This is a genomic window from Bifidobacterium mellis (assembly GCF_000967265.1).
GTDB lineage: Bacteria > Actinomycetota > Actinomycetes > Actinomycetales > Bifidobacteriaceae > Bombiscardovia > Bombiscardovia mellis.
The window spans coordinates 288,358-346,028 of record NZ_KQ033885.1 but is presented as its reverse complement, the minus strand read 5'-3'; the positions used below and the strand labels follow the sequence as shown (position 1 = coordinate 346,028).

The 57,671-nt window shown below is 60.3% G+C and carries 44 protein-coding genes, 2 tRNA genes and 1 pseudogene (2 of these 47 only partly in view); 8 read left to right on the top strand and 39 right to left on the bottom strand.

Annotated features, from left to right (window positions below):
* The 11 genes from JF70_RS01885 to JF70_RS01835 all read right to left on the bottom strand — a co-directional run.
* Positions 1–673, bottom strand: partial view of a Crp/Fnr family transcriptional regulator gene (locus JF70_RS01885; protein ID WP_045935086.1) — the 5' portion only. It extends 47 nt beyond the left edge of the window; 673 of the gene's 720 nt are visible here — the first part of the coding sequence; it begins with the start codon at positions 671–673; its stop codon lies beyond the left edge, outside the window.
* 123 nt (positions 674–796) lie between these two features.
* Positions 797–2,044, bottom strand: coding sequence for a lipoate--protein ligase family protein (locus JF70_RS01880; RefSeq protein ID WP_156149556.1), 1,248 nt, complete (start codon positions 2,042–2,044; stop codon positions 797–799).
* A complete protein-coding gene (locus JF70_RS09150) occupies positions 2,026–2,973 on the bottom strand; it encodes a TM2 domain-containing protein (protein WP_231578802.1) in 948 nt (315 codons plus the stop codon). Before JF70_RS09150 ends, JF70_RS01880 begins: the two co-directional genes overlap by 19 nt.
* Positions 2,974–3,003: 30 nt before the next feature.
* Entirely contained in the window at positions 3,004–4,047 is a 1,044-nt protein-coding gene (locus JF70_RS01870) for a 3-isopropylmalate dehydrogenase (protein WP_045935085.1), read from the bottom strand.
* Positions 4,048–4,113: 66 nt separating this feature from the next.
* Entirely contained in the window at positions 4,114–6,537 is a 2,424-nt protein-coding gene (locus JF70_RS01865) for a S9 family peptidase (protein ID WP_045935084.1), read from the bottom strand.
* A 7-nt stretch (positions 6,538–6,544) separates the two neighbouring features.
* Positions 6,545–7,735 (bottom strand): App1 family protein phosphatidate phosphatase, encoded by a 1,191-nt coding sequence (locus JF70_RS01860; protein WP_045935083.1) that lies wholly within the window; start codon positions 7,733–7,735, stop codon positions 6,545–6,547.
* 10 nt (positions 7,736–7,745) lie between these two features.
* Positions 7,746–8,159, bottom strand: a complete 414-nt coding sequence (gcvH, locus tag JF70_RS01855) for a glycine cleavage system protein GcvH (RefSeq protein ID WP_045935082.1) — start codon at positions 8,157–8,159, stop codon at positions 7,746–7,748.
* Positions 8,160–8,198: 39 nt separating this feature from the next.
* A complete protein-coding gene (locus JF70_RS01850) occupies positions 8,199–9,797 on the bottom strand; it encodes a L,D-transpeptidase family protein (RefSeq protein WP_197069082.1) in 1,599 nt (532 codons plus the stop codon).
* 87 nt (positions 9,798–9,884) lie between these two features.
* Positions 9,885–10,922, bottom strand: coding sequence for an NAD(+) diphosphatase (gene nudC / locus JF70_RS01845; RefSeq protein ID WP_045935081.1), 1,038 nt, complete (start codon positions 10,920–10,922; stop codon positions 9,885–9,887).
* Positions 10,919–11,776, bottom strand: a complete 858-nt coding sequence (locus JF70_RS01840) for an alpha/beta fold hydrolase (protein WP_045936013.1) — start codon at positions 11,774–11,776, stop codon at positions 10,919–10,921. Before JF70_RS01840 ends, nudC begins: the two co-directional genes overlap by 4 nt.
* Positions 11,777–11,808: 32 nt before the next feature.
* A complete protein-coding gene (locus JF70_RS01835) occupies positions 11,809–12,438 on the bottom strand; it encodes an NUDIX hydrolase family protein (protein ID WP_045935080.1) in 630 nt (209 codons plus the stop codon).
* A gap of 171 nt (positions 12,439–12,609) precedes the next feature.
* Here JF70_RS01835 and trxA point away from each other — a divergent pair, with 171 nt between their 5' ends.
* From trxA to JF70_RS08435, 4 genes and pseudogenes are all read left to right on the top strand, one after another.
* Entirely contained in the window at positions 12,610–12,954 is a 345-nt protein-coding gene (gene trxA / locus JF70_RS01830; protein WP_045935079.1) for a thioredoxin, read from the top strand.
* Positions 12,955–13,103: 149 nt separating this feature from the next.
* Positions 13,104–14,111 (top strand): resuscitation-promoting factor, encoded by a 1,008-nt coding sequence (locus JF70_RS01825; RefSeq protein WP_045935078.1) that lies wholly within the window; start codon positions 13,104–13,106, stop codon positions 14,109–14,111.
* A 267-nt stretch (positions 14,112–14,378) separates the two neighbouring features.
* Positions 14,379–14,912, top strand: a pseudogene (locus tag JF70_RS09275) (InlB B-repeat-containing protein); the annotation flags it as partial.
* 69 nt (positions 14,913–14,981) lie between these two features.
* Positions 14,982–18,221 (top strand): RCC1 domain-containing protein, encoded by a 3,240-nt coding sequence (locus JF70_RS08435; protein ID WP_052690673.1) that lies wholly within the window; start codon positions 14,982–14,984, stop codon positions 18,219–18,221.
* Between the two features lie 193 nt (positions 18,222–18,414).
* Here the strand turns inward: JF70_RS08435 and JF70_RS01815 are convergent, their stop codons facing one another.
* The gene (locus JF70_RS01815; RefSeq protein WP_045935077.1) at positions 18,415–19,815 is read right to left on the bottom strand and encodes an NCS2 family permease; all 1,401 of its coding nucleotides are present in this window, start codon (positions 19,813–19,815) and stop codon (positions 18,415–18,417) included.
* 205 nt (positions 19,816–20,020) lie between these two features.
* Here JF70_RS01815 and JF70_RS01810 point away from each other — a divergent pair, with 205 nt between their 5' ends.
* A complete protein-coding gene (locus tag JF70_RS01810) occupies positions 20,021–20,224 on the top strand; it encodes a hypothetical protein (RefSeq protein ID WP_045935076.1) in 204 nt (67 codons plus the stop codon).
* Between the two features lie 4 nt (positions 20,225–20,228).
* On the opposite strand, the gene JF70_RS01805 is transcribed toward JF70_RS01810, so the two are convergent.
* The 5 genes from JF70_RS01805 to JF70_RS01785 form a co-directional block, all read right to left on the bottom strand.
* Complete coding sequence (locus tag JF70_RS01805) at positions 20,229–21,215, bottom strand: AEC family transporter (protein ID WP_045935075.1); 987 nt, start codon at positions 21,213–21,215, stop codon at positions 20,229–20,231.
* Positions 21,216–21,283: 68 nt separating this feature from the next.
* On the bottom strand, positions 21,284–22,063 hold the full coding sequence (gene pstB, locus JF70_RS01800; RefSeq protein WP_024627440.1) for a phosphate ABC transporter ATP-binding protein PstB: 780 nt from the start codon (positions 22,061–22,063) through the stop codon (positions 21,284–21,286).
* A gap of 31 nt (positions 22,064–22,094) precedes the next feature.
* Positions 22,095–23,075, bottom strand: a complete 981-nt coding sequence (gene pstA, locus JF70_RS01795) for a phosphate ABC transporter permease PstA (RefSeq protein ID WP_045935074.1) — start codon at positions 23,073–23,075, stop codon at positions 22,095–22,097.
* On the bottom strand, positions 23,072–24,025 hold the full coding sequence (gene pstC / locus JF70_RS01790) for a phosphate ABC transporter permease subunit PstC (RefSeq protein ID WP_045935073.1): 954 nt from the start codon (positions 24,023–24,025) through the stop codon (positions 23,072–23,074). Before pstC ends, pstA begins: the two co-directional genes overlap by 4 nt.
* On the bottom strand, positions 24,022–25,170 hold the full coding sequence (locus tag JF70_RS01785) for a phosphate ABC transporter substrate-binding protein PstS (protein WP_045935072.1): 1,149 nt from the start codon (positions 25,168–25,170) through the stop codon (positions 24,022–24,024). Before JF70_RS01785 ends, pstC begins: the two co-directional genes overlap by 4 nt.
* 329 nt (positions 25,171–25,499) lie before the next feature.
* On the opposite strand from JF70_RS01785, the gene JF70_RS01780 reads away from it, so the two are divergent.
* Positions 25,500–27,071: an MDR family MFS transporter gene (locus JF70_RS01780; RefSeq protein WP_045935071.1), complete on the top strand. Its 1,572-nt coding sequence runs from the start codon at positions 25,500–25,502 to the stop codon at positions 27,069–27,071.
* Here the strand turns inward: JF70_RS01780 and JF70_RS01775 are convergent, their stop codons facing one another.
* The 20 genes from JF70_RS01775 to JF70_RS01680 form a co-directional block, all read right to left on the bottom strand.
* On the bottom strand, positions 27,072–28,130 hold the full coding sequence (locus JF70_RS01775) for a LacI family DNA-binding transcriptional regulator (protein WP_045935070.1): 1,059 nt from the start codon (positions 28,128–28,130) through the stop codon (positions 27,072–27,074).
* Between the two features lie 49 nt (positions 28,131–28,179).
* Positions 28,180–30,330 carry a beta-galactosidase gene (locus JF70_RS01770; protein WP_082069333.1) on the bottom strand — a complete coding sequence of 717 codons (2,151 nt, stop codon included), beginning with the start codon at positions 30,328–30,330 and terminating at the stop codon, positions 28,180–28,182.
* A 25-nt stretch (positions 30,331–30,355) separates the two neighbouring features.
* Entirely contained in the window at positions 30,356–31,324 is a 969-nt protein-coding gene (locus tag JF70_RS01765) for a carbohydrate ABC transporter permease (protein ID WP_045935069.1), read from the bottom strand.
* A complete protein-coding gene (locus JF70_RS01760; protein ID WP_082069332.1) occupies positions 31,321–32,283 on the bottom strand; it encodes a carbohydrate ABC transporter permease in 963 nt (320 codons plus the stop codon). Before JF70_RS01760 ends, JF70_RS01765 begins: the two co-directional genes overlap by 4 nt.
* A gap of 64 nt (positions 32,284–32,347) precedes the next feature.
* On the bottom strand, positions 32,348–33,673 hold the full coding sequence (locus tag JF70_RS01755; RefSeq protein WP_045935067.1) for an ABC transporter substrate-binding protein: 1,326 nt from the start codon (positions 33,671–33,673) through the stop codon (positions 32,348–32,350).
* A gap of 123 nt (positions 33,674–33,796) precedes the next feature.
* A complete protein-coding gene (locus tag JF70_RS08430) occupies positions 33,797–35,791 on the bottom strand; it encodes a family 43 glycosylhydrolase (protein ID WP_052690672.1) in 1,995 nt (664 codons plus the stop codon).
* A 175-nt stretch (positions 35,792–35,966) separates the two neighbouring features.
* Entirely contained in the window at positions 35,967–36,764 is a 798-nt protein-coding gene (locus JF70_RS01745) for an HNH endonuclease family protein (RefSeq protein ID WP_231578797.1), read from the bottom strand.
* Between the two features lie 54 nt (positions 36,765–36,818).
* Positions 36,819–37,667, bottom strand: a complete 849-nt coding sequence (locus JF70_RS01740; RefSeq protein ID WP_045936009.1) for an aldo/keto reductase — start codon at positions 37,665–37,667, stop codon at positions 36,819–36,821.
* A gap of 129 nt (positions 37,668–37,796) precedes the next feature.
* The gene (locus JF70_RS08425) at positions 37,797–39,062 is read right to left on the bottom strand and encodes a class C sortase (protein WP_197069079.1); all 1,266 of its coding nucleotides are present in this window, start codon (positions 39,060–39,062) and stop codon (positions 37,797–37,799) included.
* Between the two features lie 391 nt (positions 39,063–39,453).
* Positions 39,454–40,284, bottom strand: a complete 831-nt coding sequence (locus JF70_RS01730; protein WP_045935065.1) for a hypothetical protein — start codon at positions 40,282–40,284, stop codon at positions 39,454–39,456.
* A gap of 189 nt (positions 40,285–40,473) precedes the next feature.
* Positions 40,474–42,474, bottom strand: coding sequence for an LPXTG cell wall anchor domain-containing protein (locus JF70_RS01725; RefSeq protein WP_045935064.1), 2,001 nt, complete (start codon positions 42,472–42,474; stop codon positions 40,474–40,476).
* A 243-nt stretch (positions 42,475–42,717) separates the two neighbouring features.
* A complete protein-coding gene (gene araA, locus JF70_RS01720) occupies positions 42,718–44,232 on the bottom strand; it encodes an L-arabinose isomerase (protein WP_045935063.1) in 1,515 nt (504 codons plus the stop codon).
* Positions 44,233–44,262: 30 nt separating this feature from the next.
* Positions 44,263–44,955 (bottom strand): L-ribulose-5-phosphate 4-epimerase, encoded by a 693-nt coding sequence (locus JF70_RS01715; RefSeq protein WP_029677749.1) that lies wholly within the window; start codon positions 44,953–44,955, stop codon positions 44,263–44,265.
* 64 nt (positions 44,956–45,019) lie between these two features.
* Entirely contained in the window at positions 45,020–46,633 is a 1,614-nt protein-coding gene (locus JF70_RS01710) for a xylulokinase (protein ID WP_045935062.1), read from the bottom strand.
* 102 nt (positions 46,634–46,735) lie between these two features.
* On the bottom strand, positions 46,736–47,857 hold the full coding sequence (locus JF70_RS01705) for a LacI family DNA-binding transcriptional regulator (protein WP_045935061.1): 1,122 nt from the start codon (positions 47,855–47,857) through the stop codon (positions 46,736–46,738).
* Positions 47,858–47,895: 38 nt separating this feature from the next.
* Positions 47,896–48,603 (bottom strand): ribonuclease HII, encoded by a 708-nt coding sequence (locus JF70_RS01700; RefSeq protein ID WP_045935060.1) that lies wholly within the window; start codon positions 48,601–48,603, stop codon positions 47,896–47,898.
* 7 nt (positions 48,604–48,610) lie between these two features.
* The gene (gene lepB, locus JF70_RS01695; RefSeq protein WP_052690670.1) at positions 48,611–49,375 is read right to left on the bottom strand and encodes a signal peptidase I; all 765 of its coding nucleotides are present in this window, start codon (positions 49,373–49,375) and stop codon (positions 48,611–48,613) included.
* 145 nt (positions 49,376–49,520) lie between these two features.
* The gene (gene rplS, locus JF70_RS01690; protein ID WP_024627419.1) at positions 49,521–49,892 is read right to left on the bottom strand and encodes a 50S ribosomal protein L19; all 372 of its coding nucleotides are present in this window, start codon (positions 49,890–49,892) and stop codon (positions 49,521–49,523) included.
* Positions 49,893–50,114: 222 nt separating this feature from the next.
* Positions 50,115–51,812, bottom strand: a complete 1,698-nt coding sequence (pgi, locus tag JF70_RS01685) for a glucose-6-phosphate isomerase (RefSeq protein WP_024627418.1) — start codon at positions 51,810–51,812, stop codon at positions 50,115–50,117.
* A gap of 129 nt (positions 51,813–51,941) precedes the next feature.
* Entirely contained in the window at positions 51,942–53,066 is a 1,125-nt protein-coding gene (locus tag JF70_RS01680) for a mannose-1-phosphate guanylyltransferase (protein ID WP_045935059.1), read from the bottom strand.
* Positions 53,067–53,188: 122 nt separating this feature from the next.
* Between JF70_RS01680 and JF70_RS01675 the strand changes: the two genes are divergently transcribed.
* Both JF70_RS01675 and JF70_RS01670 read left to right on the top strand, forming a co-directional pair.
* Positions 53,189–53,261, top strand: a tRNA-Thr gene (locus tag JF70_RS01675).
* Between the two features lie 40 nt (positions 53,262–53,301).
* Positions 53,302–53,382: transfer RNA gene (locus tag JF70_RS01670), tRNA-Leu, on the top strand.
* A gap of 53 nt (positions 53,383–53,435) precedes the next feature.
* Here JF70_RS01670 and JF70_RS01665 read toward each other — a convergent pair.
* On the bottom strand, positions 53,436–56,321 hold the full coding sequence (locus JF70_RS01665) for a hypothetical protein (protein ID WP_045935058.1): 2,886 nt from the start codon (positions 56,319–56,321) through the stop codon (positions 53,436–53,438).
* A 460-nt stretch (positions 56,322–56,781) separates the two neighbouring features.
* Positions 56,782–57,671 carry the end of a hypothetical protein gene (locus JF70_RS09145; protein WP_231578795.1) on the bottom strand. Its footprint extends 964 nt past the window's final position, so 890 of the gene's 1,854 nt are visible here — the last part of the coding sequence; its start codon lies beyond the right edge, outside the window — the gene reads right to left on this strand; it ends in the stop codon at positions 56,782–56,784.

Genomic DNA, 57,671 nt, shown 5'->3' with positions numbered 1-57,671 from the left:
TGGTGCGGCCCTTGCGTGAGATCCATCCCCGGTTGGAGAAGTCCATCAGAGCCTTGTTGACGGTCTCTCGTGAGGCACCGACCAGCTGGGCCAGCTCCTCCTGAGTCAGGTCGTAAGGAACCATCAGCCCCTGCTCGAAGGGTTCACCGAAGCGTGTGGCCAGATCCAGCAGGGTCTTGGCCAGGCGGGCCGGCACGTCCAGGAAGACCAGGTCGGAGATGCGCTCGTTGTCGGTCCGCAGGCGGTGGGCCAGCACCTGAAGCATGTCCACAGCCACCTTGGGATGCTGGTTGAGCCAGTCGAAGAGGGCATCGTGGTCCAGGGCAGCCACCTTGGTCTTGTTGACCATGACAACAGCCGAGGCGGTACGCGGCCCGCCAGAGGGGTCAAAGACGGGAATCTCGCCCAGGATCTCCCCGCGCCCGTGGATGCTGAGCAGCTGGATGCGACGGTCGGGCGACTGGCGGACCAGCTTGACCCGGCCCTCCTCCAGCAGATACATGCGGTGGTCGGTGTCCCCCTGTCGAAAGACCGTGGACCCCTTGGCGTAGGTGGACTCGTGCATGCTGTCCAAAAGCTGGTCGGCGTCCTGTCTGGGCACCTGTTTGAATAGGGCGGTCTGCCTGAGGGCGTTCCCGTCATCGGGAATCTCGTTGGGCTTGTGAACCGCCATACTCCGCACTCCTTTTCGCCATGTCTGGCGGGTCTGCACCGACTCACGCATGGTTGATGACCTCACGCCGGGTTCGACGCGACTGAGCACGATTATACCCACACATATCAACCCCTTGCCGGGTCAGGCGATCTGGGCGGTCCACTCCTCACGGCCGTAGCGTTGCCGGGCCAGAGTGCGGGCCCGCTGCTCGACCTCGGGCGCTGGACTGGATATGTGCAGATCCGCCACCAGGGAGGGCAGGGTATCCAGAAGGGCATCGATCAGGGATTGACGGGACAGGGTGGTCTGCCTGTCGATGGGGTCCACCCGACTTCTGACCGAGGTCACGGCCTTGTCACGGAACTTCTCCGGGTCCACGTTGAGCACCTGGGCCATCAGATCGGCATCCACCGAATAGGAAAGCGTGGTGTGGTGGAGCAGCCCGCCCGGTCCGCGGGAGCCTGCCGGCAGCCTGCGCTGGGCGGCACCACCCATCTTGCCCCGCGGGGAGGCGATGTCATTCATGCCCTGCCAGCCCGCCTGGATCCCCAGCATGCGCAGACCACGAACCAGCCAATAGTCGCAGATACGGTAGGAGTCGATCATGTCCGCCCCCTTGACGAAGTCCAGGGGCAGATAGAGTGAATAGGTGATGGCCCGGTCGGGCTGAATGACCATGGTGCCACCTCCGGTGCAGCGACGGACCAGGGTAAAGCCCAGACTGCGTGCCCGCTCGACGTGGACCTCCCGGCTCAGGGACTGGAAGCGCCCCAGGATCACCGCCGGCGCCCCCCAGTTCCAGATGCGCAGGGTGGGCGGCAACTGGCCTTGGGCCACAGCGTCATTGAGAGCCTGGTCCATGGCCATCTGCATGACCGGCTGACGTGGACGGTCCCTGATCAGGTCCAGCTTCAGGCCAGACCAACGGCGGCGGCATTCGGCCTGGTCCGGCTGGGAATGACTGGAAAACGTCTGGTCCGCCGCTGATGACAGTCGGTCGGGCTCGCCTTGTCCGTGAATGACCAGCCCATCCGGCAGGGCACGCTCCAGCGCGGTCACCAGGGTCCATGGGGACACACCGACTACCCGTTGGCCATCCCCTTCTGCCATGACCCTATCCAGCTTTTCCAGAGCCAGACCAGGGTCCAAGGGCAACGGGAGGTCGCAGATTGCGGATTCCAGCCGCGATACCGGCCCATGATCTTCCTCAGATTCCTGAGAGGCTACCGAGGCTGGCTCCGTGAAGAAGTCGCCGTCAATCCTGCATGAGGCGATGAACGGACGGGCGTCGGACCCCTGGCCCAGGGTCAGGGTTACGGCCGCCAGCTTGCCGCACATCTGCTTGCCGACGCCGCGCAGACGGGCCGGGTTCAATCCATCAGCTCCCATCCGCGAGCGTCACGATGCCAGAAGGAGCCGGTCGAGGATGTCAGAATCAGGATGCCTTCGATAAGTCCCCAGATTATGGCGATGGTCGGCCCAATGAAGAAGAAGGGGAAGCCGATCAGGGTGAGCATGAGCTGGGCCACGCCCCGCCCGGTCCTGCCCAGGTAGAAGTTGCCCACACCGAAGCAGCCCAGAAAGATGCTGAGCAGACCAGCGGCCAGCTTGCTGTGTGGAGTGGGCGAGATGGGATAGGGGCCGTTGCCGTTGGGCATAGCCCCGGGGTAACCGCCCTGGGGCATGCCCGGGTAGGGCCAGGGCGTGGAGGCCTGCGGAGGATACTGCCCGCCGGGATACGGATTGCCGGGATACGGACCCGCCGGGTATTGATTGCCCGGATACCCACCCTGGGGGTATTGGCCGGACGGATACTGGCCGGGATAGCCCGGTCCCGGCTGATAGGGCCTTTGGGGATTCTGACCGCCAGGATACTGTCCACCGGAATACTGTCCAGCAGGATATTGCTGACCGGTTGGATATTGCTGACCGGTTGGATATTGCTGACCGGTCGGATAGCCGGCGGTCGGATACTGATTGGGCCGGTAGGGCCCTGCCTGATAGGCCCCAGGATATTGGCCGCCACTCTGAGGGGCGAACGGATATCCGGCATTGGCCCTCTGCCCGGTCGGATACCCGCCGTAAGGGTACTGACCGGTCTGGTACGGATTCTGATTCCCGCCGCCAACGCCATGACCGGCGGGATAGCCCGGAGCCTGCCGCTGACCGTCAGCTGCCCCGGCAGGAGCATCCCCACCGGCGGGCTCCCGCTGCTCGGGCGGTTTCTGCGGGGAGGGGGAGGAGCCGAAGCCAGGATTCCCTGTCGGCGTATCGCTGGACTGCCGGTCGTCCGGCTGGGGGGCATCATCCATAGTCATGCCCTCCAGTCTAGCCGACAACCGGCCTGATCACAGACGAGCCAGAATATCCCTGCCGATCTGCTCGGTGCTCCTCTGGGTGGAGCCGGAGCGCTCGATGTCATCCTCCACAGCCCGCTCAATACTGGCCGCTTCTTCCTCGAAGCCCAGATGATCCAGAAGCATTCCCGCCGAGAGAATGGCCGCCGTGGGGTTGGCGATCCCCTTGCCGGCTATGTCAGGAGCGGATCCATGGATGGGTTCGAACATGGATGGGTAGGTACCCGAGGCGTTGATGCAGCCGGAGGCCGAGTACCCCACGCCTCCCACCACGGCCCCCGCCTCGTCCGTGAGGATGTCGCCGAAGAGGTTGTCGGTCACGATCACGTCGAAGCGGCTGGGCTCGGTCACCATGAATATGGTGGAGGCGTCGATGTGCAGATACTCACGCTCCACATCGGGATACTCCTGGCCCACCTGATCGACCAGTCGCTGCCACATGTCTCCCGCATTGGTCAGCACGTTCTTCTTATGGACCAATGTCAGGCGGCGGCGACGCTTCATGGCCAGCTGGAAGGCGTAGCGGATGACCCGTTCCGCCCCGTAGGCCGTGTTGATGGAAACCTCGGTGGCCACCTCCTGGGGAGTGCCTCGGCGAATGGAGCCGCCAGCCCCGGCGTAGAGCCCCTCGGTGCCCTCCCGCACGACCACGAAGTCGATATCGCCCGGGTCGGCCAGGGGCGACACCACCCCCTTGTAGAGCTTGGAAGGCCGTAGATTGACGTACTGGTCCAGCTCGAAACGCATTTTGAGCAGCAGCCCCCGCTCCAGGATGCCGGCCTTGATGCGGGGGTCGCCGATGGCCCCCAGGAGGATGGCGTCCTGCTGCTTGAGCCGGTCCAGGTCCTCGTCTGGCAGAACGGCTCCATCACGCAGGTAGCGCTCAGCGCCCAGGTCAAAGTCCTCGTAGCGAATGTCGGCCTTGCCCCGGGTGACCTTCTCCAGAACGGCCTGAGCCTGGGGAACAATCTCCTTGCCGATGCCGTCACCGGCAATGACCGCAATGTGATATGTTTTCTGCTTGCTATTTGTCATACCCCGAGCATAACGAGACTGCCAGGGCCCTTTCCTGACCCCGACCGAATCCCGGACAGACCAGGATCAGCGGCTTTCGGGGACCATGATGGACAGGCACCAGGCGTTCTCGAAGGCCAGCTCCTCCCATTGCCGGTAGCGTCCGCTGATGCCACCGTGGCCTGCCTGGACCTCGATCCTGATCAGCGCATCGGCCCCCACCTGCGGCTCCTGCAGCCTGGCCACCCACTTGAGGGGCTCCACGTAGAGCACGCGGGTATCGTTCATGGATGTGGTCACCAGGATGGCGGGAAAGTGGTCGCTACCGAAGAGCCGGCGCCTGCTATCAGCGTCAGGAACGTTCTCGTAGGGCGAGTAGGAACGCATGTACCGGTAGACCTGCTGATCATGCAGGGGGTCTCCCCACTCGTCCCATTCGGTCACGGTCAGCGGCAGATCCGGGTCCAGGATGCTGGTCAGCGCGTCCACGAAGGGCACATCCGCCTCGATGCCGGCATAGAGCTGGGGAGCCATATTGGCTACAGCCCCCATCAACAGCCCGCCGGCCGACCCGCCATTGGCCACGGTATGACGGGGATCCGCCCAGCCCTGAGCCTGCAGTGCGGCGGTCACATCGATGAAGTCCAGGAAGGTGTTGACCTTGTGCAGCCGGCGGCCCTGCTCGTACCAGGCGCGGCCCATCTCCCCGCCGCCGCGCACATGGGGGACAGCGTAGAGCACGCCTCGGTCCAGCAGGCTGAGCCGGCCGGTGGAAAACCCCGGATCCTGGCTGATCTCGTAGGCCCCATACCCGGTGATGAACATGGGTGCAGACCTGTCCGGATCCTGGTCCGGCCAAGGACAGCGCTCGGGATGGTCGGGGGCCTGGATGACCGTGTCATCGGACCCGGTCCGCCCGCCGGCATCCAGCGCCGGATGCATGCCCCGCCGCCATACCAGAGAGACCGGCACCAGGACTCCATCCCTGACGCGGACCAGAACCCGACGTTCGGCGTAGTGCTCGGGCCGGAAGTCGCCCAGAACCCGGGCCCGCTTGAGCAGCCGATCCACCCCCCGGACCGGATCCAGCTCCCGCAACTCGGCCGGGGTTCCATAGCTGCCCCGGATATAGCGCAGTCCGGGGGCCTGGTAGGAGGGGTTGTCCGTGGGACCGATGCTATAGAGACGGTCGATGCCGTCCCCTCCTTGGTCGGGCAGGACCTCATGGAAGCGCCAGGGCCGGCCCGCCCGCAGATCTTCAAGTGCCTGATCCTTGGCGATGACAGCCATATGAGGCAGGCTGTCGGCCCGGTAGGTCAGAACCACAAAGCTGCGGTGGATGCCCAGCCCCTCGATTCCCAGTCCGCGAGCGCCTTGAAGAATGGCGGGATTGCCCGGGTCATGATAAGGCTTTTCGGGCGGCAGGGAGGCCAGGTCTCCGGAGCGCTCGCAGCCATAGGGGCTGCCTTGGGCCAGCCGCACCCCTTCTCCCAGGCGGAAAGGCGGACGGTGGCTGCGCAGATCAATCAGGTCCACCTCGAAATTGGGGTTGTTCACATTGTGGTAGACCACGGCCACCGGCAGGTCCTCCCCCGCCGGACCGGCATTTTCGAACCTGGCCAGGCTGATGTCGTACTCGATCCCCTCCTTGCGGGGGATCAAGGGCACAAACTCGCCCTGCGGATCCTTCAGATCCAGCATGAGAACCTCGCTGGTGGTCTTGGACCCGGTGGCTATGAGCATGGCTGATTCGTCGTAGCTGAGGCCCAACCCCACCCAGAAACGCTCATCGACTTCCTTGTATACCATGACATCCTGGTCGGCCGAAGTACCGACCTTATGCCGCCAGACCGTGTCCGGACGCCAGGCCTTGTCCAGGCCGGTATAGAAGACCCAGCGGCCGTCGGGGGTCAGCACCGCCCCGGAGGAGACCTGGTCGATACGGTCAGGCAGGTCCCGGCCATCTGTCAGATCGCGGATGCGCAGGTCGTAGCGCTCATTGCCCCTGGTATCCAGTCCATAGAGCATCCACCGGCCGTCGGCGCTCAGGTCCAGGCATCCCAGGGAGAAAAAGTCATGCCCCTTGGCCTCGGCGTTGGCATCGAAGATGACCTCCTCGCCCGGCATGGATCCAGGCGCTGCATCGGACTGGACAGCAGGAGGGTCCCAGTCATCCTGGTCGCGCACCGGCAGGCGGCACTGCACCCCATACTCCTGGCCCTTGAGCGTCCGGGAGAAGTACCAGTAGCCATGCATCCGAGTGGGCACCGACATGTCGGTCTGCTGTACCCGGTCGGTGAACTCCTTGAGCAGGGTGGCCCGCAGACCCTCCTGACCTGCGAGCCGTTCCCGGCAGTAACGGTTCTGGTCACGCACGTAGGCCTTGGTGGCGGGATCCTCCCGGTTGCGCATCCACTCGTATGGATCCTCGAAGTGATCCCCATGGAAGCATCGATCGGTAGGACGACGCTGTGCACGAGGAGGATCGGGATTGACGGCCGAAAAACTCATGGGGCGATTATATTCGGGCGCGACGACGCAGATAGGGCAGCAGGGTTCGCATCAGATTGGCGCCCGTGGTCCCGTAGAAGACCGGCACCTCCGTCACCGGCACCGGCTGTGTGGCAGTGCGTTTGACCAGGACTCCCAGCCCGGTCTCCTGGGGGCTCAGCTGACGGATGCCGATGGCCAGGACCCGGCCCGGATACTGCCGCACCACCTGGGCGAAGGTGGAGGGGTCGCTCTGCCCGTCGTCGCCCATCAATACGAAGCGCATCTTGGGAAAGTCGGCCATGAGTTGGCGGATGAACTCCATCTTGTGCTGCACGATTGAGGGCACAAAGGTCTTGGGCCTGGGATCCAGATCCCGCAGCAACAGGGGTCCGGCAGGAAAGCCATGGTCGCGGATGAAGCCACGTATGGACCCCTCCACATTCCAAGGGGAGGCCGACAGGTAGAAGAAGGGCATCCGGGGGTCCAGGTCGCGGATGCGGTTGTAAAGGACGGCCATGCCCGGCACCGAGGACCGGCGGTGCGGATTCGACAGGAGCAGGTTCCAGGCAGCCTTCCAATGATTGGGCACCTGGCTGATCATGATGGTGTCGTCCACGTCGGATATGACGCCGACAGGAGTCTGACCGGGCACGATGTACAAAGGCGCGTCGACGGGCCGGCGGCCCCGCACCTGGTAGGAGACCCGGTGCACGCCTGGGGTCAGCTGATGCTCGGCCACCAGATCCAGGTAGCCTGATCGGTCGGAGAAGACCGCATCCGCATTCAGGCTGCGGCTGGGATCGACGGCATCGTAGACCGAGGAGTCGCCCACCTGGACCCTCCCGATGGCCGTGCTGTCGATGGCCAGCCTGACCCTGGTCCGGGGCGCGGGCACGGTCAGCAGGCCGCGGATGCCACGAATGGCCGGATCCTCGCGTCTGCGGCCGTCGGTCAGAATGGTACGGCAGATCAGCCGGGAATATGACTCGGTACCGTAGCCCACATAGGGCTGGACGTCGGCCGACCACCCCAGGCGGCCGGTCATATTGATGGACAGCCCCACCCAGAGATCGAAGGCGCCGGTAATCAGTCGCCTCAGCAGACGCACCGGAGCCGGTCTGCTCTCGATGCCCTCCCCGGGCGCGGCCGAATCGAAGGTGGTGCTTACCGATCGGACCCGCAGGGGCCCTTCGTTGCGGCCGGATCGCCTGGTCATAACCGGACCGTCAGTTCAGGCTCTTCAGCAGCTGACCGTACTCCTCGGCGCTCATCAGATCGGGCTCATCGTCCTCCAGGTCGATTTTGGCTATCCAGCCTTCACCATAGGGGTCGGAGTTGATGACCTCCGGATCGTCCGAGGCTGCCCTGTTGACGTAGGCGATGGTGCCTGCCACCGGGCAGACCACCGGCTCAACAGCCTTGGAGGACTCCAGCTCAATGACCTCATCGCCGGCATCGACGTGGGTGCCGGTCTCGGGCAGATCCAGAAAGACCAGGTCTCCCAGCTGGTCCGCCGCATACTCGGTCACGCCCATGGGCGCCGGGGATTGACTGGGGTCGATCCAGACATGATCCTGGGAATACCGCAGATGTTCGGGCACATCCAGGCGGGAAGTTCCATCACTGTGTTCATCGCTCATGGTTCCAGCCTACTCGACCGTCTGCCGTGGCAGGTGCTCCTAGCGGGCCGGACCCGATGGAACCTGCCCCTCCACCTTGACCATGGTCCCGATTGGGGCGTTGTCAAAGATCCACTTGGCGTCCTGCTCATACATATTGATGCAGCCGTGGGATCCGTATTGGGCGGGGTCGCCCTTGGCAATGCCGGCAGAGTTCCAACTGGCCGTGTGGAAGCCCTCGCTGCCGTTGTAGTAGGAGACCCATTTTACGTTGGGCGTGACGTAGCCCTGCCCACGCATGGTCTGGACCGCGTAGCGCACATTGATGAAGAAGGTGCCGGTGTCGGACCATTTCCCGTTATCGGGCTTGCCTGAGCATATGGGGAAGGTCTTGACCTGGGTGGTGCCGTGGTAGGCGGTGGCGGTCTGGTCGCTGAGATTGACCTGAATCCAGATGTCGCCGTCGGGCACATCGTAGCGGGCCACCCGGGTCTGCTCCTTGTGGGGCGTGATCTCGGCGCTCGCCTGGACCGGGTTCGTATCCCCCTCCTCCAGGGCCTTGACGACCAGGTCTGCCGTGGCGGACACATCCGTGACCCGGACACCGTCCACTCCCTTGGTGGTCTCGGCCACCACATCGCCCTTGGTGTTCTTGACGTTGACGGCGGTGACCATATCCCGGTTCAGCTGCCGTGCCAACTCCTGGTCCAGATACTGTTTGATGGCCTGCCGATCGAAGCCCAGCTCCATGGTCCCCTTGTCCAGATCGGTGACCGGCTTGACCCAGGTGGCCACTGTGGCGGCCGGGACGGTCATGAGGTCATCATCAGCACCCTTGATGACCAGGTCCTTGGCCAGTCGCTGGTTGGCCTGGGAGGCCACCTGATTGGCGGTATCCAGGCTGATGGGCATGGTCACGTCCTTATAGACCACCCCTACGGCCAGACGTCTGCCGGGCTTGTCTATCAAGGATGAGACGGCATCCTGCACGCGGCCCAGCTCAGGCGCCTTGCCTCCGCGACCCTCTTGTGGCCGGAAGGCGTGTGCGCCTTGATCAAAAACGATAGTGGAGGGAACGGAGCGGTCCTGACGGGGGATGAAACGTTCAGTAAGATACCTGTCCATGGCCAGCTGATCCCGTTCGGCCACCAGCGGCACCGCCTCGCCATGGAAGGGGTTCAGCCGGGAGAGGCCCGCAGAACCCTTGGCGTTCATGATCTTGGTGACCGTGGCATCCGAATCCACGCTGACGCCCAGGTCCTTCAGCCCTGCCCGGGCAGAGGTGCCTTCACCCTTGAGCTCCACCTGGGAGTCCCGAACCTGCCGATCGACGATCTGCCTGACCTGGTCCCTGGTCCGACCCATCATGACCTGCCCGCCCAGGGTGACGCCGGGGGCCACCCGATCACGGAAGAAGGCACGGACGCCGAACCAGCAACCCACCAGGATCAGTACAGCCAGAAGCAGCAGGGCCAGGATGGTGCGTCCGCGATGACCGCTGGAAGGAGCCTTGTGGGCGGCACCCGAGCCGAAAGCCCGCTCTGCTTCTTCGTCGGCGAACAGGTCCACAGGGTCGGGCCCCTCCCCGGTCGCCGGCGGCATGGTCACAGTTTCGGCCTGGTCGACATCCGAGATACGAGGCTCTTCTTGCCCCTCCATGGCCATAGCACACCTTTCGCTGCTGACAGTTCCTTGAAATATCTTACGACGCGACCAGGTCCGAGGGCGCAACACCACTCGGATGAATCAGAGCTCGCTGCCGTACCACTGCTCAATCATATGTCTGGCCACACTGGCCGCCTGAGGTATGCGCAACCGGCCCGAGGCCAGAGCAGCGCTGAATTCCCCCCGCGTGAACCAGTTGGCCTCATCGGTCTCCTGACCATCCACCCGGATGTCCGTATTCAGGGATCTGGCTCTGAAGGCCACCATCAGGGAGGCCGGGAAGGGCCAGGGCTGGGAGCCCAGATACCGCATCTCCCCCAGGTTCAGGCCCACCTCTTCCAGGGTCTCCCGCCGGACTGCATGCTCCAGATTCTCCCCGGCCTCGACGAATCCGGCAGTGACCGAGCAAAATCCGGGAGCCCACTTCCGATTGTGCTGGAGCAGAAGCCGGTCGCGGCCATCCACCACGGCCATGATCACTGCGGGTTCGATGCGGGGAAAGAGCGTGTGTTGGTCCCCTGACGCATCTCCCTGGCAGATCTGGGCCCATCCGGCTTGGCAGGGATGGACCGGTGCGCCGCAGTGGGGGCAGAAGGCCTGGCGTCCATGCCATACGGACAGGGCGACTGCGCAGGTTGCCAGGCCCACCTGACGCGGACGCCCATGAGGGGCATACTCGCGCAGGCCAAGCCAGTCGAAGCGCTGATCAGCGGCCTGAGCCAGGTCACGAAGAGGGTCCTGAACGGCCCGACCGGCGCAGGCAAGATCCAGATCCAGGGCCAGCCAGGCCTGCTGGTCGGCTTTCCCCAGGTAGTAACAGGGTGGTTCGAACTGGTCTGCCGAGCCTTTCAGCGGCCCCCGCAGGTATGCAGCGGGCAGGGTGGCCAGACGGATGCTGGCTCCAGTGCGGCCGGCCAGCGCCCCCTTGCCCTTGGGCACGGCCACCTTCTCGCCCCGCACCAGGATGACCCCAGTGCCGTCCTGCTCCAGCAATTGGTCAAGCAGACCGGGCTGCGGCCGCGATGCCGTGTCGTAGTCCACATCCCCCTGAGCCAGAGGCAGGAAGGGCAGGGGCTCGGTAAGGGCCAGCGGGGAGAAGATCGTTTCGGAATCGCTCATGACTGCCTCCCTACACGGCCAATCAGGTCCAGCAGTGCAGCGGCCACCTGATCCGGGTGCTCGACGGCGCTGAAGTGGCCGCAGTCGTCGATGGCGGTGAAAGTAACGTCCGTTCCGGCCTGACGCATGGCCTGGGCCAGAGGCTCCATGGCGCGTGGAGGGCTGGAGGGGTCGCAGCGGCCGCTGACCAGGGCCACGGGCACCCTGATGCGGCCGACCAGATCACTTTGATCCGGGCGGCCCGCAGCCATCCGTTCCCGCCAGGCGATGCCCCGGGGATCCTGGGACTGTATCCATTCGGTCATGGTCTGCACGAAAGCGGGCGAACGTTTGACCGTGGAATCGCCCTCCTGGGGTCTGGCGAAGTGCATGACCGGATCAAGCGTCCCCTGCACATCGCAGGTTTGGGCGATATGCAGCCGCTTGGCTCGGGATGCCGGACGGTCAGCCATCATGGTTGTGTCGCATAGGGCCAAACCGGCCACCATCTGCGGATAAAGCCTGGCTACGGCCTCGACCAGGTAACCGCCCATGGAAAGTCCGACCCAGATGGCCTTCTGTGCACCAGTGGCGGCAATCATGTCCACAAAGGCACGGGCCATGGCATCCAGTGCGCCTGGCAGGGCACCATCAGAGTCCGCCGGACCACAGGATGCCGGCCCAGGCAGGGGGCAATCGCCCGCTCCAGGCATATCCGGAGCATAGACCGGGAAGGGGGTCATACCTGCACCATCCGCCTGGGCCATCAGCGAGGCCGCGCACCGATCCCACATGCGGTGGTCCACAGGGAAGGCATGGACCAGCACCAAGGGCAGCCCCTCCCCTTGCCGATATACGGTATTGGCAATGTTCATGCCCGCCTCCAAGGATTCACGGCTCATAGTGCTCATAGCGCACCGGCCCAGGTCAGGGCGCCCATCAGCACCTTGCCGTGTCCGCCGGGCATCTGGCTCATGAAGGACTCCAGCATATCCCCCTTGGGATCGATCCACTCCACGTCCAGGGTCTCGTCCTGGGGCTTGCAGTCCCCGGCCACCGGCACCAGGTAGCACAGAGCGATGGCATGCTGACGCGGGTCGTAGTACTCCGAGACCCCCGGCGTGGGGAAGAACTCGGCCACGGTGAAGGGCTGGGGGCTGGCAGGCAGCATGGGCAGGGCCAGCTGACCCAGATCCTTGGCGATGTTTCTGGCCAGGGCCTCCCTGATGGTCTCGTGGTAGAGAATCCGTCCGGTGATCAGGGTGCGCTCGATGTTACCCTGATCATCCACGCGTAGAAGGGTGCCCACCTGGGTGACGGCGCTCATTTCATCCACGCGAACCGGCACCACCTCCACATAGGGCATGGGCAGGCATCGCCGCGCACGGTCGATGGCGTCACGGTCCAGCCATCCGGGGGGATTCGAGCCTGAAAAACCCCGGTTAAAGTCTTCTGGGGTGATGTGTGAGAAGGCGCCACGGTCGCGATCGGCATCGAAGTCGTCATCATCGGGAATCTCGTCGTTCAGCACTGGCATGTCTCCATTATCCGTACCAGGCTTGACCGGCCACGGGACCCCGGCGGACATCTCCACCCAGAGCATATTCGGGCGCTTTCTCCAGCCTTGATGGAATGCTGATGATTGAAAGCGGTTGCTAAGCACGGGAGCTTCCCGCGCGACAGACAAACGACTTCAAGGAGCGTTACCATGGCCACCACGACTATTACTTCGGAAAACTTCGAGCAGACCATCAAGGACAACGACCTGGTGTTGATTGACTTCTGGGCCACCTGGTGCGGACCCTGCAAGGCCTTTGGCCCCATCTTCGAGAAGGCTTCGCAGGCCAACACCGACATCGTCTTCGGCAAGGTGGACATCGACCAGAACCAGGATCTGGCCGCGGCCGCCGACATCCAGGCGGTGCCCACGCTGATGATCACCAAGCAGGGGCAGATCATCTTCAAGCAGGCCGGCGCACTCAGGTCTTCGGATCTGAACGACCTGATCGACCAGGCACGCAAGGCCGATTTGTCAACCCCGGCACAGGCCTGAGTCAGTCGAGTTGGTTCCAAGACCGATTTGCACTAAAGTAGTGATGTGTTTGTCCAGTGACCCTTTCGGCGCTACCGGAAGCATGCGGTCGATAGGAAGCGTTACGTCGACTGATCACTGAGGATCTGTCGGTCCAACAGAGGAGAGTAATGGCGAACCACCGTAGAGGACGGATGAGTGCGGTCAAGGCTCTGACCAGGCGTCAGTGGCTGCGGTTGGCTGCCGGTGTCACTGTTCTCGGCATGGTCGTTGGCGCGGGCTTCGTCTCGCGCGACTTCTACACATCCACTGAGAGCTCGGCCAAGTCAGGCGTAACATCCTATTCAGCCACCCAGGATGTGGACACGGTGTCCCGCGGCAGCACCAGGCAGGCCATCCGCAACGGCGCGGGCGGAGCCAACGCGAACACATCCTATGTAAATGTGCAGATCAATGGGAAGAACAAGGTGGTCCTGGGTACAGGCTTCACCGATGTCAAATCCGTGCTGGAGGCCGGGGACATCACCCTGCAGCCTGGGGACCAGATCACCCCGTCTCTGACCACTCGCGTCACTGAGAAGACCGTCATCCGCATCGACCGGGCCGACGCCCAGGTCAAGACGGAGGAGTCGCCCATCCCCTTCAACACCATCGAAGAGAAGACCAACTCCCTCCCGGCAGGCACCACCAAGGTCAAGACTGAGGGACAGAACGGCGTCATGGAGACCACCAGCCTGGTCACGGCAGCCGGCAACAAGCACCTGACCAGCAACATTTTCGCCTCCTTCGTCAAGACGGTCCCCGTCGACAAGGTGGTTCTGGTGGGCACCGGCGGCGGTACTCCCGCAAAGTCAGGTTCGACCACCACCACGGTCCCCGTGGGTACGGCCCAAAGCATCGCCCACGGTCTGGTCACCTCCCGAGGCTGGGGCGAGGACCAGTTCACCTGCCTGGTGCAGCTGTGGAACAAGGAGTCCGGCTGGCGGACCGATGCCTCCAACCCATCTGGTGCCTATGGCATTCCTCAGGCATTGCCGGGTAGCAAGATGGCCTCGGCCGGCCCCAACTGGCAGACCGATGCCCACACCCAGATTGTTTGGGGACTGGGCTACATCCAAGGCCGCTACGGAAACCCCTGCGGCGCATGGGCCCAATCCCAGGCGACCAACTGGTACTGATCCCTTTTCATACAACTCAATCAGGAACTTCCGGCAGGCTGGTTCGGCTTGCCGGAAGTTCTTTTTATATCCACGAAACAACCAATCCCAATTTCCTGCCGCGAATCCGACCACCAAGGCAAAAGACAGGCCTCAATGAGAACTTGGTATTCCAGAACCACATGATATAAACTGATTTTGATTGAACGTCATGCACGTCGGTCAGGGGGATTGAGCTGGGAATGCAGGTGCCACGTTGCATGCGCCGTTGCTTTCAAAGGGGACCGTATGCAATCGTCATCCAGAAGTCGTGCATGCTGTATAGCTTCTCTTGCAGCCATTATCGCCTCAGGGCTCATATTAGGAAATCTCTCGGGAATTGACCTGGCACAGGCGGATGCCACCGCATCCCCGACAGCATCGCAAAGCATGGAAAATCAAGGCGAAGGGGTGACCCCTGGTATACCCAGCTCAACCCAAACTCCTTCTATTGCCCCCTCGCCAACAGAAACTCAGAAGCTGGATTCCCCTATCCAAACAACACCCTCTCCAGCCTTTCCATCCCCCACTTCACAAGGCTCAGCAAGCCCTGCCCCTTCCACCCGGTCGACGAGCTCCTGCCCAAATAATCAGTGTTCGGTCACCTTTGATACCGCCCAAGCCGACACGGCAACCCCTGACTCTCAGACTGTCCTTTCGGGAGGTCTGGCGAAACGACCGACCGACCCCACCAGGCACGGGTACCTCTTCGATGGCTGGTTTATCGGCCAGGTAGCCTACGACTTCAACCAGCCCGTCATCAGCAGCCTGAAGCTGACTGCAAAATGGACAGCCGGTGATGGCCATTGGTCCCTGGCACCTGCACATGGAGCTATATCGGGGGGCACCACCGTGACGGTGACTCCCCCAGCGACCCGGGGCATCAAATTCTCACAAATCACGTCAGGATCCACCCAGTCACTGGCTCTTGGCTCGGACGGCAACATCTATTCCTGGGGCAAAAACGCTTACGGTCAGCAAGGCGACGGCACAAACATCGATCGCCAAGCCCCAATAAAAGTATCTAAGCCAGCCAATGCACCAAAAGGATTCATTTTCACGAAAGTAGACGCTGGTGATCATTCAGCCCTGGCCATGGGTTCGGATGGCAACCTTTACACTTGGGGATTCAATGCTTCTGGACAGCTGGGCGATGGAACCACCGAAAACCGCAGCAGACCTGCCCCGGTGAAAAAGCCTGATGGGGCCGCGCCAGGATTTACCTGGAAGCAGGCAAACACCAGGTGGGACCACACTGTGGCCTTGGGATCAGACGGCAATCTCTATGCATGGGGACTCAACGCATATGGGCAACTCGGCAATACCAGCGTTCCGAGAGGTCCCAACAATCCAGCTGCATACAGCACTAAACCCGTCCCCGTAAGCAAGCCGGCGGGAATCACCTTTACCCAGCCGGCCACGGGACGGTACAGTTCCATGGCCATGGGATCCGACGGAAAACTCTATGCCTGGGGATGGAACAGTTATGGTCGCCTAGGAGACGGTACCACAACAGATCGTTTGACACCCACCCAAGTCCTTCAGCCCAATGGGGTCACCTTCTCGCAATTCAATGTAGGAGCCGATTACAGTTTCGCCATCACTACGAACGGGGATCTTTACGGCTGGGGGTGGAACGACAGCGGGCGTCTGGGAGACGGCACCACAACAGACAGGCATGTGCCGACTCTCATACCTCGTCCGGATGGGACACCTGCAGGATTCACCTGGAAACAGGTCATGGGCAGGGACTACCACGGCATGGGCATCGGTTCAGATGGCAATCTTTATACCTGGGGCGTCAACTGGTACGGCGATCTGGGCTTGCCAGACGTCCCTACCGGCCAGACCAGCTACATCACCAGACCCCGGCCTGTGCAAAAGCCTAAACCCTCCGTGGCTGGACAAGAAACCAGCTGGGTTCGGCTCTATGCTGGCTGGGAGCAATCCTTAGCCTTGGGGTCAGATGGGAACCTATATACCTGGGGTTGGAACAGCGGGGGCCAACTGGGTGACCCGACCATCCCCACGGGTTATGACAACAGCAAAGCAATGAGGCTGACGCCTGGTTTGGCGGCCTTCCCGCTTACACCGGATCTTACTGCGGTCAAATTCGACCAAACACTGGGCAGCAATCTGAAAAAAGCAGGTACGAACTGGCAAGTGGTGACGCCAGCCCACAGGAAGGGTCGAGTGGATACGACCATCACCTGGAATCTCTATGGTCCGCAGCCCGATGACATCCTGGATTACACCTATGACCCGCCCTCCTATGTCGTCACTTTCGATAAGGCTGACGGCAGCCAGCCCACCAGTCAGTCGGTCGTCGAGGACCAGACGGCTTCCAGACCGGATCAAGACCCGACCCGTCCTGGCTTCCTCTTCGACGGCTGGTTCAACGGCGATGCGGCCTATGACTTTACTTCCCCCGTCAAGGGTCCCCTGAAACTGACAGCCCACTGGACGGCAGGCACCGGGCAATGGACCACCTCTCCCAAGCAGGGTCCCGACAGCGGTCAGACCAAGGTGACCCTGGTACCCCCTGCAGCGCGGGGCATTAGGTTCAACCATGTCAGCGCCGGCGATGATCATTCATTGGCTCTCGGATCCGATGGAAACATCTATGCTTGGGGTGCCAATGAATACGGACAGCTGGGCGATGGGACCACGACGAACCGCTTGACCCCGGTGCAGATTCCCAAACCAACAGGCGTGAACCGATTCATACAGGTCAGTGCAGGAAAAGCCTTCTCAGTGGCCTTGGATGGCCAGGGCCATGTCTGGGCATGGGGGCTTAACAGCTCTGGACAGCTGGGCAGCAATGCCGTTGCCACCAATGGTTCAGCCGCATACAGCTCCAGCCCGATTCGCGTGCAAGCCCCAAGCGGTATGACGGCAACAAACTTCACTCTCACTGGCATCAGCGCAGGCATCACTCATGTCCTGGCCGTAGACGAGCAGGGCAGAGCCTGGGGCTGGGGATCAAATGAGTTCGGCAAACTGGGCGTTCCTTCAAGCACTGTGGCGACGACGGGGATCACCACCAGACCCGTCCAGGTCGCAACCCCTCAGGGCGAGACGACGGGATTCCGCTATGCACAGGTCAGTGCGGGCGGCTCACATTCCCTGGCGACTGACACCCAGGGCCGTGCCTGGGGCTGGGGATCGAACCAGAACGGCGATCTGGGCAACACGAGCGATGTAGCACTCAACGGCTACACCTCCACACCCGTCCAGGCCAAACCCGGCACCAACCCGACAGGCGGATTCAGGCCTGTTCAGATCATCGCGGGCAGCGGCCACTCCTCCGCCCTCGATGATCTGGGACGCCTATGGTCCTGGGGCGGGAACAGCAATGGAGAACTCGGCCTGGGCGACACCACCACGAGGACTGCTCCGTCCCTGGTAGCCATGCCTGCAAACGTCAGCACCTTCACACAGCTGACAGGCAGCAGGGTCAGCGGCAATTCACTGGCGCTAGACCAGAACGGAAACATCTGGGGCTGGGGCCAAAACTCATCAGGCATGTTGGGGACCGGAGGCACAGGCAGCCTGAACAAGCCAACCAGAATGGGCAATCCGTCAGGCATCGACCACTTCGTCAAGGTCAGCGCCGGCACAGGACACACCCTGGCCATAGCCTCCGCCGGCAGCTCCATGGGGTGGGGAGACAATGGCCAGGGAAGGCTGGGGAACAACGCGACGCAGACGGTCTATTCCCCTGTCAGCGTGCTCTTCCCCTTCAGACTGGGCACCCCGTCCACAGTGCAATTCGGAGGCGTCAGTGGAACCAGCCTAAACTCCACAGGGCAACAGGACGGCGCCTGGACCGTGCTGACACCGAACCATAATGCCGGCGATACGACTGTCAGCATCGCTTGGACACTCAATGGGGCTCCACAGCCCAACGATGAGACCAATGCCTTCCGTTTCATCCACTATGGTGTCCTCCCTCTGACCGGAGAGGCAGGCATCCTAGTCATCCTCATGGTTGGCTCGCTGGCTGCGGTCGGTGGACTGGCCGCCAAACGACAGCGCCTTGAAACGCAAAGCGGACAAAATGGAAAGACTGCCGCTCGCCGCAAGCACTGACAAGCACAAACGAGCGTGGCCCCGCCACCCATGTAGTGACGGGGCCCCGCTGCGGTCTCTGTGCCTGATTTGCTCTATGCACACCCTCAAACAGTCAGGTCAACCTGACAACAGCATGACGACTACCTGCACAGCTGAGCAATGGTTCTGACGAATGGCTGCTTGTGGATGCCTTGTGTTTGCGAAACCGTGCTCAGAGCACGGCCTGGAGCACGAAGTCCAGGATGAAGAGGGCCGAGACCGCCCAGATGATGGGGTGGACCTCCTTGCCCTTGCGCTTGCAGACCATGGTCAGGCAGTAGGTGATGAAACCTGCGGCCACACCGTAGGAGATGGAGTAGGCAAAGCCCATGAAGATGGCCGTGAAGAAGGCCGGAATGGCCTCAGACAGCTGGCCCCACTCAACCTCGGCGAAGGAGCTCATCATCATGCAGCCCACAATGACCAGGACGGGCGCAGTGGCCGCCGAAGGCACAGCCGAAATCAGCGGAGCGAAGATGGCGCTGAGCGCGAAGCAGGCGGCGATGACCACCGAGGTCAGTCCGGTCCGGCCACCGGCTGCGATGCCCGCAGCGGACTCCACATAGGTGGTGGTGTTGGAGGTACCGAAGAGGGCGCCGATGGAGGTGGCCGTAGCGTCGGCGAACAGGGCCCTATCCATCTTGGAGCTGAAGCCGCGACCGGTTTCCAGAGCCTGCTCATCCTCGGCTGAGAAGATGCCTGAGCGCCGACCGGTGCCCACAAAGGTACCGATGGTGTCGAATGTATCCGACAGGGAGAAGGCGAAGATGGTCACCAGAACCACTGGCAGCTTGGCCGGGTCGGAGAAGAGGGCAGGGAAGCCCTCCGGACTGAAAATGGCCAGGAAAGTCTGCGGCAGCTGTGACCAGGCCTGTCCCAGATCGACCGACTTGGCCATGCTGGTGACCCCCATGGGGATGCCCAGGAGCGTGACCGCGATGATGGCGATGACAAAGGCGCCTTTGTTGATGAAGGCCAGATGGCCCTTGAACTTGAAGATCAGGAGGAAGACGGTCAGCAACAAGCCGATGACGAAGAGGATGACACCGGGGGTGTTGAAGGTGGTCAGCCCTGGGTTGGCGCCGGCTGCCGAGGTCTTGTCAGGAGTGAACTTGATGATGCCCACATTGAGCAGACCCACATAGGCGATGAAGACGCCGATGCCGCCGCCGATGGCGTGCTGGAGCAGGGGCGGAATGGCCTGGATGATCATCTTGCGCAGCTTGGTGGCCGTTACCAGGATGTTGATCAGGCCGCACAGGAAGACCATGCACATGGTCTGCTGCCAGGTGAAGCCCAGCCCCTTGACCACAGTGAAGGTGAAGAAGGCATCCAGTCCGACTCCTGGCGCCACGCCGTAGGGCACGTTGGCCACCAGACCCATGATCAGGGTGCCGATGATGGCAGCGATCAGGGTGGCGAGAAAGACGGCGCCCCAAGGCATCCCCGCCGTGGAGAGCACCGAGGGATTGACCACGATGATGTAGGCCATGGCGAAGAAGGTGGTGATGCCTGCTACCACTTCCGTAGAGACTGTGGTATTATTATCCGAAAGCCGAAATAGCTTATGCATATTCGATTCCTTATTGTCTTATTTGGCGATGAGACAAGGAAAGAATATCACGAGCACTCGGCTTTTTCTGTTACAGGTCCCTACTATTGAGCTCCAATACCGCTGCAGAACCTTCCGCTCACCTATAATCGGCATACCGGCACGGCCCTGAAGCCCTCCCGCATGGGGATGAGTTGAGGGGCACGGCGCTTTCGAGGAGGGGCATATGGCCAGGAACAATCATTGGGATCCGGACGATCAGAAGCAGTATCAGCACGTGCATGACAGCGAGGTCGATCGTGGTCAGGATGAACGAGCTGCCGAACGGATTGCAGCCGCCACGGTCAACAAGCAGCGCACCCGCGAGGGCCGCACCCTGCGTCAGGAGCAGGAGCGCCGCGACCAGGGCAAAGACAACAAGAAGGGCTGAAATCTCAGAGGGCACCCATCAGCAGGTGCGCCACAACCATGAGCACGGCACCGATCACCGCAGTCAGAGCCAGGGTGAATCCCGCCAGACGGGCGTTCCCCAGGACCTTGTCGGTGAACATGGTGGCAAAAACCGCCGTCGGAGCCAGGCAGCACAGGGCCACCGCCTGACGGATCAGAGGATCGAAGGGCAGCAGATACCATGCGGCCACCGCGAACAGGACGCCGAAGGGCAGTCGCCAGGCCAGAATCTGCAATACTGACTTGACATCATCCCGTCCGCCGGGCAGGTCCATGAGCATGCCCACCATAAGCATGGAGCAGAAGGCGTTGGCGGCCGAGAATGGACGGGTGATCTGGGCCGACCAGTCCGGCAACGAGATTCCGGCCAAGGTAAAGCACACCATGACCAGGTAGGTGTCGAAGGATGGCGAGCTCAGGAAGCCCTTGGCTATGGAGATGGCTGCAGCCTTGCGATGGAGTTTGCGGGCATCTGGGTCATCCAGCTTGACCGGCTCCCCCGCATCGGGATCCAGGGATTGGCCCGGTCGAATATGCAGAAGCCCCTGGGTCATGACGTTGGTCCCGGCAGAGACCATGACCGAGTTGCCGATGTCGAACATGGCGGCGGGCACCAGGGCCGCCGTGCCCAGCAACGACTGGAGCATGGGAAAGCAGAAGCATCCGATGTTGAAACCCGATCCGTTGAGCATAAGAAAAGCCCGCTGAGCCGTGGGCCGATGCCTGCTGGTCAGGAAGATGGCCAGGGGCGGAATCAGCGAGGCCACGAAGGCGAAGGCCGAGACCAGAAGAAGGCTGGGATCGTGTGGGTTGGTGGCGAAGGAGTAGATGATGGCCCCAGGCAGGACCAGATCGAACACAACGGTCTGCAACACCCGGTAGTCCAGTGGACGAAAGAGACCAAAACGCTTGAACAGGTAGCCCACCAGGATGATGCCCAAGAGGGTGGCCGGTTCCAGCAATACTCCCATGCCCTCGCTCCTTCCGTGGATGCCGGGACCATGATACCTGACGGGCGGGTGCGCAGACCGGTTCCGTCTCAGCCGAAGCGACCGGAGATGTAGCGCTCGGTGTCCGGCTCGTGCGGGTTGGAGAAGATGGTGGTGGTGTCGTCCATCTCCACCAGGTGGCCGGGCTGACCCACGGCCTTGAGGTTGAAGAAGGCCGTATAGTCCGAGACCCTGGCCGCCTGCTGCATGTTATGGGTGACGATGACGATGGTGTAGTCCCGCTTGAGCTCGTTGATCAGATCCTCCACAGCCAGGGTGGAGATAGGATCCAGGGCCGAGCAGGGTTCGTCCATAAGCAGGACCTGGGGGTGTACGGCCACGGCACGGGCGATGCAGAGCCGCTGCTGCTGACCGCCCGAGAGCCCGATGCCCGGCTTGTCCAGGCGATCCTTGACCTCATTCCAAAGGTTGGCTCCGCGCAGGGCCCACTCCACCAGATCGTCCGCGTCCGACTTGGCGATGTGCTTCTTGTTCAGCCGTATGCCGGCCAGGACGTTCTCCCGGATGGACATGGTCGGGAAGGGGTTGGCCCTCTGGAAGACCATGCCCACGTCCCGCCGCACCTCGACCGGGTCTACATCCGGTCCGTAAAGGTCACGACCCTCCAAGAGCACCTGCCCGCTCACATGCGCCCCCGGGGTGATCTCGTGCATGCGGTCCAGGGTGCGCAGGACCGTGGACTTGCCGCAACCGGAGGGGCCGATGAAGGCGGTGACCTTGTTGGCCTGGATTCGCATGTTCACGTCCTGGACGGCCAGGAAATCGCCGTAGTAGACGTTGAGGTGGTTGATGTCTATGCGTTGGCCCATTTCCCGGCCTCCGTTTCTCTCATAGCGGCGCTCAACGCGTCCGCCCAACAGCAAAGATGCGCGAGACCAGCCGCCCAAGCAGATTGAGCAGCAGGACGATAAGAATCAGCACCAGGGCCGCAGCCCAGGCCCGCTGCATGTGGATGTCGCTCAGGCATCCCGGATCGGCCCCCGGTCCGCAGACGGCCAGCCCCTGGGAATACTCGTTGTAGACGAAGACCGGCAGGGTGGTCATCCTCCCGGAGAAGAGGTTGGGGTTGGTGGTGGCGATGAAGCCCGAGGCGATCAGCAGGGGCGCCGTTTCACCAATGACCCTTGCCACAGCCAGAATGGTGCCCGAGACGATGCCGGGCAGGGCCGTGCGCAGAACAATGCTGGTGATGGTCCGTTGCTTGGTCACTCCCAGAGCATAGGCCGCCTCGCGCAGGTCGTCGGGAACCACGGCCAGCATATCCTCGGAGGTCTTGACCACCGTGGGCAGCATGAGCAGGGAGAGGGCCACCGAACCGGCCAGGCCGTTGACGGTGCCCGGTCCGACCACCAGGGCGAACATGGAGAAGGCGAAGAGGCCGGCCACGATGGAGGGAATCCCGCTCATCACGTCCACCATGAGACTGATGGCCTTGGCCAGGCGGCCTCCATGGGCGTACTCGACCAGATATACCGCGCACATGACCCCCACCGGAATGGAGATGACCATGGAGCCAAAGGTGATCTCCAGGGTGCCGATTACCGCGTGCAGGATGCCGCCATAGCCTCCGGTCGGCGTGGGGTTGCCCCCTACCACCCCGCTCATATTGTGGGTGAGGAAGTCCGGTGTCAGCCGTCGCACCCCCTTGGACAGGCTGACCCAGAGCACCGAAACCAACGGAATCAGGGCCACCAGGAAGGAGAGACCGATCAGGACGGTCATCAGCCGGTTCTTACGCTTGCGTGCCCGGATGGAGGACCTGGTGGGCCTGAAGCGGTCAAAGTCGATGACCGGTCCTCGATCAGTTCGGCTTGCCATCATGCACCCGCCTTTGCTGTAATCCTGCGCGCCAGATAGTTGACGATGAAGGTGATGATGAAGAGGACCAGACCTGTGGCCACCAGGAGGGCCACACCCTGGGAGTCCGCCTCGGGGAACTGGGCAGCGATGTTGGCGGCGATGGTCTGACTCTTTGAAGCCTGCAGCAGCCGCAGGGAGTAGCTGAAACCGGGCGAGAGGATCATCAGCACCGCCATGGTCTCGCCCAGGGCCCGCCCCAGCCCCAGCATGGAAGCAGAAATGATGCCCGAGCGACCGAAAGGCAGGACAGCAAGCCGGATCATCTCCCACTTGGTGGCGCCCAGGGCCAAGGCAGCTTCCTGCTGCAATCGAGGGGCCTGGATCAGGATGTCTCGGGTGACCGAGGTGATGATGGGCAGGATCATGACCGCCAGCACCAGGGCCACCGTGGCCACGGACCGGGCCGGTGCTGCAGCGGGTCCGGAAAAGAGCGGGATCCATCCCAAATGGACGGACAGCCAACGCCAGAAGCCGGTGATATTGGGAACCAGAACCAGAGCCCCCCAGAGCCCGTAGATCACCGAGGGCACGGCGGCCAGCAGGTCAATCACCGTGCTGAGCAGCGTAGACAGACGGGCGGGGGCGTAGTAGCCGATGAAAAGGGCGATGCCCAGGGACACAGGGAAGGCCAAGAGTAGGGCCAGGCCAGCAATCAGAATGGTGCCGAAGACCAGCGGGCCCACATAGCCCAGGAAGCTGCTTGCCCGTCCACCGCTCAGGGAGCGTATGGCCTGGGTGCGGGAATCCGGGTCCCCGGTGAAGGCCGGAAAGGCCCGCAGGATCAGAAAGAGGGTGACCGCGGCCAGGGCCAGCAGGATCAGGATGCCCGCCCCGGTGGCACAGGCCTTGAAGATCCGGTCCACCCGTTTGGCCTTGTTCAGGGTTGCAGCCTCGTCCGGTTTCTCGCTCATGACTTCCCCCCAATGGTCTCCACCGAGGCCATGGCCTGACTGCGGAGCCCCTGCCCCAGCTCGGCGCTGCCCGCATTGGCCGCAGCCATGCGCTGGCCCTGCTCGCTCAGCAGATAGGTCAACCAGGCCTTGGCGAACCGGGCCTTGGATCCGTCCTGATCGTTTCGATAGACGGTGCAGGCCACATCATAGGAGACAAGGACGATGGGATAGGTGTGTTTCCGTGTGGTGCGATGGTCCACGGTCAGGACCACCCGGCCGGGCTGGCTGGCCTGGGGATCCCGTTGGGCCGAATCCAGCAGGTTGGCCACGGTCTTTGCTGTAGGCGGCTGCCAGGTCTTCCCCACCTGGACGGCCACGGTCCCCAACCCGGTGGTCTGTGCCGCGTCCGCATAGCCAAAGGTGCCCTCTGCCTGGTTCATGGTCATGATCACCCCGGCAGTGCCCTTGGCACCCTGCCCCAGGTCGTTGGGCCAATTCTCACCCGCTGGATAAGGCCAGGCGGACCCGGCGGTGTCGTGCAGATAGGACAGGAAGCTTTTCGTGGTGCCGGACTTGTCCGAACGATGAATCACCGTGATGTCCAGGTCGGGCAGATTGGCCTCCGGGTTGAGGGCTGCGATGCGCGGATCCCGCCAGTTGGTGACCTTTCCAGAGAAGATCATGGCGATCAGAGCCGGGTCCATCCGCAGATGGCCGTCTGAACCCTTGGGCCACAGATCAGGAAGATTGTAGGCCACGGCGATTGGAGTGGCATAGACGGGCAGGTCAATGGCCGTACCGGAACCGCAGACCTTTCGCGAGCGCTCAAGCTGATCGGCGGTCAGCGGTGCATCGGTGCCGGCCCAAATGGTCGAACCCGAAAGGAAGGCATTGACCCCGGCACCGGAACCTGCCGGGTCATAGGATATACGCGCCCCCGGATGCTGCTTGCGGAAGCCGGCTATCCAGGCCTCGTCAGCGCTCTGCTGGGAGGATGCGCCAGATCCGGCGAACTCGCCCTGGAAGAGGACTTGATCTGCCGCATCGCCCGTACCGCCTCCATCGACGGGGACGTTGTCGCCGCAGGCCGCCAGGGAAATCATCATTGCCAAGGACATGAGGAGGGCCGCGAATCTACCACGACCATGACCATGTGCGTGCATGCTACCTACCTTGACCGCCGTTGGATTTCAAACGTCCGTCCTCATCAGCCCGTGCTTGACCTTCCCGTATTCACATTACCGAAGCTCGCCTCACACAGCATACTGGAAACGCTGACCGCCGGACAAGGTCGCCACATCCGCGTCAGCCATGTGGAAAAACTCAATCACAATCCACAGACGGGTATATTATAAGGTCATTGTCAGACGCTTAGCTCTCTTGTTCTTTTCTTAGTGTCACCGGTATCGGTATGCCCTGATTTGCTTTCTAGGACGGCACCGCAGGGAGTGGTATGCGCAGTGAGGACTAACCCGAAGGAAGTGGTGATTGCATGAGGAAGCAGGAGCTCGCCAAGCAAGGGCGGACCCTCAGCAAGGATGGAGCCTTCGTCAACGGAAAGCTCACCCATGAGGCCTTCCTTTCGTTGGCCATCCTGACCGTAATCACCTTCCTGGGCAACTTCACCCAGCTGCAGCTGGCTTCGGCCCTGCCCACCATTGTGGACGAGTTCCACATCACCCTGACCACCGGCCAGTGGCTGACCTCGGTATTCCAGCTGGTCATGGGCGTCATGGTGCCATTGACCGGTTTTCTGACCAAACGCTTCTCCACCAGGCAGATCGTCATCACCTCCATGGCCGTCTTCACCCTGGGGTCCCTGCTGAGCTGGCAGTCGCAGACCTTCGCCCTGGTTCTGCTGGGCCGCATCCTTGAGGCCATAGGCACGGGAACCATGTGGCCCGTCCTGCAGATCACCGTCTTCTCCATATATCCTCTGTCCAAGCGCGGCATGGCCATGGGCACCGTGGGCCTGGCAATGAGCGTGGCCCCGGCCATCGGCCCCACCCTGGGCGGATGGCAGACCGATGCCAACGGCTGGCGCTCCATCTTCCTGACGCTGAGCATCTGCGGGGCTGTGGCGCTGCTCCTGTCCATCTTCGGCCTGCGCAACTTCGGCCAGCGCGACACCAGCGTCAAGGCGGACTTCTTCTCGGTGGCCCTGTCCATCTTCGGATTCGGCGGCCTCATGTTCGGCTTCACCAACATCGAGAACTTTCCCATCACCTCCTTCATGACCTGGCCCTTCATGCTGGTCGGCCTGATCGGGATCGTCTGGTTCGTTCTGCGCCAGCTCCATCACGACAAGCCCCTGCTGGACCTGCATGTGCTGCGGATCAAGAACTTCACTGTGGGCACCATCATCGCCTCCATGTCCTTCTTCGCCTTCAGCTCGGTCACCGTCATCCTGCCCATGTACATCCAGACTGACCGCGGCTTCTCGGCCACCATGAGCGGTCTGGTCATGCTTCCAGGAGCTATCGGCACCGCCATCGCCCAGTTCTTCGGCGGCCGGCTGCTGGACCGCTGGGGCGCACGTCCCGTGGCTATGACGGGCTGCTCGGTCCTGCTGCTGGGCACCATCGCCATGAGCCTGATCGGCGCCAATACCTGGATCGGCCTGGTCTCCATCTGCCAGTTCATCCGCCAGATCGGCATGGGCTTCACCCTGATGCCCTTGACCACCTGGTCCCTGAACAACCTGGCTCCCAAGGACGTTTCAGCCGGTTCGGCCGTCACCAACACGGCCCGGCAGATCGCCGGCGCTGTCGGCGCACCCATCCTGGTCATCCTCATGGAGACCATCACCACCCTGCGCCACAACGCCATGGGCGGCGGTCACTCCACCCAGATCGCAGCCAACATCTTCGGCGTGCAGTGGGCCCTGCGCATCTCGGCACTGATCTGCCTGGGCATGGTCTTGCTGGTCTACTTCGGCGTTCGTGGAAACGGCGCCGGCTCCGGCCGCCAGATGACCCGGATGCTCCTGCGCCACATGCACATCATCCACACCGAAGCCCCTGCCGTCACCGCCTCCACCGCCGAATCCAAAACCCAGGACTAATCACCGGGTGGTTTTGCGGGCTATGACCTGCGACCCTATGACAAGATCCTGTGGTGCCATAGCTCTACCTCCGATACGTCCCAGGACGCGGTCGACGCAGGTCCGTGAGATCCACCCCAAGCATGAATCCATGGTTGTAAGTGGAGTCTGTAGATAAGCTGACTCCTCAATGTTGTCAAACCCGATGATCTGTACCTGGTCGGGTACGGCTCTGCCATAAGCAGTCAGAGCTGACAGTGCGCCGATAGCCAGCTGATCATTGAGGGCGACCACTCCATCGAAGGGCACCCCCGCCTCTAATATCCTCTGCATGGTCAGGTACCCGCTGCCCAAGGTCCAGTCATAACCAGTAACGCCCAGAAGCCGATCATCCAGCTGCAGTCCCCTGGCATGAACCGCTTTAAGCACGCCTTTCATCCTTAACTCAGCATTGCCTTCGATTGCAGCCTCCAACTGATTCTGGTCAAGCGGCGCATGCAGACCGATGACCGCCAGCGAACGCACCGCTCGATTGAATAGATACTCTGTAGCCATCCGAGCCGCCTCGGCATCATCGACCATGACGTGATCAGCCACCCCATGGGTAGTCCGCGCGCCCACGCAGACCAAGGGGTAACGCACATCCAGGTCCTCCACAGCGAATCGCTCAAGCTCCGACATGGAAAGAATTATGCCGTCGCTGATAGTGCTATTAAAAGATGCCAAGATCTCATGCGCCCCCTTGGCAGACCCCTCGGCATAGGTGCTGACATATACTGCATAGTCCCGCAGGCGGGCGCTGTCGATGACCCTATTAGCCAATTCAGCCAGATAGGGGGGTGTCAGAGAAGGTACAGCCAGCGTAATGATACCGGTTTTGTTGCGATGCAAATTACGTGCCGCGGCATTGACCTTGTATCCCGATTCGTCAATCACATGCTGCACCCGAGCACGGGTCGCATTGGACATACGACCATTACCGTTGATCACATTGGATGCGGTCTTCAGCGAGACACCCGCCTTGCTGGCGACCTCACGCAGGGTGATCCGTTTACCTGGACGTTCTTCATCCGTAGCCATAGGCACCCCCTAGAATGCAACAACCTCCAAGGCACTATGGCGATCAGATCTACTGACGGGTGACCACCACACCATGCACTCCTATAGTGTACCGATTGCCGGATAAACCACCCCCACTATACGGGGTCGCTCGTTGAACCACCAAGGTCTCACCCATGGTGGACACATCTCTGACGACTGTCGACCCACGGTTGAAATAGAAATGATAACGGCCCTGTGGCCCGGACCTGATCAGGTGCACCAACCTCGGGTCGCCATCACGTCCGTTATGCAACCCTCTTCCTGCTGCGCCAGTGAAAAAATCAGGGGGGAAGATCCGATTGATCACCGAGACCAGCGATTCCTTGGTGAAGCCTGTCCCGAGATAGAGGACCCGGCCCTGACCGTATCCATGAATGGTCACTGCAGGTTTCCCCGCCATGTCGATGTCATAGGAACGACTCCCCTGGTAACGAGCCAACACCCTTACCGAATCCTCTATACTCAAGGGCTCGTTGACCCATATATTGCCCTCAATGCCCTCTGACACCAAGATGGATCCACCGCCTTGGTCACTAGTACCCAAGGCGATCATCTCCTGGGAAGCGATACCTGTTAAATCACGCAAAACTGCTGGATATCCGCCCAAGCCGACGTGCATATGGTCATCCATAATGCCACTGGCGAAGTCCACCACCAACCGACCACCCCCGCTCACATAGTCTCGCAGACGGTCGGCTTGATCCTGATCCAGCAAAATCAGAGACGGCAGCACCACCACGTCATAACGCTCCCACTGCCCCTTCAGTGGCACTACATCCGCCCTATATCCGGCGTCGAGCAGAGCCTGATACCAGATATAGACCTGCTGCCAATGATCTATAGAGCAATCAGGCAGCGTTGAATCAGCCATAGACCACTGGCAATCAGCATCAAAAAGTAGGGCAATGGACGATGGCTCCAACTGGGTTCCCGCCAGTCCACTCTGGGAGAGTCTACGCAAAATGCCTCCCAGATTGGCAACCTGTGCATAGATCGCCGAATTCGGCCCTGCGTGTGGGACCATGGCCGAATGGAAGGCCTCCGCTCCAAAGGCGGACTGCCGCCATTGGAAAAAGTTGACTGCATCCGCCCCCATAGCCACGTGGGCCAGAGCGTCCCGAATCAGTTCGCCTTGACGCTTGGAAGCGTTGAAGATGCGCCAGTTGACTGCTGATGTGGAATGCTCCATCAGACACCAAGGATGACCTTGAGCATAAGCATCCACCAGCGAATCCGAGCAGAGCAGCTCATCCAAGTGTCCGGGTCCATGGGCGAAGTAGTGGTCGTTGGCCACGAAATCGACCTGGTGAGACCAACGCTCATAATCTAGGACGCATTGGTCTGTAGAGACCATGAAGTTGGTCGTCAACGGTTTATCAGGCGTGAGCTCCTGCAACTGATCACGTTCGGCACAGAAAAAATCCATCAGAGCGTCTGAGCAGAATCTACGAAAATCCAGTCGCAGTGCCGGATTGATAAAAGCATCACGCACGCCAGCATGTTCAGGCAGGGGAACCTGATCAAAGTTCTGCAGACGTTGCGACCAGAAATCGTTGCCCCAGGCTTGGTTAAGCTCCTCGATGCTGCCATAGCGCCGGCGGCACCAACCTTGGAAGGCCTTTAAGGCATCCTGCGAGTAGTCGGTTGCGTTGTTCCATCCATATTCATTGCCCACATGCCAGGCGACCACAGTCGAATTGTCACTAAAGTGTTCTCCCATGACCCTGCAAAGGCGAAGGGCATAACGCCGGAAAACGGGCGAAGTGGGCCTCCAGGATTGTCGAGTACCTGGATGGACCAGGGTTCCGTCCGCCTCCACGGGCAACACTTCAGGATGAGCCTGATAAAGCCAGTATGGGGCAGTAGCTGTAGCCGAAGCCATGTCCACGGCAATACCGGCTTCGCCTAGTAAGGCCACCACCCGATCCAGCCATCCGAAATCCCAGACTCCGTCACTTGGCTCCAGACGTGCCCATGAGAAAATTCCCAGTGTCACCATGGTTACGCCGGCCCGCTTCATCAGCGCAACATCTTCGGCCCATACCTGCTCTGGCCATTGGTCCGGATTGTAATCTCCGCCGAACCAGATTCCCCCAGAATGACCGTCAGGCTCCTTTGGCCATCGATAGGGTCTGTATGGTTGTGGCTGTCGACGGTCATGATGGTCCGTTTTACTCATGCTTAATCCCGTCTGTGTGTTCCCGCTATTCCTTGACAGCACCGGCAGCCAAGCCGGACTGCCAATATTTCTGGAGTAGCAAGAAGGCGACGACGATAGGAATGATAGTGACCAGGCTGCCCGTCACCACCAAGTTCTGAATGGCGTGGGCACCGGCTGTCGATGCCTGATCCTTCCAATTGTTGAGCCCGATTGTCAGCGGGTACCAATTGGAATCCTTGAGCATGATTAAGGGCAGGAAGTAGTTGTTCCAAGTGGCCACAATAGTGAAAAGCGCCGTGGTTACGATGCCTGGGGCCAGCAGAGGCAGGCTGACCTGCCAGAAAGTACGGAACTCCCCGGCCCCGTCGACTCGGGCTGCCTCCAGCAACTCGGTAGGCACTGCCTGATCGGAAAAGATCCACATCAGGTATAGACCGAATGGCGAGATCAGACTGGGAATGATCATGGCCCAAGGCGTATCGGTCAGTCCAATCTTGGCAAAAAGCAGGAACTGAGGCACAGCCAGAGCGATGCCTGGCACGCTGATGGCTCCGATGACTACTGCAAAAACGAGGCGGCGGCCAGGAAAGCGGAACTTTGCCAGGGCATATCCACCCAGTACTGCCAGTAAGGTGGCGCCACCGGCTCCCACAACCACGTAGAGCAGGGTGTTGAGCAACCAGCGCCCGAAGATTCCGCCCTCATAGGTGAACACTTCACGCAGATTGTCCCAAAGGGCGAACTTGTGCCCAAAGGCCAGGCCGAAGGTGCCAATGAAGTCAGACTGAGTCTTGGTGGCGTTGATGACGAGCCAAATCAAAGGAAATAGGCAGTAGAGTGCGAAGATTCCCGCAACCAGGGTTAGCAGCCAGCTGCGCCGCGGATTGTCCGGATTGGAGAATCCCGTTCGAGCTGCCCTTCGACGTTCCGCGCGCTCATCGCGTGCGACGCGTCGAGCACGCATACGCTCAGCCTTGGCCCCGTCGATAGTCCTCGAATCAACCGTGCTCATTGCATCTGCTCCTTCATACCCCTGAGCTGGACGGCGTAGGCAGCGACCATGGTAATGATGGCCATGACGATGGCCAAAGCCGCCGCGTAATTGCTCTGACCGCCCATGAAGCTCAGGTTGTAGGCATACATGTTGGGGGTGTAATAGGTGGTAATCGCATTGCCTGGGACCATGGTCTGCAACACCGAGGGTTCATTGAAGAGCTGGAAACTGCCGATGATGCTGAAGATGACCGTGATGACCAAGGAACTCTTGAGCTCGGGGACCTTGATACTGCGCACAATCTGCCACTCCGAGGCCCCGTCAATGGCCGCTGCTTCATAGAGCGAGTGCGGCACAGTCGACAGCGAGGAATAGAAAATCAGCATATTGTAGCCCGTGAACTCCCAGGTGTTGATGTTGCCGATGGCAGCCAGAAGCACGCTGGGCTGCAGAACGTCGATATGCGTGCCCAGCCATTGATTCAAGGAACCTACCATTCCATACTTGGTCCCGTAGATGAACCCCCACATCAAAGCCGCCACCACGGCTGGCACTGCATAGGGCAGGAAAGTGGTGATTCTGAAGAAACGCGTACCGTGCAGCTTGAGTGAATCCAGAGCCAGCGCCATCAATGCAGCCAAAAAGAGCATGATGGGCACCTGGACCACAGTGAAGAGTGCCACACGACCAACTGATGACCAGAACTGCCCGTCCTTGAGTAGCCTGACGTAATTGGCCAGGCCCACAAAAACATTTCCTCCGATCATGCGCTTCTCGTACAGACTCAGGTATATGGCGTAGAGCACCGGCAGGACGAAGACAAACACGAAGACCAGGACAAAGGGTCCCATGAACTTCCATCCACGCCAGTCGGGCTTGTGAGGGCGCTCCCCATTACGACTCCTAGCGGTTCCGCCAGGGCCTTGAGCCCGCGCAGGGGCCGGAACCCGCGCAGTCGAACCTTCGGCTTCACTCATGATGCCTGTCCTTCTTTCCTGTCGCTGTCCGGAGGCGGCTGCTGTCAGCCGCCTCCGTCATCACTCACTTATTGACCTGATACCCCTGCTGGTTGCCGTGGTCCACCAGCTTTTGCTGATAGTCCTCGAAAGCCTTTTCCAGAGTGGTCTGCTTCATATAGGCCTTGCCGATGGAATCCCCATAGGTTGACTGGGCGAAGGGATTGTAGGGCAGATACTGGAACTTGGAAACCTTGAGGTTGGCTGCTTCGGTCAGCACCTTGTTGACCTCCTGACCTCCGAAGTACTCATTCTTCTTGCTGGTGAATTCATTCGAGCCCAGAATGCGCTTCAGCGAGGGGAAGCTGCCTTGGTCAGCCATGACCTGAGCTCCCTTACCGTGCGTCAGATATTCTGCGAATTTCCAGGCAGCCGCCTTGTTCTTGGCTTTCTTGGGCACGACAAGAGCCGAACCGCCGTCCTCTGCGGACACGCTGTCCCCCTCTTCCCACTGGGGCAGAGGCGCGACCCTCCAGTTACCCTTCTGGTCGGGCGCACCGGACTCCAGATTGGTGGGCATCCAGGCGCCGATGGTCAACGAGGCCACCGACCCGTCATTAAGCGCCCTGTTCCAGTCATCGGACCAGTTGGCGGTCTTGGTATCGAGCAGGTCTTCGTCGATCAGCTTCTGTTGAAAATCGATATACCGCCTCATGCCAGCATCCTTGGTCATGTTGATGGTGATCTTGTCACCATCAACCTTCCAAGGGTGGGCCCCAGCCTGCCAAGCCTGCGCAGTGAAGGGCTGATAGGCATTCTTATCACCGGCATTATTGGTGATGTAGGAACCCACGGCTCTTATCTTCTTGGCGTCCTGGTAGTACTCATCCCAGGTCTTTGGGGGCTCTGGAATACCAGCCTTGTCGAAGACTGCCTTGTTGTAGAAGAAAACCTCGGGACCGGCATCAATGGGAAGAGCATAGGGCTTGCCGTCATACTGGACCTTGTTCCAAGGTCCCGGAGCGAAGTCGTCGGCGAACTTGTCGGCCCCATACCCTGACAGGTCCTCCAAGTTGTCTTCAATCGCGAACTGCTGGACGGTGGGATCTTCCAGCATGGTGACATCGGGAATGCCCTTGCCTGCAGCGACTGCGTTGGACAAGGCCACCTGGGTGTCACCGGCAGTGCCCGTGTTGTTGTACTTCACAGTAATGCCGGGGTTGGCCTTTTCAAAAGCAGCAATAGTCTCCTTGATCCCATTGCCCCAACCCCAAAAGACTATGCGCCCAGAGGCCTTGCTGGTGTCCGCTGGCTTCGATGTTGAACCAGATCCGCTGCTTCCACAGGCAGCAAATGAGGCCAGGGCGACCATGGTGACGCCCATGGTCAGGATTTTCCGTGCAGAATTCATGATGACCCTTTCGATGTTTGTAAAAATTACGTCCTTGATAAGGTTTTGACGCCCTACTCCTTCCAAACGTTGGTACAACTGTGTACCAACGTGTTATTCAGTATAATCCATAGCCTTGGATTGTCAATTCTGCTCAATAAGACGCCGTCGACAGTACACAGCCACGACCATTAACAGAATGCCCGCCGCCACACAGCTAGCCACGAAAACTGGAGCGCGGCCGATAGCGATACCTGTTTCAGCCAAACTAGAAGATAGACCGCTACTACCAGTTACAGGACGAACGGACAGAGATTTGTCCGACTCCACAGAACCTGACGCAGACCCTCCAGGGCCTGTCGTCGTACCATTTCCGTCATGATCAGCGACATCATTGGTCTCATTCCCCTTTTCAGACACACCCTTCAAGGACACATCATCCACATGCAAGGTTTGGCCAGGACTTCCGGAGACTTCGATAGTGATCTTGGTATGACCACCAGGCAGATCGACCGGCAAGGAGGCCTGCTTCCAGTCCGTGCCAGTAGAGGCAGCCAGGTTAATCTCCGAGGTCTTCCCGCCGAATTCAATAGCAATCCTGGCCTCATCCATGCCTTTGGGGTTCGCATAGGAGAGTTTCAGAAGGAAACGGCCGGCGTGCAGAGGAACATGCCCCGGCTCATCAAAATCCTGGACGATGGCGGCGCTGCGGGATTGTCCAGGTGCGAATCGCAGGTCAAAATCGCCCACTCTCCCATAGGCATCGGCTACGTTTTTCACCGCATCTGGATTGACACGCTGCCATCCGGCGATATCAGCAATCACATTACCGTCCTTATCTCGATATCCCTGCTCACCCACTGAAACCCTGTCCGCTTCGAAGGAACCGTTAAGCACATAGTCATTGGCTTCGTCAACCGACCAAAGGCCGGTATCCGTATCCAGCTTCCACCGACTCATGGAATTGAAACGAGGCGTGCCGGAATCATCAAAGCTCAGCGGATTCCACTGGTTGTATCCAAGCCCATTGCCTGCAAAGTCAGCCCATCGATCGCCGCAGTGAATGACGGTCTCTGCCTGGCTGCCGTGCAAGGTGTAGTAAAAACCGGTCTGAGTGATGTGTCCGAAATCCGCTTTGCTGCCATCCATGATCACCGTTTGATTGACGGGCTGATATGGGCCAAACAGATGATCTGCCACCTGAAAATGGATTCGCGAAGCATCCCACCCGAACAGATCGGAACCAGCCAGATAATACCGGCCAGCGTGCTTGAAAAGCGCATTGCCTTCACGCCCGAAGCCCTGGTAGAGTTTGGTGGGTTGAAGCAAATCCACCTGGCCCTCTTTGGCGCCTATTCTGGCCGCCCAAGCACTGCCACGGCCACGACCATAGGAATAAATCAGATAACCTGTTCCGTCTTCATCCTGGAAGACACTCTGGTCACCGGTATTGCTGGTACCCAGACCGTAATCACGCATATCGATACGCCTCTGGGCTTTGAACGGTCCAACAGGCGAATTAGATGTAGCAATCATCACCTTTTTGTCGAAATTGCGACCCGTAGCATCCGTAGGCATCTCATGCTGGATAAGCATGGCGTAGGTGCGCAACTCGGAGACATAAGCAACTCCCATTCTGCACACCCAACCCGCGTGGCGACCACCAAAGTCGCTGGCGAATGCATCAGCCTGTGCCCTGTCCAAGGCTTCACCTTGATACCGCCAATCAGTCAGATTCGCGGATTTGTAGACATCCACCGAGATGAAATCATTGCCAGTGAGCGCATGGGTTGGATCCTTGCGATAAGCTTCTGCCTGGGAAAAGTGAACACCATACCAAAAATGAGAAACCTTCCCCGTAGCCGGATCCGGGAAATCAAAAATCCCTCCGCCCTGCATATACATTGGTTTACCGTCAACGTCATTCCAAAAACGGTCATTGACGATCAGCCCATTTCCGCCTACGGAATCGGACTTTTGCCCTGCTCCTTGAGCAGCAACCACCTTTGGTGCTCCAAATGACAAGCCCATTATCATAGCCAGGGCGGCAAGCAGAATGGCCAATTTGTGCCTTACCTGCTTATGATTCCGTATGTGGTCTCCAATTTGGGGTACATGCGGGCCGATATTCTCACTCATAGCCAACCTCCTTGTTGTTGATGATCATGGTCATAGACCCGAAGAAATGCGGAATCTATGTAGTTGGTACAACTGTGTACCAAACTTCTATAATACTATCACACCTTAAAAGGTCCAGATCAGCGCAGAAGGTCAGGCTATAAAACTCCTATGCGAATAAACCCTTACATAGCAATCAGCGATCCTGCGGAAGGGGCTGGCCCGGGCAGGTATGCAGAACGGCCAGCATGGCCTGCTTTTCCGAGCTGGTGACGCTCAGGGAGTACTTGTCCTTGACCGCTATCTGACGAGCCACATAGGAGCACTGATAGTCCTTGTTCTCGGGCAGCCAGTAGTCGGCCGAGGCACTCCCCTTGGCCTGGTTGGCGGGGCCGTCCACGGCGAGAAGATTGAATGGGTCGTTGCCAAAGCGGTAGCGGCGGGCTGTATCCCACTTGCTGGCTCCTGACCGCCAGGCGTTCTCCAGGGCGACCACATGGTCAATCTGCACGGCCGAGCTGGTCTTCGGACCTCTGACGAATTCGATGGTCCGCCCTGTATAAGGATCCTGCAGACGACCGCTGGCCACCTTGCATCCGCCGGGAGTAGTGGTACGCAGATCAGTCAGATCGCGGGTCAGCACATCCTCGCGCACGTTGCAGCCGTTGCCGTCCTCATCGGTCTCCTTGAAGCCGAAGGCCTCACGCCGGTACTGACGGCCAGGGCGTGCATGATCATCCACTGTCAGACTCTGCAGGGTCTGAGCCGCGTCGCCAGTTGCCGTATATCGTCCGGTCAGCCGTCCGACTCCACCATTGACCCTTGGCAGTATCAGACCGATGGTGATGCCCAGAACCACAGCCACTACCAGAAGGATCAGCACCCGTTCCGTGAGTGATTCGCGACGGAAGCGGGCCGGGGCGGGATTCCTCCAAACCGAACCGTACCGACTGCGGCCTCGATACCGATATCTTCTGCGTCTCGGACCGGTCATCTACCGCCGATACCTCCTATGTCGACTGCTTGCATGAATCATCCATCATAGCGGTCAGGCGTAGGCATAGGTCATCGGGTCGTGTCCTGCGCGCACCAGGGAGTCCATGGCATCGATGGCGGCATGCTCCTCAGGGGTCAGGCTGAAGCCGAACAGGTCCAGGTTCTCCGCCTGCCTTTCCCTGTGGACAGACTTGGGAATGATGATGGTCCCGTTCTCGATGTGCCAACGCAGCACCACCTGGGCCGGCGTAACCCCGTGGGCCTGGGCTATTTTCTCCAGCCTGCCGCCACCGGCTCTCAGGTCTGCGCCTCGCGCCAATGGAGAGTATGCCTGGACGGCTATGCCATGCTCCTTGCAGAAGGCGGTCACCGCGCGCTGCTGCCAGCTGGGGTGCAATTCAATCTGATCCACGGCAGGGTACTCCCCTGTCTCCTGGTGCAGCCGTTCCAGATGTTCCGGCAGGAAGTTGCAGACCCCCAGGGTCCGCACCCGTCCCTCATCGCGCAACCGATGGAAAGCGCGCCAAACCTGGTCGGCCCGCCAATCGAACGGCGTTGGCCAGTGGATCATATACATGTCGACATAGTCAGTGCCCAGCAGTGCCAGCTGGCGGTCGAAGGCCCGCAGAGCGCTGTCATACCCCTGCTCGGAGTCGCGCAGCTTGGTAGTCAGCCACAGCTTGGTACGCCCAGGACCGCTCTGGCAACCGAATGCCTTGAGGCCACGACCAACGCCTCCTTCGTTGCGGTAGCCAGCCGCCGTATCGATGTGGCGATAACCCAGTTCCAGGGCAGATTGCACTACCCCAGCGGTTTGATCATCGTCGATCCTGAGCACGCCCAGGCCCACCTGCGGAATGCGATTGCCGTCAGACAATAGGATGTCAGGAACTGCTGTCATGGTCCACACCTTCCCAGGATGCGGCCCAGCAGTCTGCCGGGCCATGCTCGCTCCATTCTAGAGCCAGGCAAAAGCCCGGTTACGACCAAACAGGCACATGTGGTCAAACCTACCCGCCCATGCACCGGCTTAGAATTTGCTGATGCCGAAGAAGTACAGCAGGTGGGTGTCGAACCAGTGGTAGCCAAGGTCGAATACGGGCAGCAGACTGATTCTCATCATCATGCCGACCGTACCCCAGGCGAAGAAGAGGCCGAGCACAGCCAACAGCCACATGAGCGCGCTGCAAATCCGTCTGGTTTTGATCAACCGACGGCGACGGGTGGCTTCTGAACGGGTCTCCTGCTCATGGCTGACCATGATCGTGGCCAGCGGCTCGCCCATGGCCCCCGGTCCTGTCGCGCGGGATTCCAGATGTTCCATCTGCTCCAGTTCGTGGCGACAGTTGCGCCGACGACGTGAGAGCAGGTACCAGCCCACCAGGCAGGCCAGGAACAGGGCCAGAAGCACCCAGACCATGTAAATGGGCGCCCCTTCAGGTTGGGTGGGAGGTACGTCATCGCCGATATAGTGCCCACGCACAATCAGACGGTGGGAATTGACACCATAGGGGTAGCAGGTCAGTAGGGTCACATAGTTGGAATTCTGGACTGGCTGCAGTGCGCTCACATCAGTAGGCAGGATGATCTTGATCTGATCCACCTTGTAGCTCATATGCCGTTTGAGTACTCGTATCTGGAAGACGTCCCCCTTGCGCAACTGCGTCAGGTTGTCGAAAAGCATGTAGCCGACTTCGCCGGTGTGTCCGGTAATAACGGAGTGGATTGTTCGGTTGTCTGTAGGCACGTGGGTTGTGGCAATGTGCCCTGTGCCGTCCTTGAGCACCTCATCGCTGGTACCGTGCCGCACGGGCAGCTTGACGTTGATCTTGGGGATCTCCACATAGGCCATCATGCCCTTGCCATCCACATTGAGGATTTTGTAGTAGCGGCCCAGTGGTTCCTTGACTTCCTTGTACTTGAAGGGGTCCCTCAGCGTAGGCTTGCCCAATTCCTCGTCATACTTCTTGGCATCACGCCACATCGCCCTGCGCTGTGCAGGCGAGAGTGCATCCACAATCTGATCGTAGTTGTCTACTGCGGAGGAATCCTTGGAATAGTTGACATAGGCTGCCAGCAGGGGATAGAGAAAGATTGCCAGACCGATCAGGAAGGCCAAGGTCTCCAGGAGCCCGAACCCCCGCCCTGACTTGCTAGCCTTGCCGCCGTTCTTGGCCTGTTTGGATGCAGTCGCAGCTTCCTGATCTGCTTTACCTTGTTGATCTGTGTCCTGGGAATGATTTCCCGAAACGACAATTATCGGAGCAGACGTTGTAGCGTGGCCTGGAACTGTCACTGGAGCTGCTATTACATCTGAATCATCCGATTCTGAAGCTCCGCGATCCTCAGGTGTTGCCGAAGGTGGATAGGAGGGCGGCACCTCGGAACTAGGAGCATAGGCAGGTGGCATGTCCCCTTGCTCAACAGACATGTCTGACGAGGCTGACTCAGCCGGGATGGATACGTTGGCATCACCGTTTCCGGTCGTCTGGGATGGGCTCATAGTAGCCGAGTCAGTGTACTGGTCCATCTATAGCCTTTCTCATGCCCGCTTCAAATAGTCCGATTGTTAGTTCTTGACATACAAAGACCGGCGGCACCTGTATGATACCGCCGGTCTTTACACATCCTCACAGATGTCTACGATGCCGTTTGATGGCATCACACCGACATTGCCATGAGAATACCTAGCGCTCATCCCTGTTCCAGGATCGTGCGACTACCGCCAAGTAGAGGCCCATCATGGCCAGGATTATAAGCAGAATACCAGGCGCTACCATGGAGACGCCGGTAGCTGCCAGCTTGCCATGACCTCCAGATCGCACGACTGGGACGACCTGGGGTATGTCCACAAGTTTGGGGCTTATAGTCACATCATAAAGTGGATGGACTTCACCCTGCTCGCGGTAGAGCGGCAACTGTACGACCACTGGATCGGTTTTTACCTTTGCATTCTTGGGTGTGGCTACCAGGGTGACCAACCAGTATGAAGCATGGAAATAGTCGCCATCAAAAACAGCGGGACTACCTCCGGTCAGACTGGATGCGTCTAAATCAAGATTGGCTCCTGTAAGCCAGACACCTTGTGATTTGGCTTCTGATGCGTTGGTTATAGTGCCATTTTGATCAGAGACACCGTAGTATTCAGCGGGTTGTGTCTTGTCCTTGAAAGCATCTGGGTTGGCTGCAACCTCATTGCTGATGGCCGCCTGTGCCTTATCAGCGCCAGGATTGTGGTCTAGTGCCTCCACCCGGCTCTTCAGAGTACCGGCATCCAGCTTCAAGGCACGAAAGACATACCCTGCTCCAGCAGATACAGGAGCACTCGGCAGGATGTCGTTCTGACCACCTTGACCTGAATGCCCTCTCTTGAGTTGCACCGTCAGGGTCGGGTTGACCGTCTCCGCCTCTGCCGCCGGCGTCATATCGAAAGCGGTGAGACCTAAACAGGCCAAAGCCGCGATCAGACAGGGCAGGACCCGGTGGGTGAGGCATTTCGGCAAGGCAATTCCCTTCATAAACCTTCCCTTCCAAGGCCGCCTTTCGACGACGTGGTTGCGTCAGTTCTGCTGATCCAAAACCAGACCAGCATCCCGACATGTGCGGACCGCAGAAGTTCAACGTTCCGTATTAAAATGGCGGACGATTCACGGAGGAACCGTCCGCCATCGGGTCACCTCACATGATTCTTGATGTGACCGTGATCATCAGGCCCGGGCGGCGTTATTGCGCCGATTGCGGGCGTAGAGGGCACCACCCATGATCAGGGCACCGACAACCAGCAGCAGCAGGATGCCACGACCACCAGTCAGAGGCAGGGCCAGAGGCGCATCAGCATCAGAAGTCGCATAATGTGCCAAGTAAGTTTGTACTGGCACATTATTGAACTGTATCGCTGTGCCACCACCGTCAGTGATCTGCTTAGGTGTCCTTCCGAACTTTCCAAACCCAAGCTTTGTATAATCAGGCTGAATTGTGGCATGAGGTCCATACTCCTGAGCGACTTGCTCCTCAGTCTTACCGGCATCCCCAAATGTTACTGTATGGAAGGGAATGCCAGGGTTACGCCAATCCTTGGGGGTCTTGGTCTCTTTCAGCAGCCAATTGCCGGCCTGCACTGTCTTGCCGGCGTCTCTAGGTGCTGGAGCTGGTGTGCCGAAGACAGGCAAAGCAGCGAACGCTACCAAACCATTCTTGTTGGCCGTGGCCTTGTAGAGCTGAACACCATCTGGTACCTTACCCTCGGCATAGAAGTTTCCATCAGATGCAAGATACTCATCCGGCTCTTTCTCAGACTTGATCAGACGGAACTCAGTGTCGGGCAGAGCTGCAAACTTTGTCTTTTCATTCTGCACAGCACCGAAAGCAATAACAGCATTGATCACATTCGTATGCTCACGAATGGGATCTTGGTGGTTACCATCTGCGTCAACGTTTTCGGTGAAATCGGAAGCTGCATCGTTGGCCACACCATCGGTGCCAGTCGAATCACCATCTCCAGTGACCGTGGCATCATAAGTTATGACAAGCAGGAAAGCCTTTGGAGTGAAGTTCTTTACTTTGGTTAGAGTATTGAAGAAATCAAACTGGTAATAAGATACATTACTGCTCGGGGCTTCATTGGCGAACATCTTATTATCCCCAAAAGAGTTAGGATTTGATGTTGGCTGTGACTCCGTATAATCAGCAGTAGCACCTTCAGCCAATTGCACATCATCAACTCCATCTGCATGAAGCACAACCTTGAATTCGCCCTTCAGCTTCAGAGAGCTGGACATGCGATCAACAATACGCAGATCCTTACCGTCGCCATTCAGCTCACTGACATCAAGCTTGCCGTCTTTTGGTGTCTTCGCGCCAGTGTTGTAGAGCTTCTGAGTCAGCTTGTAGCTAATCGTATCTCCAGCAACAGCTGTCCGCTGAGGCTTCACATTATTCTGCGAATCCTTGACCGACTGGACGGTCTTGGAGAACTGCGTGATGTTCATGTTCTTCGGATACAGGTGCAGATGGTAAATGTATCCTTGAACCTGGCTTGCAGTATCGGTGGCATCGAGTGAGTTAGCCGCATAAGGCAGACCAAAGAACGACGGTGCTGCATCTTGATACTTGTTGCTATCAAGCTTATTCGGATTGTTAGCCTTGAAAGCCGGCGACTCATCACGATTCTCTACCAGCACGTACCAATGGTTGGCACCTCCAGGGAAGCTGACAGCTTTCGACGAATCTGAAATATCAACCGCTGGAGCGTTGGTTGCAGTGTCAGCCGGATACCAGGTATTGATCACACCTTGGCCGTCAGTGATACCGATATAGTTGGCCGTGACCTTATATGTGTTCTCATCCGAGGCACTAATGTCAGATAGATTTTGACCGGGTTGGGGAACGACTTCCCTGACATTGAAAGCAATGCCCTTGGCAGGAACCAAGTCGGCATTCGCGTTCAACTTGACTGCATCCTTAGAAGAACCCGTGGGGCTGTACCCCTGAGCCAACGACAGGTACTTGGTAACTGTCAGTTGGGGGTGCACGTCGCTCTGAACTGCACCCGGCCTGAAGTCATCTTCGGCATTATATCCATAGTCTTCAGCGGCCGAAGCCTGGGTGGCTGGCAAAACGACCATGCCCGCCAGGAGCGTCGCTCCGGCAACCGCCAAGCCTAAAAGCTTAGGGAGCCTTATCCCTTCATTATCTCGTTGCATGTGCATGCACGCATTCCCTTCTTTGTTAATAGGCACAGGATGGCCAGGCACATCTTCGCCTCCCCAACCGATCACTTCCCCGACTCAGGGGGGTGGGCAATATGTCAACTTTGGGACATGCCACTGTTCCCATTGCCTAATCATCACTGTACCGACAAAATTGGGACAACGCAAACCGACAAGCCGAATATCAAAGGCCCTGCCACATGTGTTGTGGCAGGGCCTTGCAATCTGTCCTAAGACAGGTGATCAGTGCCGGTTGTCCAGCCGGTGGTAGAGCTCGGCTGCACGAAGATCGGCTTCAAAACGGCGCGGTTCGGTGTTCTCGTCGATGACGGCGAGCTCCACGCCGGCCATCCGGGCGAAGTCCTCCCAGGCCTCGCGACCAACGGTGGTGGTCATGCAGGTATGGTGGGCCGCGCCGGCGCGCAGCCAGCACTCAGCCGAGACCTTGAGCGAGGGCCGGGGCTTCCAGAGGGCGCGTGCCACAGGCAGCTTGACCAGGGACCCGCCGGGCTCGACCACATCCACCACGTTCATGACCAGGCGGAAGCGTTCGCGTACATCCGCCAGGGAGACGACCACAGCATCAGTGCAGGGGGTGGCCGTGAAGACCAGACGAACCGGATCCTCCCTGTCACCGATAGACAGGGGGTGGATTTCCAGGCGGGGCCGTCCCTCAGTCAGCAGCGTGGGCGAGACCTCCAGCATGTGGGCGCCCATGATCTCCTCGTGGCCGGGCACGAAGTTGTAGGAGTAGTCCTCCATGAGCGAGCAGCCGCCCTTGAGACCGTAGCCCATGACGTTGCCGATCCGGATCAGAACCGAGGTCTTCCAGTCGCCCTCTGCCGAGAATCCGTACCCGTCGGCCATCAACCGCTGGGCCCCTACGCCGGGCAGCTGACGCAGGCCTCCCAGATCCTGGAAGTTGTCCACGGCGGCGGTGGCGCCCACCTCTTTCATCATGGCCCGCATGCCGAGCTCTTCGCGTGCGGCCACCACCAGGGAGTCGTACCGGGAGTCCAGAAGTTCGGGAGCCACCTCATAGCTGCGCTTGTAGTCCTCGATCAGATCCTTGACCTGGTCGTCGGTGACGGCGTTCACATGGTCCACCAGCTCGTTGACCGGCCAGGTGTTGACGGAGACGCCGAAGACCCTCTCAGCCTCGGTCTTGTCGCCCTCGGTGACGGCGACGTCGCGCATGTTGTCGCCCCAGCGGCAGACCTTCATGTTGTTGGCGGCATCCCAGCCGGCGCAGGCGCGCGCCCAGACGCCGATCTTGTCGGCAACCTCGGGGTCGGTGTAGTGACCGACCACGATCTTGCGCGGGATTCCCAGCCTGGTCAGGATGTAGCCGAACTCACGATCGCCATGGGCCGACTGGTTCAGGTTCATGAAGTCCATGTCGATGGTGTCCCAGGGGATCTCCACATGATGCTGGGTGTTCAGCTGCAGGAGCGGCTTGCGCAGCTTCTCCAGACCCCTGATCCACATCTTGGCCGGGCTGAAGGTGTGCATCCAGGCCACCACGCCGATGCAGGCCGGGTTCGACGAGGCATCGACCATGAAATTCAGGATGGAGTCCGAATCCTTCAGCGTGGGCTTCAAGACCAGCTTGACCGGGATCCGACCCGAGTCGTTGAGGGACTTGGCGATGTCCGCAGCCTGGACGCCCACCTGGCGCAGGGTCTCCTCGCCGTAGAGGTCCTGCGAACCAACGGCGAACCAGAGTTCCTTGCCCTCGAAGGGATTTTTCATGCTCATACTTCTTGCTCCTTTGCTTATGTTTCCAGCTCAGTGCTGGCCGTAGACGTGCTGGTACCGGTCGTTGAGCTTGGCTATGTCGGCCGGATCGATGGGCTTGGGCGTGCCGATCTGCTCAGCTGCCCAGACCGTGTGGGCCACCTCCTCGGTCATGGCCGCCGCCTTGACGGCAGCCTCGGCATCGGCTCCCACGGTGAAGGGCCCATGGTTGCGCATGAGCACGGCCGGGCAGCCGGGGTGATCCTTTAAGGTATCGACCACGCCCTTGCCGATGGCCTCGGAGCCAATCAGCTCAAAGGGACCCACCGGCACGGGGCCGCCGAACTCGTCGCCCATCATGGTCAGCACGCAGGGAATGTCCCTGCCCGTGGCCGCCCAGGCGGTGGCATAGGTGGAATGGGTGTGGACCACGCCATAGACATCGGGCATATGCCGGTAGATATAAGCATGGGATAGCGTGTCCGAGGAGGGAGCCTCAGCGCCGTCCACAACATTGCCATCCAGATCGGTGACCACCATGGATCCCGGGGTCAGGTGCTCATAGCGCACCCCCGAGGGCTTGATGACCATCAGATCGGCGGAGCGCAGACGCTGCGAGACATTGCCCGCCGTCCAGACCACCAGATTCCACCTGGTCAGCTGCGCATGCAGGGTGGCCACCTGCTCACGCACCAGTTTCACCTCGTCGCGCACCTCGGGCGAATAATCAGCCAAGGATACCATCAGCAACTCCTTTTCCCGGCCCGATCCCGCTGATCCGGCCGCTTGACGTTTTCAGCTCCCGGCCTCATCCCTGCAGGGGAATGGTCTTCACGGCCGCCTGCTCGATTGGCAGGCCCTTGGTGAAGCGGTCGAAGAAGGTTCTGAAGCCCTTCACATCAGCCGGGTCCGGCTGCTCCGTTGTGGACTGGACACCTGCAAAGACATTGGCATCCAAGTAGTCGGCCAGGGTCTGGTCGGCATGACCCAGGTAGTCGGCCAGGACGGCCATGCCCCAGGCGCCCCCCTCCACAGCGGTGGACATGACCTTGATGGGGGCATTGAAGGCGGCTGCCAGAATCCGCTGGGCCACCTTGGGGGTGGCGAAGATGCCGCCGTGCCCAACCATGGTATCCACCTGGACATGCTCCTGACGGGTCATCACATCCATGCCGATGGTTACCGGCGAGAAGGCCGAGAAGAGCTGGGCGCGCATGAAGTTGGCCAGGGTCATCCGTCCCTCGGGGCCGCGGGCAAAGACCGGCCGGCCCTCCTCCAGGCCAGCCAGGAACTCCCCGGAATAGAAGCAGTAGTTGATCAGTCCGCCGGCGTCCTTGTCTGCCAGAAGGGCCTGGTTGAACAGGGTGGCGTAGAGCGCATCCCCCTTCAGGTCCAGACCGGCGGCCTTGGCGAAGTCCCCGAACAGTCCAACCCAGGCGTTCAGGTCCGAGGTGAAGTTGTTGGCATGGCTCATGCCGGCCGGATCCCCAGCCGGTGTGGTGACCGGATCCACCTCGGGGTGGAAGTCACGCAGGGGATGCTCCAGGACCACCATGGCGAAGATGGATGTGCCTGCAGACACGTTGCCGGTGCGGGGACGAACCGCGTTGGTCGCCACCATGCCGGTCCCCGCATCGCCCTCGGGCGGGGCCATGGGCACGCCGGGCTGCAGCTGACCACTGGGATCGAGCAGGGCGGCGCCTTCTGCGGTCAGTGCCCCCGCATCGCTGCCGGCGGTCAACGGCTCAGGCAGCAGGTCGTGGATGTCCCAGGGCTGGTCCTGAACCTGGGGCAGTCGGGAGAAGATGTCCAGCAGGCCCTGGTCGAACTCCTTGCGTGAGGAGTCAATGGGGAACATGCCCGAGGCGTCGCCGATGCCGATGACCTTGCGGCCGGAGAGCCTCCAGTGCATGTAGCCTGCCAGGGTGGTGATGTAGGCCACCCTGGGCACATGCTCTTCGCCGTTCAGGATGGCCTGGTAGAGGTGGGCGATGGACCAGCGCTCGGGAATATTGATCTTGAAGGCCTGCGACAGCTCCTCATGGGCCTGGCGGGTGTTGGTGTTGCGCCAGGTGCGGAAGGGCACCAGCAGCTGGCCATCCTTGTCGAAGGCCAGGTAGCCGTGCATCATCGCCGAGATCCCCATGGCGCCGATCTTGGTCAGCGTCACCCCGTACTGGCGACGGACATCCTCGGCCATGGCCTTATAGGCCGCCTGCAGACCCTGGTGAATCTGGTCCATGGAGTATGTCCACAGGCCGTCCTCCAGCCGGTTCTCCCACTCGACGTCCCCGGTGGCCAGCGTCCGGTAGTCGTGGTCGATCAGCACAGCCTTGATGCGGGTGGAGCCGAATTCGATGCCCAGACTGGTCGCGCCCTCCTGTAGTTCGCTTACGATGACGCCTTGTTCGCCAACAGCCATGTCCGCTCCTTTGCCTGATATGTTAACGCTCACATAGTCTGCTTACGATTGTAACTGAGACCAGGTCATCAGGCAAGCCCGCTCAATGCGAGCCAACAGTGGTCAGATGCGCTCGACTGCGTAGCCCAGGGACCGACGCTGGATCACATCCGCCTGAATCAGCCCCACACCGTGGTGGGTGACCGGGAAGTCCACCGGCTGCCCCTGGTGAAGCAGGGCCAGGACCTGCCGCATGGTGGCCACCCCCAGATCCTCAAAGCGGGGACGGACCGTGGCCAGCGGCGGAAACATGTTGTCAACCGTGGGTACGTCGTCGAAGCCCACCAAGCTGATGTCACTGGGAATGCGGATGCCGTGCTCCTGCAAGGACCGCGCCACGCCCACGGCCTGGTTGTCGTTGGCGGTGACCACGGCTGAAGGCAGGGAGGTGCCACTCATGCCCCGCTGATCGATCAGGTGGTTCATCAGCGTGTAGGACTCCCCCGCCTCCCAGCTGCGGGCGTGGACCACGGCCGTGCGTATGCGGCAACGGGCGCAGGCCACCTTCCAGGAGGCCAGTCGGGTGGAGGCATCCCGCCACTGAGAGGGACCGGCCATATAGAGCACCCGCCTATGGCCCCGGGAGACCAGCAGCCGGGCCAGCCGCTGCACGGCGCCCCACTGGTCGATTCCGGTCATGGCTATCCGGCCTTCACCCCGCCGGCGGCTCAGGGCCTCTTCGACGCTGGTGATGCCATGCGTGGAGGTGACGATGACCCGGGGCTGGCTCACCTCCACCTGGCAGGCGGCCTGGAACATGGTGTCGGTGGGGGTCAGAAAGATGAAGGCATCCACATTCTGCTCCAGAAAGGTGCCGCAGAGCTCCTGGAATCCGGCAAGCGTACAAGCTGACTCGTCCACCATCATGACCGACATGAACAGACCATGGGAACGGGCCACGGTCTCGATGGCCGTGATCGATGAGACAGGCCCGAAGAGACTGACGCCGCCAGCCACCAGTCCGATGGTCCGGCTGCGGCTGGATGCCAGGGCCCGCGCAGAGTTGCTGGGTCGGTAGCCCAACTTCCTGATGGCCTGCTGGACCTTGATCCGCGTCGCCGGAGAAACGTCCTTGGAATTGTTGATGACCCTGGAAACGGTCTGGTGGGAGACCCCGGCCAGCCGGGCAACCTCGAACATGGAGGGGCGCTTGGACCGTGACCTGCCCCCGTTGCCTGCGGGCATGTGACCTTCTTCCGATAGCCGTGTCGACCGTTCCGATATTAGCCCCTGCCGGGACCGGACGAGGGCAAATGCCAGCTGACCCGATGCAGACGGCTGGGCCCCAGACGGCGAATGGCCTCCAGGTGTGCAGGCGAACCATAGCCCTTGTTGTGCTCCCACTGGTATGGGGCCAGGGCGGGGTCGGAGGCGGCCAGACGGACCATAAGCCGGTCACGGGTGACCTTGGCGATGACCGCTGCGCAGGCCACACTGGCACAGTGGGCGTCGCCCTTGACCTGGGTGGAGACCTTGGGCAGAACAGGAAGGTCGGGGGCGTCAAAACTGTCGGCGGCCGGGGTGATGTAGTCATTGGGGCCGTCAAGGATGGCGGCCAGACGGCGGCCAGGCCCCAGGTCCATCCCCTGCTCCAATTCAGCCAGCGCACGCAGGGCGGCGATGCCCAGGGCATGGACGATGCCCCACTGATCGATCTCATGGTTGGAGCAGGCCCCCACCGCCCAGCCGGCAGCCCAGTCCTCCAGGTCACGATACATGGCCAGCCGACGTGCGGGGGTCAGCATCTTGGAATCGGCCACCCCGTCAGGGACCTTCAAATTGGGCAGGTCAGCGGACCGGACAGCCACCACGCCGACCATGGCCGGACCCGCCAGGGCTCCGCGGCCGACCTCATCCAGACCAAGCACATACTCGGCTCCCTGGCCAGCCAAGGCTGCTTCGGTGGCCAGGGTCGGCAGGATCCGCCTCACAGCCGGTTCAGTCCTGCGTCGGCTCGGGCACGGCGTCGAAGACCTTGTGCTGGTTGTTGAGCAGCTTCCAGCTACCCACGGGATAATAGGTAAGCAGCGCGGTGCCTTTGATGTTGTCCATGGGGACCAGGCCATTGTGGCCGTCGTCCTTGTGCAGGCGGGAATCGGCGGAATTGGAACGGTTGTCGCCCATGACGAAGACGTACCCAGGGTCCACCTTGACCTTGAAGGCAAAGGAGCTGGGCTCCACTCCTGGGCGCAGGTAGGAGCTCTCGTCCAGGGCAACGCCGTTGACGGTGACCGGAGCGCCATGACCCTTGCAGGCCACCGTGTCGCCGGGCATGCCGATCAGGCGTTTGACCAGGTGACTGCCACGAAAGCTGGGTGCGGACTCTTCACCCAGCCAATTGGCAGGGTCGGTGAAGACCACCACATCCCCTCGGCGGGGGGCCACCATGGATCTGGTCAGCCGGTGAGTGGTCAGGATTCTGTCCCCGACGCCAAGGGTGTTCTCCATGGAGCCGGAGGGGATGACGTAGATGCTGAACAAAAATATGCGCAGGACGGCGACAACGGCCAAGAGGGTAACCAGCTCGAACAGAAACTCGGGCAGGAAACCACGCTCACCCAGACGCGGGTGGCTGCCCTTGGTGGAGCCGCGTCCACCGGGACGGTCGAAGGCATGACGGGGCGGCACCGGGGCTGAGGTGGCCTGTCTGCCGTCCGGGTACCAGAGTCCCGACGAGGTCGCTTCCTCATCCCGAAAGGCCATATCCACTCCTTGTCATCCGCCGGAACCCGCACGCGAACAGGTTCCGCATGCCTCATAGCGTACACACCCAAGCATGGAAAAACCCGGGAGAATTGCATCCCGGGTGTTAGCGGCCAGCCTTAGGCTGGGTCGCCCTGGTCGAAACCTACTTGTTGGACTCGGCCTTGTTGTCGCGACGCTCGACAATGCGGGCTGCCTTGCCGTGCAGACCACGCAGGTAGTAGAGCTTGGCGCGGCGGACACGGCCGTGGCGCAGCACCTTGATGGAGTCGATCTGCGGGGAGTGCAGAGGGAAGCGACGCTCGACGCCCACGCCGAAGCTGACCTTGCGCACCAGGATGGTCTCGCGCACGCCGGAGCCCTGACGGGCGATCACCACGCCCGTGAAAGCCTGGATACGAGAGTTGTTGCCCTCAGTGATGTTGACGTTGACCTCGACGGTATCGCCGGGGCGGAAGTCTGGGATCTGCTCCGCAGGCTTCATGTGGCTGGCGTCGAATTCCTGAATCGCGTTCATGCTGTTCCTCCATGGCCGCCGCACATCGACCCATGACATGGACCGCAACCATCAAAGGAAGCAATCCTGGACGGAACCCGACGGTCTGCCGTCGGGGGTGCCGATCCGCCGGAGCATCCGGCTGGACCTGAAAGGAAGGGAGCCCATGCGGCAGCTACCCTTCCGGCAAACAACTGTCCAATAATATACCACGAGCCGGACCTGCATGGGCCCGGCCGGACATCAGCGGCGGTGGGCCCTGTAGAAGGCGATCAGGGACTTTGTGGACTGATCCTGCTCAGCCAACGCCTGGTCGTCCCGGGAGATGGCCGGCGTAATCTCGCGGGCCAGCTTCTTGCCCAGCTCGACGCCCCACTGGTCGAAGGAATCAATGCCCCAGACAGTGCCCTCGGTCAGGGTGATGTGTTCGTAGAGGGCGATCAGCTCGCCCAGGGCGGCCGGGGTCAGTGCATCACCGAAGATGGAGGTGGTGGGCCGGTTGCCGGTGAAGACACGGGCCGGGACGATGGCCTCCGGGGTGCCCTCGGCGCGGACCTCGTCGGCGGTCTTGCCGAAGGCCAATGCCTTGGTCTGGGCCAGGAAGTTGGCCAGGAAGAGCTCATGCACGTCCTGGTCGCCGTCCTTGGCCGGATTGGGGGTGTTGGCGAAGGCGATGAAGTCGGCGGGGATCAGGCGGGTGCCCTGGTGGATCAGCTGGTAGAAGGCGTGCTGTCCGTTGGTGCCGGGCTCCCCCCAGAAGATTTCGCCGGTCAGGCTGGTCACCGGCGTGCCGTCCCAGCGCACGGACTTGCCGTTGGACTCCATGGTCAGCTGCTGCAGGTAGGCCGGGAAGCGGTGCAGATACTGGTCATAGGGCAGCACGGCGTGCGAGTGGGCGCCGAAGAAGTTGACATACCAGACGTTGAGCAGGCCCATCAGAGCAACTACGTTTCGATCCAGGGGGGTGGCGCGGAAGTAGCGGTCTACAGTGTTGAAGCCCTTGAGGAACTCCTCGAAGCGCTCGGGGCCGATGGTGATGGCCAGGGAGGTGCCCACGGCGGAATCCACCGAGTACCGGCCGCCGACCCAGTTCCAGAAGCCGAAGACGTTGTCCGGATCGATGCCGAAGTCGCGCACCTTGTCCAGGGCGGTCGAAACGGCGATGAAGTGCCGACGGATGGCCTCGGCCGAGAGGTCCTCGCCGTCCTTGGACAGCAGGCCACGCTCCCCCAGGCTCTTCAGGAGCCAGGCGCGGGCCTGGCGGGCGTTGGTCAGGGTCTCCAGGGTGGTGAAGGTCTTGGAGACGATGATGAAGAGCGTAGTCTCCGGATCCAGATCGCGCGTCTTCTCGGCCAGGTCGTTGGGATCGATGTTGGAGATGTAGCGGGCGCTGATGCCGGCATCCGCGTAGGGCTTCAGGGCCTCGTAAGCCATGACCGGGCCAAGGTCGGAGCCGCCGATGCCGATGTTGACCACGGTGGTGATGCGCTTGCCGGTCAGACCGGTCCAGCTGCCCGAGCGGACCTGGTCGGCAAAGGCATAGATGCGCTTGAGGGTGTCGCGGACGTCGCCGACAACATCCTGGCCGTCCACGATCAGCCGGCCGCGATCCTCCTCGGGACGGCGCAGGGCTGTGTGCAGGACGGCCCTGTCCTCGGTGTTGTTGATGTGCTCGCCGTTGAACATGGCCTCGATCCGCTCCTCAAGGCCGACCTCACGGCCCAGTTGCGCCAGCAGTGACAGAGTCTCGGGCTGAATCAGGTTCTTGGACAGGTCGATATAGAGATCACCCAGCTCGAAGCTGAGCTTTTCGGTGCGCTGCGGATCCTTGGCGAACCATGCGCGCAGATCGATCCCCTGGCGCTGCATGTCGTCGAAGTGCTGGTGCAAGGCCGCCCAGGCCTTGGTGCTGGTAGCGTCCACTGGAGGATTGATGGCCATGGTTGTTCGGGTCCTTTCATGAGGTGATGCCCGGTCTACCGAGCACCCGGTTCTGTAACCCAAACTACTCACAAAAGCAGACAGAAGACAACAAAATCAGTCAATCTTCTTAACCAAGCCGGATTGCTCTCAGAGTATGTCGTCACAGCCGTACTGGGCCAACTTGGCCACCATGTCCTTGACTTCCTGACTTCGGGCCCGGGGGGCCACCAGGAGCGCGTCGGGAGTGTCGACGACGATCATGTCATCCACACCCAAGAGGGCGACCGTGCGTTCGGAGCCGGGAACGACCATATCTCCGGCTGAATCCAGATACATGACCCGGTCGGCATCCCCAAGAATCTTGATGTTGCGCCTGTTGGAGGATGGAAGCAGACCAGCCACTGAATTGAAGTCACCGATGTCATCCCAATCGAAGCCCCCTGGAACAACCGCAACACCTCCGGCCGCCGATAGGGGCTCGGCCACGGCATAGTCAAAGGCGATCTTCTCAATGCCCGGCCAGTGCTCCTCCATGGACTGGCTGCGGGCCTGCCCGCCCTGGTCCCAGACCTGGGCGATGGCCATCACCGCGGCGTGGAGCTCCGGCTTGTAACGACGAAGGCAGTCCAGGAGCACCTGCGCTTGCATGACGAACATGCCGGCGTTCCACCGGTACTCCCCTGTCGACAGGTAGGCCTGGGCCGTAGAGGCATCCGGCTTTTCGACGAATTCGCTGACCAGGCGGGCATCAGGGGCCCCGGGAATGCGATCGGCCAGGGAGGGGCCTTGGTGGATGTAGCCGAAGGCGGTGGAGGGACGGGAGGCGGCGATGCCGATGGTGGTCACATAACCGGCCCGGGCCGCTGCCACCGCCTGCTCCACTGAGGCCGCGAATGCTTTGTCGTCTCGGATGACGTGGTCGGCGGCAAAGGAGCCCACGATGATTTCCCCGCCGTGCCGCCGGGCCAGCACAGCAGTCGCCAGGGCTATAGCCGCCGTGGAATCGCGAGGAACCGGCTCGGCGAAGAGCGCGTCCTCAGCCAGATCCGGAAGCTGCTGACGCACCTGGTCCACATGCCGCTGACCAGTGGAGACGACCACATGGTCGGCCCCGCAGATGCCGGCCAGCCGGTCAAAGGTGCCCTGGATCATTGTTCTGCCCGACCCCAAGAGATCATAGAGGAACTTGGGCCGGTCCTGGCGGCTCAATGGCCAGAGCCGGGTGCCCACGCCCCCGGCCGGAATGACGGCATAGAAATCATCGAGATCCATGCCTTCCATTGTGTCAAGAAGCTTGTACACCCTTGGCCTGAAGCCCAAGGCGTTTTTATCCCGCACATCCAGTATGATGTAGCATGTTGTCTTCTTCCGGCGGGTCCGGACGGGAGGCGAAGGCCACTTTAGCTCAGTTGGCAGAGCGTCTCACTCGTAATGAGAAGGTCGACAGTTCGATTCTGTCAAGTGGCTCTTCCACCAGTTGCCCTTTCAACGGCAGGGCACGTCGTACGCGCGAGTGGCGTAATGGTAGCCGCGCAGGATTTAGGTTCCTGTGTCTTCGGACGTGTGGGTTCGAGTCCCATCTCGCGCACAGGTATTAAAAACAGGGCCCGCAAGAACAGGCCCTGTCTTACGTTGCGGGGATCAGCGTCGGCTTTCCTGCTTGTTCCTCAGGCAGGCCACGAAGCCCACCAGGCCTAGGGCTATCAGCAGCAGAATCCTGAGCACGGAAAGCGGCCATCCGCCGGTAAGCGGCAGGGAGGAGGTCGAAGGCCGGAACTCCAGCACCTGCGACACCGAGGCCGACTGGTTCCCGCCCTGGAACCGGCCCTGCGCGTCAGGGCCCTCGGCATCATCCGAAAGCACCTGGACGGCGACATCCCCCTGCTTCATTCCCTCAGGCGGGACCGCCTGCCAAATGCCCTGGTCCCCCACAGCCACATCCGTGCCAGTGTTGTCAGGCCAGGTCACATGCACCATGGTCCCCTTGGTCTCAGGAATCTTCCTGTCCCCGTCCACATACTTGTAGGCCCTGCCGGCCACCTGGAAGACGTCATGGCGGTCAATGGTCAGCGTGGTGGGCGTCATGTCGATCTTCCGCTCGATGGATGCCGGGCCCGAACGGAGGTTCATCGGGTTGATCATCTCAACCTGGAAGGCGTACGTCTGCGTCTCGTCACCACCTGTGTAGCCTGTGAACTTATCAGCTGGGATATTCAGCAACCAGGACCAGGTGGAAGACGTCGTCTTGGTCAAGCCCAGCGTGAGACCTGTCGCGGAATCTTCGGCGGAAGAAACAGTGCCGGCAGCCGCATCCCTCTGGAAGGTGTTGGCCGGAGTGGTCAGCAAAGGCGTCCAATCCGACGCGGTCTTCTGCTTTATCGAAACGACCATCCTCGAATCAGCCATCCCCAGCCCTCCTGAGGACCAGGCTGTATATATAGGAGACACCTCACCCTTGAACACAACGACCGAATCCGCCGGCAGGCTCCCGTTGACCGTATGGGGCACAGTGACCGAGAACTTGCTGGCATCCGGGACGTTTTCTCCCGAAACGAAATAGGCAGTTCCAATATTCGAGAAGAACGAGGTCAGGCCGAACCCGGAGACAGACTCAGTCACCCAGGCATGATAACGCCTGTAGCCGCTGTACTTGTTGCCAGGATCCGGCGACGGATACAGCTTGTTCGTGTCCTGTATCCGCCAGGAACCCCCCTGCTTGCTCTTGGGATCGACCTGGCACTCAGCCTCGCCCAGCCTGAACCCCCACGTGTCCGTCCCTTTCACCAGGTCATCGCCATTCGTGCCCTGCCCCTCCACAATGGGATTATTGGGATCCTCGCCGTAGAGAACAACCGTGTTGGGACGCGCAGGATCCTTGGAAGGCGTACACTCACCGCTGATTACCGGATCAAGCTTGGTCGTATACACGCTTCCAGAAGCATCCAGAGCGCTGCCGGCATCGTTCTCAATCTTCGTGATCGTCGGATCATCAGGACGAGGCACGTCATACTTATAGAACGCGCTATTGATTGTCCATCCCGCAGAGATATTCGTATCCTTCTCCACGGTGGACATACCATCGTTTATCCCTACAAGACCAGCGCTCTTGGGGTTGTACACTTCAGGGCTGACGGTACAAGCGCTGCCATCCCGATTCGTGGTGACAGGCCAGGTGACCATCTTGAAATAGCCGTCAAGATCCTGCTTCTCCTTGGCCTCCTTGAAATCAATCCCGCCATCAGCCTTCTGGGCAGGCATGGGATTGCCATCCTTGTCAGTGGCAAAAAGCACGTTGGGGTTGTCGAGATATTGAGGATCCTTCGGACTCACGTTGAAAGCGGAATACTTGCTGACTTGGGACGCCTTGCTGGTCGTGGTAGTCGCCGTATTGGGGGACGGCTGCTGGCCTGTCACCAGGATCGGCTCAGGGGTCAGCTCATTGACAGGCACCCACTCGCTATCCTTCAGAGCCACCCACTGGTAATAGTAGGAATTGGTCTCAGAACATATGCCATCAGGATTGTCATTTGTACTGCCACGCGGATTCAGCCAGTACACGAAGAAAGACCGCGCCGGAGCTGTGCCCGGAGCAGTGCCGGCGATTGGCCCAGTAGCATTGCTCTTATAGTCAGGGAAACCATAATCCGTCACCATGCCCCAGTTGGCCTGATTGTTTTGATAGAGATTAGGGTTGGTGTCCCAACCGACCCAGGAATACGGGCCACTGCACTTCATATCCGCTTTGCTATCCAGGCAGTAACCCATATACACTTTCATCTGTTTATCCTGGGACATGCTCGCTGTGATATTTGAATATCTATCCTGAGCCTGTAAATCACTCATGGAAGCCGGATCAAAGCTTGTGCAGTTATCGGTAGTCCAGGACCAGGAAGAATTGCCACAAGACAGGGCGGTATTCTGGTCACCAACGATGGCAAAGACATTCAAGGGCTCGGGGTGACCGCCAACTACAAATTTTGCGGGATCTGGAGACTTATCCTTAATGTTCATGTCGCCTTCGATGGAAATGGTCAGGTAGTCATACAAACCAGAATTGATGATCTTGTGAACGGTGAAGAACTCATCCTGGTTCCTGGCCCAGGCTAAGGCACCATCATAAGCGTAGGCATTTTTATTGCTGTCTACGTAATCATCCGGGGTGATAGTGTTCATATACCGCACGCGCCTGTAATAGTCAGGGTTTTCGGAACCAACAAACTGATATATGAAAGATAAATTGCATTGTGACGGATTTTTGGTGTCAGTCCCACCAACACCGACACAATCCGGCTTAAATTCATTGTGCTTCACGCGCAGGATGAAGTCCATGCGCAGCTCATCCTGGTAGGCATCGATCCTGTCGTTGAAGGCCATCATCCTATAGAGCAGGGGTTTTCTGCTGGCCGTTTCGTCCTGTCCATCGATGGCATTGGCGTGATTAGCCGAAAGGGCGCTCAGACCAAGCGGAATAACCATGGCCAGCGTCGCCAGAAGGGTTACCAGAACGGCGATGATCTGACGGCTCACACGCTGTGAACCCTTGGCGCTCCGTTCTTGCAATCGCTTCAATACAATACCCCCAAATCAAGATACAATTATCCTTTAGAGCGGCTCTACTTTGCTTTTAATTTGTCCCCAACTGTTTCGACTCTATCATAGAGATAAAAAAATAGCATCTTCGCCTTTTCCATACATGCTCCAAGAGCACTGGAATTGCAAGCATTATCCAGGATTCCCATAGGGTGTTTCACGAAGGGCATTTCACAACCGTTTACGGTCTTCATCTGGCTGGTCTAATTGGACGGGGAGGCCACCTTGTCATGGAAAGGCAGACAGTTCGACGCTGTCAAGCGGCTCTCCCGCCAGCTGTCCTTCAGATGTCTGGGCTCGAGTCCCATCTCGCGCACAGGAAACACAAGCAGGGCCTGCCCTCATCCCCCGAATTCCGCGGAGATGAGCACAGGCCCTGCCTTATGCCGCCCGAAAATCAGTATCGGCTCTCCTGCCTATTCCTCAGGCAGGCCACAAAGCCAGCCAGACCCAGTATCAACATCAGCAGGATCCTGAGCACGGAAAGCGGCCATCCTCCGGCGAAGGGCAGGGATGAGGTGGAGGGCCGGAATTCCAGTGCGTGTGACACCGCAGCCGACTCGTTTCCACCTCGGAAGTTGCTGCTTTGAGTATCAGCGCTTTCGGCATCATCGGAAGAAACCTGAGCGGTGAATTTTCCCTGGTTTATCCCCTCAGGCGGAGTCGCCTGCCATGAACCCTGGTCTCCCACGGCGACATCTGTGCTGCTGTTGCCGGGCCAGGTTATATGGACCAGAGTCCCTTTGGTCTCAGGAACCCTGATGTTTCCGTTGACATACTTATAGGCCTTGCCTGCTACCTGGAAGATATCGTACCGCTCCAAGGTCAGCGTGGTCGGCGTCATGTCGACCGTCCGGTTGATGGAAGCCGGGTCCGAAGGGACATTCAGAGGGTTGATCATCTTGACCTGGAAGGTATACTTTTGCGTTTCGTCGTCGCCGTTGTAACCGGTGAATCTGTCAGCCGATATGGTCAAGGTCCAGGACCAGGTGGAAGCCGCCGTCTTCGTGAGATTCAACGTGAGTCCCGAGGCGGAATCCGCGGCGGAAGAAGCAGTGCCGACCGCCGCATCCCGTTGGAAGGTGTTGGCCGGAGTGGTCAGCAGGGGCGTCCAGTCCGAGGCAGCATTCTGCTTCATGGAAATGGCCAGCCTGGAATCAGTCATCCCCAGCCCACCCGAGGACCAGGCCATATTTATAGGCGAAACAGTGCCTTTGAAGGTGACGACCGAGTTTGCCGGCAGAATCCCGTTTTTCGTGTGGGGCACTGTGACGGAGAGCTTGCCAT

What these genes read in the sequence shown, in the direction of transcription:
- JF70_RS01680 (WP_045935059.1), bottom strand. Translation starts at nt 53,066, where the DNA reads ATGGATCTCGATGATTTCTATGCCGTCATTCCGGCCGGGGGCGTGGGC.
- JF70_RS01705 (WP_045935061.1), bottom strand. Translation starts at nt 47,857, where the DNA reads ATGCCCGCAGGCAACGGGGGCAGGTCACGGTCCAAGCGCCCCTCCATG.
- JF70_RS01825 (WP_045935078.1), top strand. Translation starts at nt 13,104, where the DNA reads ATGGCGAACCACCGTAGAGGACGGATGAGTGCGGTCAAGGCTCTGACC.
- JF70_RS01760 (WP_082069332.1), bottom strand. Translation starts at nt 32,283, where the DNA reads ATGAGTGAAGCCGAAGGTTCGACTGCGCGGGTTCCGGCCCCTGCGCGG.
- araA (WP_045935063.1), bottom strand. Translation starts at nt 44,232, where the DNA reads ATGAGCATGAAAAATCCCTTCGAGGGCAAGGAACTCTGGTTCGCCGTT.
- JF70_RS01725 (WP_045935064.1), bottom strand. Translation starts at nt 42,474, where the DNA reads ATGCACATGCAACGAGATAATGAAGGGATAAGGCTCCCTAAGCTTTTA.
- pgi (WP_024627418.1), bottom strand. Translation starts at nt 51,812, where the DNA reads ATGGCCATCAATCCTCCAGTGGACGCTACCAGCACCAAGGCCTGGGCG.
- JF70_RS09150 (WP_231578802.1), bottom strand. Translation starts at nt 2,973, where the DNA reads ATGACTATGGATGATGCCCCCCAGCCGGACGACCGGCAGTCCAGCGAT.
- JF70_RS01715 (WP_029677749.1), bottom strand. Translation starts at nt 44,955, where the DNA reads ATGGTATCCTTGGCTGATTATTCGCCCGAGGTGCGCGACGAGGTGAAA.
- pstA (WP_045935074.1), bottom strand. Translation starts at nt 23,075, where the DNA reads ATGATGGCAAGCCGAACTGATCGAGGACCGGTCATCGACTTTGACCGC.
- JF70_RS01740 (WP_045936009.1), bottom strand. Translation starts at nt 37,667, where the DNA reads ATGACAGCAGTTCCTGACATCCTATTGTCTGACGGCAATCGCATTCCG.
- gcvH (WP_045935082.1), bottom strand. Translation starts at nt 8,159, where the DNA reads ATGAGCGATGAACACAGTGATGGAACTTCCCGCCTGGATGTGCCCGAA.
- JF70_RS08430 (WP_052690672.1), bottom strand. Translation starts at nt 35,791, where the DNA reads ATGAGTGAGAATATCGGCCCGCATGTACCCCAAATTGGAGACCACATA.
- JF70_RS01775 (WP_045935070.1), bottom strand. Translation starts at nt 28,130, where the DNA reads ATGGCTACGGATGAAGAACGTCCAGGTAAACGGATCACCCTGCGTGAG.
- nudC (WP_045935081.1), bottom strand. Translation starts at nt 10,922, where the DNA reads ATGAGCGATTCCGAAACGATCTTCTCCCCGCTGGCCCTTACCGAGCCC.
- JF70_RS01850 (WP_197069082.1), bottom strand. Translation starts at nt 9,797, where the DNA reads ATGGAGGGGCAAGAAGAGCCTCGTATCTCGGATGTCGACCAGGCCGAA.
- JF70_RS01815 (WP_045935077.1), bottom strand. Translation starts at nt 19,815, where the DNA reads ATGCATAAGCTATTTCGGCTTTCGGATAATAATACCACAGTCTCTACG.
- JF70_RS01860 (WP_045935083.1), bottom strand. Translation starts at nt 7,735, where the DNA reads ATGACCAGGCGATCCGGCCGCAACGAAGGGCCCCTGCGGGTCCGATCG.
- pstC (WP_045935073.1), bottom strand. Translation starts at nt 24,025, where the DNA reads ATGAGCGAGAAACCGGACGAGGCTGCAACCCTGAACAAGGCCAAACGG.
- JF70_RS01710 (WP_045935062.1), bottom strand. Translation starts at nt 46,633, where the DNA reads ATGGCTGTTGGCGAACAAGGCGTCATCGTAAGCGAACTACAGGAGGGC.
- JF70_RS01780 (WP_045935071.1), top strand. Translation starts at nt 25,500, where the DNA reads ATGAGGAAGCAGGAGCTCGCCAAGCAAGGGCGGACCCTCAGCAAGGAT.
- JF70_RS01755 (WP_045935067.1), bottom strand. Translation starts at nt 33,673, where the DNA reads ATGAATTCTGCACGGAAAATCCTGACCATGGGCGTCACCATGGTCGCC.
- pstB (WP_024627440.1), bottom strand. Translation starts at nt 22,063, where the DNA reads ATGGGCCAACGCATAGACATCAACCACCTCAACGTCTACTACGGCGAT.
- JF70_RS01730 (WP_045935065.1), bottom strand. Translation starts at nt 40,284, where the DNA reads ATGAAGGGAATTGCCTTGCCGAAATGCCTCACCCACCGGGTCCTGCCC.
- JF70_RS01835 (WP_045935080.1), bottom strand. Translation starts at nt 12,438, where the DNA reads ATGCCAGTGCTGAACGACGAGATTCCCGATGATGACGACTTCGATGCC.
- JF70_RS01805 (WP_045935075.1), bottom strand. Translation starts at nt 21,215, where the DNA reads ATGGGAGTATTGCTGGAACCGGCCACCCTCTTGGGCATCATCCTGGTG.
- JF70_RS01745 (WP_231578797.1), bottom strand. Translation starts at nt 36,764, where the DNA reads ATGACCGGTCCGAGACGCAGAAGATATCGGTATCGAGGCCGCAGTCGG.
- JF70_RS01765 (WP_045935069.1), bottom strand. Translation starts at nt 31,324, where the DNA reads ATGAGCACGGTTGATTCGAGGACTATCGACGGGGCCAAGGCTGAGCGT.
- JF70_RS01865 (WP_045935084.1), bottom strand. Translation starts at nt 6,537, where the DNA reads ATGAGTTTTTCGGCCGTCAATCCCGATCCTCCTCGTGCACAGCGTCGT.
- JF70_RS01840 (WP_045936013.1), bottom strand. Translation starts at nt 11,776, where the DNA reads ATGAACATTGCCAATACCGTATATCGGCAAGGGGAGGGGCTGCCCTTG.
- JF70_RS01870 (WP_045935085.1), bottom strand. Translation starts at nt 4,047, where the DNA reads ATGACAAATAGCAAGCAGAAAACATATCACATTGCGGTCATTGCCGGT.
- JF70_RS01770 (WP_082069333.1), bottom strand. Translation starts at nt 30,330, where the DNA reads ATGAGTAAAACGGACCATCATGACCGTCGACAGCCACAACCATACAGA.
- lepB (WP_052690670.1), bottom strand. Translation starts at nt 49,375, where the DNA reads ATGGCCTTTCGGGATGAGGAAGCGACCTCGTCGGGACTCTGGTACCCG.
- JF70_RS01880 (WP_156149556.1), bottom strand. Translation starts at nt 2,044, where the DNA reads ATGGGAGCTGATGGATTGAACCCGGCCCGTCTGCGCGGCGTCGGCAAG.
- JF70_RS01785 (WP_045935072.1), bottom strand. Translation starts at nt 25,170, where the DNA reads ATGCACGCACATGGTCATGGTCGTGGTAGATTCGCGGCCCTCCTCATG.
- rplS (WP_024627419.1), bottom strand. Translation starts at nt 49,892, where the DNA reads ATGAACGCGATTCAGGAATTCGACGCCAGCCACATGAAGCCTGCGGAG.
- JF70_RS01810 (WP_045935076.1), top strand. Translation starts at nt 20,021, where the DNA reads ATGGCCAGGAACAATCATTGGGATCCGGACGATCAGAAGCAGTATCAG.
- trxA (WP_045935079.1), top strand. Translation starts at nt 12,610, where the DNA reads ATGGCCACCACGACTATTACTTCGGAAAACTTCGAGCAGACCATCAAG.